The organism is Brevibacillus sp. 1238 (assembly GCF_029892995.1).
GTDB classification, from domain to species: Bacteria; Bacillota; Bacilli; order Brevibacillales; family Brevibacillaceae; genus Brevibacillus; species Brevibacillus parabrevis.
In genome coordinates this window covers 114,166-170,302 of sequence record NZ_JARXWC010000010.1, presented here as the reverse complement: position 1 = coordinate 170,302, position 56,137 = coordinate 114,166, and the positions used below count along the sequence as shown (strand labels likewise).

Here is a 56,137-nt window from a genome sequence, read left to right as displayed (position 1 = left end):
CAGTCGTGGGTGTTTCCTTCCAGGCCGGTCATTCTCGGCCACGCTGCCATCGGCGGGCCATTTGAGGCTCAGGGGCCGTTGGCCGAGGATTTTGATACGCTGCACGGAGACTTGATGATAGGACAGGAGAGCTGGGAGAAGGCGGAGAAAGTGCTGCTGGAAGAGGCGTGCTCCAAAGCGATCGAAAAGGCGAATCTGACGAAGGAGCAGATCAACTTTTTACTGGCGGGCGATCTGATGAACCAGATCATCTCGGCAAGCTTTTCCGCAAGGACGTTGGCGATTCCGTTTCTCGGGATTTTCGGGGCTTGCTCGACAGCGATGGAAGGCTTGGCGCTCGCTGCGCAACTGGTAGACAGCCAATCTGCGGATTGCGTGCTTGCGGCAACCTCCAGCCATAATGGAGCGGCGGAGAAGCAGTACCGCTACCCGACAGAGTACGGCTCGCAGAAGCCGCCTACGGCACAGTGGACCGTTACCGGAGCGGGAGCAGCAGTCGTCGGCAAGCAAGGCCAGGGGCTGCACATTGCAGGGGCGACGATTGGACGGGTTGTAGACATGGGGATGACTGACCCGTTCAACATGGGGGCAGCCATGGCTCCGGCAGCGCTGACGACGATCGAATCGCATTTTCGTGACTTTCAGTTGCCACACGACTATTACGATCTGGTCGTGACGGGTGACTTGGGAAAAGTCGGCCACGCGATTTTGTCGGAATTGCTGCCGAAGCATAATGTCATGGTTCCGCTGCAACGCTACGTCGATTGCGGGAAGCTGATCTACGGCGACAATCCGAACGTCTGGTCGGGCGGGAGCGGATGTGGCTGCATCGCGACGGTCACCTACGGACATTTGCTGCGGAGGATGAAGGCAGGCGAATGGAAGCGGATGCTGCTGGTTGCCACAGGTGCGTTGTTATCGCCTATTTCCTACCAGCAAGGAGAGAGCATCCCGTGTATCGCGCACGCAGTAGCCATAGAGTCCGAGTAACCTGGAGAGTGATAGCATGACGTTTTTATGGGCATTTCTCGTAGGCGGGATCATCTGTGTCATCGGGCAATTCCTCATGGATGTGGTCAAGCTGACCCCCGCTCATACGATGTCGTCCCTCGTTGTCGCAGGTGCCGTCCTGGATGGCTTCGGGCTGTATGAGCCGCTGGTTCAGTTCGCGGGAGCAGGTGCGACCGTCCCGATTACGAGCTTTGGCAACGCGCTCGTTCACGGGGCGATGGCCGAAGCGGAGCAGCATGGGGTGATCGGCGTTGTGACCGGCATTTTTGAGGTGACCAGTGCAGGGATATCCGCTGCCATTGTGTTTGGCTTTTTGATGGCGCTTATCTTCCGGCCCAAAGGATAAAGTCGGCAAAAGCGAGTCAGATGTTACCTCTGCTGCCAAAATGCTTGAATTGAACCTACTTTCGCCAGCGGGTAGAATGGTGGCGTTAGGAGGGGATGTTCATGTCATGGCAGAAAAAAACATTGACGACCCTGCTCGCGGCGATGCTTGCCGTCGCGTTTGTCTTCCCTGCCGAATCTTACGCGGCATCGCTTGTAAAGCGCGGCAGCGAGAGCGGGGATGTGTGGGACTTGCAGTATCGCCTGCAAATATTGGGGTATTATCAGGACAAGCTGGATGGCAGTTTTGGGGCGAACACGGCTCAGGCGGTGCGCCAGTTTCAAAAAGCATACGGTCTGCCAGCCGATGGGATCGCTGGTGAAAATACATGGCGTTCACTGAAAAAAGTGTCGGTCAATCAGAACGAGATGCAAATGCTCGCTCAGCTCGTCTATTCGGAAGCACGGGGCGAAAGCTTCAAGGGGCAAGTAGCGGTTGCGGCCGTCGCCCTGAATCGTCTTCAGTCCAAAGACTTTCCGAATACGCTCAAGGGCGTCATTTTCGAGCCGTACGCTTTTACCGCAGTCGATGATGGACAGTACTGGTTGAGCCCCAACAAGACGGCTTACCGGGCAGCGTGGGAAGCAGTGCGGGGCTGGGACCCAACCAATGGTGCCCTCTATTACTTCAACCCGGCGACCGCCACGTCCAAATGGATTTGGTCGCGTCCGCAAGTGGTGCAAATCGGCAAGCACATTTTTGCCAAGTGACGAAGAGAAGCGACGTAACAGACTCTTGTTTTTCCGCGACAGCCAGCGGAAAGCAAGAGTCTTTTTTCCTGAAAAGCCCCAATGCGCGTCGTTCGCGCTTGGCGGGAAGGGACAGGAAACTGGGAAGAATTGTCCCTTGTTTTCACGAAATGTTTCGATAAAATGAAACGAAACGGCTTCGAATCTTTTTTCTGGAGGATGATGATGAGGAAACAGATGATCCTGGCCTCGCTGGCAGCCTTGCTGGTCATTGGCGCGCCGGTTGCAGAGGCAAAGACAAACGAGACGAGCAGTACACCGTACACAGACATTGCAGAGCATTGGGCCAAAAAGGAAATTGAAACATTATACATAGCGGGAGTCATTGGCGATACCGAGTCGTTTCGGCCAGATGATCCGATTACGCGCGGGGAACTGGTAACGATGTTTGTCAAGGCAAAAGGGATAGAGCCAGGCACAGCGAGCCAGTCACCGTTTGCTGACATTCCGTCAGACAGTTGGATGGCACCATATGCGGAAACTGCCTATCGCCTTGGAATCGTCCATGGCACCAAACAAGGAAGCCAAGTATTTTTGAAACCGGAGGAGCTTGTTACGAGAGAGGAGCTTGCTTCGATTTTGATTCGAACGATGGGCGATAGCGGTGTCGTCAATCAGCTTAAATGGTCGACGACGGTTCAGACGTTGGCCAAATACCCGGATGGGCGCAGCGTGGATAAGGGCTACCAGCGTCCGCTCGTGTACGCCTTGGAAAAAGGCTTGATGAGCGCCTATGGCGACGGCACGCTGAAGCCGAAAAACCGGATGACGAGAGCGGAGGCAGCCACGTATGCGGCCGTGCACCTCGTCAGCGGCCAAGCTTCCAAAAGCGGGCAGCAGCTGTTCAACGGGACGGCCTACAAGCAGGCGCTGACCGTGCAGACGACCGCCTACAGCAACCCGAACCAGCCGATCCTGTCGTATTTGGAGTACCCGCTCCGTGAAGGTGTCGTCGCTGTCGATCCGGCTGTCATTCCGCTCGGCAGCCATCTGTACATCGATGGTTACGGCTACGCAGTTGCCGCAGACATTGGCGGTGCCGTTAAGCAGCGTCACGTCGACTTGTATTTGCCGACCTTGCAGGAAGCCGAAAACTACGGCATGAAGCAGGGCGTCAAAGTATACGTGCTGGATTAACATATCGTCACGGACATATTTCCTGCTCTTTCCACTCATACTAACGTGGAAAGGGTGGGATTTTTTTGTGGGCCTGGGTATTTCTCGGATTGCTTGTCTTATTGCTGCTGCTTGTGATTACCCCAGTAAAAATCAGTTGCTATTATCATCGAAAAGAGGAAGACGATCAACTGGAAGTGGAGCTTGAGGCGTGGCATGGCCTTTTTTCCCGAAAATACGAGTTGCCGATTTTGCTGTTCAAAGTGTCCCCGGCAGGCCCGGAGCTGGTGGCAAAGGTGGAGACGATCGAGCAAGGAAGCAAGGTGCAGGAAAAAATCAAAGACTTTACCCGCCGCCAAGTAAAAAGATGGTATCACAACTATCGGGAGCTGGTCGATCGCGTGCGGGATTTGCTGCCGCTTTTTCGCGATTTGTGCAAGCAGATTCACTGCACCAAGCTGGAATGGCATACGTTGCTCGGCACAGGGCAGGCTGCGGAAACAGGAGCCATCACCGGAGTGATCTGGGGCGTGAAAAGCTTGATTGTCGGGGTGTTGTCACACTCGATCTCGCTGCGGACGATGCCTGCGATGAGCGTCCAGCCCGTGTGGAATGATGCGGTGATCCAGACAACGTTTCGCTGTGTCTTTCGCTTTTACTTGGGGCACTTTCTGTTTTCGCTGCTGAAAATTGCCTGGCGGATCAGGAAAACAGGCCAGCGCAAATGGCATACAAGCCCATCGCAAGCATGAACCAGCACAAAAAACCGTGACGCTTTCCGTCATGTAGCCGCGTTCCTGTACATGCTCTGAAATTGTTGGGGGAATGTTAATAGATGAGACATGCAGGAAGGAGGAGCAGCTTACTATGGCAGACCACCCGATTCAGGGCCTCATGAGAACAGCGATGGAAAATCTCAAGCAAATGGTGGACGTGAACACGATTATTGGCGATCCTGTCGAGACGCCGGACGGCAGTGTGATTCTCCCTATCTCCAAAGTGGGATTCGGCTTTGCTGCTGGAGGTAGCGAATTTCACTACGACCAGCATCACCAGGGAATCGATGGACATCCGTTTGGCGGCGGTAGCGGGGGCGGTGTCTCGATTACACCCGTGGCCTTTTTGGTCGTCGGAAAACAAGGAATACGCTCCATACCGCTGGAAAATACGACGCATCTGTACGACCGGATTCTCGACTCCGTTCCGCAGTTTGTGGACAAGATGCAGTCGCTTTTTAAAAAGCACGACGAGATGCCTGTTCAGTGCCATCCGGGAAGGAAGAGGGTAGACGATCACGACTTGGAAGAGTTGATGGACCGGGGTTAAAAAATGAAAACAGGTATGCGCCTATTGCGGGGCATACCTGTTTTTTGCTTTCATCAGCACGCTTCTCTACCAGAGCTGGTTGAGGAACAAGCCTGTTTGCGCCACGTAGCGGTAGTTCATTCCCGAGGCGGAAGTGTTGTGGTACGGATTGGCCGATGTTGCGGCTGTGTAGGCTTGGGAGAACGAGCCAAACGGCTTGCTCTGCACCTTGACGACCTCCTCGCGAATCGCGCGGGAGAGGCGAGTCATTTCGTCGACAAAGCCGGAAACATGCGCAGAAGTGGCCTCACGCCAGACTTGCTCATCGAAGGACAACGATCCATCTTTGCGAAAGCCAAGCCCGTAACGGTCGAGTGTTCCTCTGGACGCTCGGGTTATATGTGCGAACGGATCAAGCTTTTGCGATGACAAGGCAGATGCCTGCTCTGTCAAAAAGTCGTGCAACTGGTTGTAGCGGTTGACGAACGCGTGCGTCTTTTGCAAAAGCCGATCGTAGTCAGGCGCAATCTCGACGACAATGTCTGTAGCTGTTGTTTGAAGCATGGAGACTTGTACGGCATCGTTCGTGAGCCAAACGTGGTTGGAAGGGCTTGAATCCCGCCTTCCATTCCACACAAACATAGCGTCAGCGGCGCTTGTCGTCGCGCGGTCAAGGCCGAGCACACGGATCGTATTTCCGCTCACATCCTGCAAGTCAAAAGACTCGCCGGCTCCTGTTTTGCGCGAAGAAACGCTCAACGCTACATACTGCCCTTCGGATTTCTGGCGGACATCTACGGGAAGCGAGCTGTTGCGCAGTGCTTCGGCAACCGAACGCAGACTGTCCGCGTGCGTGTCTTTGCCATGCGAATAATAGGCAAACAACTCCTCTTGCTCGCCGAAGTGCAGGCTAAACTGTTGCGGGCCTTCGGTTACAAGTGTCGGGAAATCACCCGGCAATGCTGTGCCTGTGTTGGTCTGTCCGCTCGCTAGGGAGCCGATGGACAGACGGTGCGTGCCGTTCGTTGCTCGCGGACCGGGTTTGACGGCTGCCGCCTCCGGTTGAGAGGAGACGACAGTCCGTTGGTTGATGGCACTTTCCGGTCGCGCGGGGTCAAACTCTTGGGCAGCTTGATCCAGGTCAGCAAAAAAGCGGTACAGGCGGGACAAGGAATCGGAGAGATCAGTCATCCACTGTTGCTGCCGGGTATAGTAAGGCTGCAGACTATATCCGAAAATCGGCTCGACAGGAGAGCTGAGCTTCGCCTGTACCATTTGAAAATGATAGCGGCCGACTCGGGAGCTGTAAGGAATTTGGCTGACTCGGTCCAATTTCAAGTCGATCACCTCACCACGAACAATTGGATTTCGATGGAAACCATCGTCTGTTACCTTTCATTATAGACGATGACTACTCCATTTCAATGAGCAGATCGCCAGTTTCGATCGCTTCGCCCGCTTTTACGTAAACGGCTTTGACTTTGCCGTCTTGCGGTGCCTGGATCGTCGTCTCCATTTTCATCGCTTCGCTGACGAGAAGGTGTTCGCCTTTGCGCACTTTGTCGCCCTCTGCCACGAGTACCTTCAATACCTTGCCTGGCATGGAAGCACCGAGGTGAGCGGAATTTTGCGGGTCTGCTTTTCGGCGAATCGTCTCCGAGACTTTTGCCGACTGGTCGCGAACGAAAATTTCCCGCGGCTGACCGTTCAGCTCGAAGTAGATGATGCGGCGTCCATCCGGATGAAGCTCGCCGACAGCGACCAGCTTGATGATCAATGTTTTTCCGCGCTCAATCGTAATCGCGGTTTCCTCGCCAGGACGCAGGCCGTAGAAGAACGTCGATGTGTTCAGGACGGACAGGTCGCCGTATTCTTTCAGGCGCTGGTCAAATTGCAGGTAAACCTGCGGGTACATGATGTACGAGAGCACATCCAGCTCGCTCGGCTCGCGGCCGATTTTTTCAGCCAGCTCCGATGTCACCTGGGCGAAGTCGATCGGCGCAAGCAACTCTCCAGGACGAGCTGTAAAGGCATCGCGGCCTTTCAGCACGAGTTCTTGCAGCTTTTTCGGGAAGCCGCCTGGCGGTTGACCCAGATAGCCTTGGAAAAACTGAATGACGGAATCAGGGAAGTCGAGGCGTTCGCCTTTCTCCCAAATATTTTCTTCGTTCAGGTTGTTTTGCACCATAAACAAGGCCAGATCGCCGACGACTTTCGAAGACGGAGTGACTTTGACGATATCCCCGCACATTTGGTTGACGACGGCGTACATGTGCTTGACTTCGTCCCAACGGCCTTCCAAGCCGACAGCTTTTGCCTGCTGCTCCAGATTGGTGTACTGACCGCCTGGCATTTCGTGCACGTATACTTCGGTATTGCTCGCTTTCATGCCGCTTTCAAAGCCTTGGTAGTACGGTCTGACATCTTCCCAGTAATCGGACAGCTTGTTGAACGAATCAAGCGACAAACCCGTCTCGCGTTCGGTATGGGCGAGGCTCGCGATCAATCCGTTGAGGCTTGGCTGCGAGGTCAAGCCCGACATGGAGCTGACGCACGCGTCGACGATATCGACTCCTGCTTCGACGGCTTTGAGCAGCATGGCCGCACCGTTGCCAGACGTATCGTGCGTGTGCAGGTGAATCGGAATGCCGATTTCCTGTTTCAAGGCGCGAACCAGCTCGTAAGCGGCGTAAGGCTTCAGCAATCCGGCCATATCCTTGATCGCCAAAATGTGCGCGCCTGCTTTTTCCAGTTCTTTCGCCAGGTTGACGTAGTAGGACAGCGTGTATTTCGTTTTGCTCGGGTCGAGGATGTCGCCTGTGTAGCAAATCGCCGCTTCCGCCACCTTGCCTGTTTCGCGCACGGCGTCGATGGCCGTCTGCATGCCTGGTAGCCAGTTCAGGCTGTCGAAGATGCGGAAGACATCAATGCCGTTTTCCGCCGAAGCCTTGACGAACGCATGGATGACGTTGTCCGGGTAGTTCGTGTAGCCAACCCCGTTTGCCCCGCGCAAAAGCATCTGGAACAGCACATTCGGGATGCGCTGGCGCAAAATCTGCAGCCGCTCCCAAGGCGATTCCTGCAAAAAGCGCATGGAGGTGTCAAACGTAGCGCCGCCCCACATTTCCAAAGAGAACAGTCCCGAGCCAAGCTTGCCCGTCGCTTCGGCAATCGACGCGAGGTCGTACGTGCGCACGCGCGTGGCAAACAGCGACTGGTGGGCGTCGCGGAATGTCGTATCGGTTACGAGCACCTGCTTTTGCTCCTGAATCCAGCGAACCAGGCCATCCGCTCCGTCTTTGTCCAAAATTTGCTTCGTTCCATCCGGGTACGGTTGGGTAAACGGTGTGCGCGGAATGCGCGGCGAGTCAAAGTGCGGCTTTTTGTCCGGCTTTGCCATGCCCGGATAGCCGTTGACAATCGTATTGCCGATGTACGATAGTAATTTGGAACCCCTGTCCTGACGGCCGGGGAACACGAACAGCTCCGGTTTTGTATCAATGAAGGAGGTGTCGTAGTTGCCGCTGAGGAAATCAGCGTGTGTGACGACATTCTCCAGGAAAGGCAAGTTGGTTTTCACACCGCGGATGCGGAACTCCCGCAGCGTACGCAGCATTTTGCGCGCAGCTTGATCAAAGCTGGTTCCGTACGTGGAGATTTTCACCAGCAAAGAGTCGTAGAACGGTGTAATAATCGCGCCAGGGTAGCCGTTTCCGCCGTCGAGACGGACGCCGAAGCCACCGCCGGAACGCCAGGCTGACAGACGGCCCGCGTCTGGCAGGAAGTTGTTTTCTGCATCTTCTGTCGTTACGCGACACTGGATCGCATAGCCGCTCATTTGAATCTGGGACTGCGAGGCGATCCCGATTTCCGGATCGGAGAGGGCGTGTCCTTCCGCGACGCGAATTTGAGACTGCACGATATCGATGCCGGTAATCAGCTCGGTGATCGTATGTTCCACTTGAATCCGCGGATTGACTTCAATAAAATAAAAGCGCTTGTCCGGCGTGAGCAAAAACTCGACCGTCCCTGCGTTGGAATAGCCAGCTTTTTTCATCAGGGTGAGAGCTGCCTGGCAAATTTCTTCGCGCAGGCTATCGTCGAGAGAAAGGCTTGGCGCCACTTCGACCACTTTTTGATGGCGTCGTTGCACCGAGCAATCGCGTTCGAACAAGTGCACGATGTTTCCGTGGTTGTCGCCGAGAATTTGCACTTCGATATGCTTTGGCTGCTCCAGATAGCGCTCCAGGTATACTTTGGCGTTGCCGAAGGAGGAACGCGCTTCTGAACGGGCGCGATCAAGCGAGTCTTGCAGCTCGTCCTGGCTGCGGACGATGCGCATTCCGCGACCGCCACCGCCGGAGACGCCTTTGATGATGATCGGATAGCCGTATTCCTTGGCGAACAGCAGGGCCTCCTGCAAAGTCTCAATCGGCTCCGGCGTGCCTGGAATGACCGGGATTTGTGCTTCGATGGCAAGCTTTCTCGCTTCGACCTTGTCGCCGAATTTCTCGATCAACTCGGAAGAAGGACCGATGAAAATAATTCCTTCCTCCTGGCAGCGTTTGGCGAAATCGGCGTTTTCGGCGAGGAATCCATAGCCGGGGTGGATCGCATCGATATCGTTGCGCTTGGCGATCTCGATGATGCTGTCGATGTCCAGGTAAGCTTCGATCGGGCCTTTTCCGGCACCGACCAAATAGGACTCGTCCGCTTTGAAACGATGAATCGAGACGTTGTCTTGCTCAGAGTAAATCGCTACAGTACGGATGCCCAGCTCGGTAGCCGCACGGAAAATGCGAATCGCGATTTCTCCGCGGTTTGCTACCAGCAGCCGATTAATCTTTCTCTTTTCCAAATTTCTCTCCCCCTTTGTCTCTTTGAGAGACATGAAAAAATTATATATAGCATAAATATACAAAATTTTCGTGATACAAGACACCCTTTTTTCTTTTACAACATCAGCCAACTGACTGGAGTGAATCGTTTTGCCAAAGCAACTGCCTGTTTTCGTCTATGGCACATTATTGTCCGGCTTTCATAATGACAGCGGTTATATCAAACCGTTCCCGCATACCAAAACAAGGGCGACGATCAAGGGGGAAATCTATCATTTGCCAGAAGGCTACCCCGGCTTGCTCATGACAGACGCGGGAGAAGTGGCAGGCGAGATCGTCGATTTTGCCCCTGAGGTGTACGAAAAGGCGCTGGCTGGTCTCGACGAGCTGGAAACCTACTACGGCGAGGGAGACTCGCGAAACGAGTACGAGCGGATTCCCGTAACAGCCTGTGTCCGAGAGACTGGGCAAGAGGTAGAGGTGTACGTTTACCGCTATTTGGATGAAGCCTATGTGAAGCGGGTCGGGACCAGAGTGGAGCACGGAGACTGGCGCGCCTTCATGGAGCGGGCTGAATAGCAGAGGCGCGTTTTGCCAAAACTGGTAGGGAAAAGGAGGGACCCTGCCATGGAATTGATGAACGCGAAACCTGCGCAAATCTGGCGCTTGCTTATTCCGCAAAGCTTTTGGATGTTCACGGAGGAAGTTCCCGAGGATGAGCTGATCTTTCACTATCGCGACCATATTTACTTCGTGAATCAGGATGGCTCGGTATTGGCGCTGCCCAAGCCGGCCTGCTTTGACATGCTGGATATGGGCACGCTGCTGGAATGTCTGGCGACGTCCGACGATACGATTGACTTTGACGACGAGGGCGAGTTTGACTACGGATTTGTCCTGAAGCAGATGGGCTACATCGTCCCGGTCAGGGAGAAGCGGGAAAAGGCTACGTATCAGATCGAGATTTTCAATACGGCATTGCCAAAGGCACACGCTACGCGCTACGAGATGAAGCATGTCGATTTTGGCTTCGCGCTTTACCATGCGCTGATGCGTTGCCACGAGCTGAACGCGAAAACAGATTGGGAGTATGAGCACGAAGTGAAACGCATCGTCAAGGTGGATGCCAAAGCTTCCGGGAAAGTGCAAGTGAATCTGTAATTTCTACTATTGGCATAGTGAAAAAAAGTGAATGATAGGGTATGATAAATGAGGTACATATGGAAGTATTGGTGAGGAGGAAGAAATCATGACAACTGCTGTTGAGCGTCAAGGCGCATTTGTTTTCAAAGGGGGTCCTGTTACCCTGCTCGGTCCGGAAATCAAAGTGGGAGATACTGCTCCTAACTTCACCGTAGTAGGCGGCGACCTGTCCCCTGTAACTCTGGACGATTCCAAAGGAACCGTTCGCATCATCTCCGTAATCCCATCCATCGACACAGGTGTTTGCGACGCGCAAACTCGTCGTTTCAACGAAGAGGCTGCCGGTCTGGAAGGCGTAACAGTTCTGACTGTTTCCGTTGACCTGCCATTCGCGCAAAACCGCTGGTGCGGTGCTGCTGGCATCGACAAAGTGAAAACTGTATCCGACCACAAAGACCTGTCCTTCGGTACAGCTTACGGCGTAGCGATCAAGGAATTTCGTCTGCTGTCCCGCGCTGTATTCGTAATCGATGCAAATGACAAAGTAGTTCATGCGGAGTATGTGGCTGCTGCTGGTGAGCATCCAAACTACGAAGCGGCAATCGCTGCTGCAAAAGCTGCGAAGTAAGCTTTTTCGCAAGCAATCTGCTGAGAGTCAGACCCCCTTTTCGTCTATGGAGACGAGGGGGGGTTTTTTGTATTGTTTTTGTCCAGGCGGCGCCTGTTTTTTGGGGAGCTGCAAAAATGTGTTGACGATTTTAGTAACCAGTGGTTATATTATTACCAACGGTTACTAACCACTGGTTATTTTGGTTGGTGGAAGTCAGGAGTGGAGTCTTGCATGGCAAGCAGACAGGAAGTGCGATCAGAGGAAACGAAGCGGGCGATTCTCGCGGCCGCGACACAACTTTTCGCGGAGCGGGGCTTCGAGGCCGTCTCGATTCGGGAAATCGCCAAGGCGGCAGGCTGTTCACATACGACGCTCTACATTTATTTCAAAGACAAGGAAGCGCTTCTGCATCAGCTTTCCAAAGGGCCGCTGCAAACGTTGGTACAGGCAATGGAAGCTGCGCTTGCGGATGAAAAGCGGTCATCCGAGGAAAAACTGCGTGAAATCAGTCGCCAGTTCATCCGCTTTTGCCTGGGGAATCGCAACATGTACACGCTGTTTTTCATGATCAAAGCATCGCGCATAGACGAAGAAGAGCCGGAACAAGAGCTTCAGGCGCTGCGCACGCACTTGTTCGGGCTGTTGAGAAAAGCCGTGTTGCTCTGCTTGCCGCCTGAGGTCGGGGAAGAGGAAGCTTTAGCATATGCACGGATTTATTTTTATACGTTGCACGGCATCGTCGGGACGTATACCCATTCAGAGGAATCGCTGGAAGAGTTGCTAGGCAGATTGGCGCCGACGTTCGATCTGGCTGTGGATGTCATCCTCGCGGGCAGCAAACAAACGATGACAAGGAGTGGTGAAAAATGAAGATCGAGCAAATCTCCAAGCACATCTGGTGCATCCGCAGCTGGATGCTGATTCCGGTTCGTGTCTGGGCGGTGGTAGAAGAGGACGGCGTGACGCTGGTTGATGCGGGGATGCCGTTCATGGCAAAAGGCATTGCGGCGTTTCTGCAAAAACAGGGAGCAGGGCCATTGAAGCAAATTTTGTTGACGCACGGCCATTCCGATCACGTAGGAGCCGTCAAGCGGCTGGTGGAAACGATGCCCGTTCCGGTGTATGCCCATCGGATCGAGATTCCGTACATGGAAGGCAGAGAGCTGTATCCGCGCCGCAAAAAGCTGGAAAAGAACGTTCAGCCGGGCCTGGCGAAGCCGCTCGCGGAAACAGAGGACGGAGGACTGGCTGCGATCGCTGGACTCAAGCCGTACCTCACGCCAGGGCATTCGCCTGGTCACGTCGTCTACTACCACGAGCAAGATCGCGTCCTGCTGGCAGGTGATCTGTTTACCTCCAAGCGGGGAAAACTGCACCGCCCGATGCCGATGTTCACGGCCGACATGACAGAAGCGGTGAAAAGCAGCCGAATCGTGCTAGAGTTGAACCCGCTTCGGCTGGAAGTATGTCACGGCCAGGCGGTACACAATCCCGCCGAGCAGCTCGATGCGTACCTGGCGGAAATGTCCCGTGCCTTTTCCATCCCGACGAGTGTGTGGCAGTAGGAAGCCGGGCTTTATGAGGGCGTCAGCTGTTTGCTCATCAAGACGCTGCGATAGTTGGTTTCCTTCCACTGTACGTGTTCGATAAAGCGATAGCACAAATTGCCAGGAGCGGTTGAAACGAACCGCTCTTTTTCGCGTCTCATACATAGAGGTGATTGGATGAAAAAGGTAGAAAAGATAGCCCCGCTGTACATGGCAGCTGTCTTGCTGCTGACAGGCTGTCAGCTTGGCATGCTCAATCAGTCGTCTTTTCAAGAGCTGGCCCAACCGCCAGCGCCTGTCATCGCGTGGAAAGGTAAAACAGCCGTGACGGTTCCGACCTCATACTGCTGGAACTACGAAAACGAGGGTGTCTGCATGGACATGGCCGCTCCGCCGGAAGTGATTGGGGAACAAAAGCCCAAGCCGTTGCAAGTGAATCCCGGCGCCATGCTAACCGTTACATATTCGCCCCCGCCCACGACGGAGTCTCTCACGGTCGCGCAATGGATCGGCTCGAAGCGGATCGAACAGCTCCTTGAAAACGGAAACCAATGGAAGGCTCCCGAGCAGCCGGGCTGGTATTTGTTTGACGTTCGCGGGCAGTGGAGCCAAGGCGATGCGGGACATGCTTTTGTGATTGAGGTCAGGGAAAATCGCCCGCTTTAACCTCGCAAAGGTTGTCTACTCACCGGGACTTTTTGCTATACTGGACAACAGGGAAAATCCCAAAGGAGAGACAACATGCAGGAAGAATTGATACGCTTTACAGCGGATGAGATAGATGCAGGACAAACGGTGCGGGATGTGCTGCAAAAGCGTTACGGTGTGTCGCGCCGCTTGCTGATCCGGGCCAAATTCAAAGGAACGATTACGCGCAACGGAGTCCTCGTGTTCGTGAATGAAAAGCTGCAAGCCGGAGACGAAGTGGCTGTCATGGTCGAAGAAGAAACAGAAGAGACGGTAGCTCCTGAGGAAATGCCGCTCTGCATTCGTTATGAGGACGACGATTTGCTGGTCATCGCCAAGCCGGCTGGACTGGTCGTGCACCCGACAGGCAACCATCCGTCAGGTACGCTTGCCAACGGGGTGATTGCCTATTGGAAAAAGCGGGGCGAAGCGCGGCGGTTTCGCGCAGTCAACCGCCTGGACAAAGATACGTCAGGCTTGATGATTGTCGCCAAAAACCAGTGGGCGCACGAGCAGTTCAGCCGCATGCAGCAAGAGCGGACGCTCCAGCGCTTTTATCAGGCGATTGCCGAAGGGATCGTTGCGAACGATGCAGGCACGATTGATTCGCCAATCGGGCTTGCGGAAAATTCGTTTATCACGAGGCAAATCCGGCCAGACGGTCAATCGGCTGTTACGCATTATCGGGTACTGGCTCGCGGTGAGGGCATGACGTTGCTGGAGCTGAAGCTGGAGACAGGCCGTACGCATCAGATTCGGGTACATATGCAAAGCGTCGGTCATCCGCTTGCAGGCGACGACCTTTACCTGGGCGGACGGGAGCATATCGGAAGACAGGCGCTTCACGCGGCAAGACTGTCTTTTGTTCACCCGCGCAGCAACGAGCCTATGGAATTTGCCGAGCCATTGCCAGCGGATATGCAGCAATTGCTGCGAACGTTTTTCCCGGAACGGCCTGCGGGCAGCTAGAAAGAAGTCGCAAAAAAATTCGGCAAATTTCTGTGGAAAGCAGAAAGCGTTTTCGATATGATAGAAGAAACAAACAAATAAGCTGTGGAAACAGCTGGTTGTCTGCGGGGAAAAATCCCGCAAGATTTTTTTCGGTAGCAGACAGACCCAGCTTGCGCCTGACGCACGTTTCGGAGCTTTTGACAAGATACAGGGACACCCCTTTCCTTTGTCATGCACCGATTTGAGCGAACGGGGGCGAGCTGGGTTTTTTTGTGCAACAAAAGGAAGGAGGGAAGCGCATGAAACTGGTTTCCTATCGACAAATCGACAGGGGAGCGTGGCGCGCCGGACTGCTTGCGGAAGGCAAAATCACAGACATCGCGCAGGCGCTGCCGGGCGCACCCGATACGCTGCTGGGATTGTTGGAACAGTGGGAGGAATGGAAAGGGCGTTTGCTGACGCTTGCGCAAAGCGCAGACGTGCAAGCAACGGGTCTGGCCACAGAGGACGTGTTCCTCGGCTCGCCATTGCCGCGCCCGGCGAGCTTTCGCGATTTTTACGCCTTTGAAGCGCATGTGAAGACAGCCCGGGCACGGCGCGGACTGGATATGATTCCCGAGTGGTATCGGTTCCCGGTCTTTTACTTTTCCAATGCAGCAGCCTTTTTGGGGCCGGACGCGAGCATCCAGCAGCCAAAAGCGACAGAATGGCTCGACTATGAACTGGAAGTCGCGTGCGTGATTGGCAAGGCAGGGGCAGATATTCCGCCAGAGCGTGCCCACGAGCATATAGCAGGCTTTTGCATCCTCAACGATTGGAGTGCCCGCGACATTCAGCGTGAAGAGGTCAAGGTCGGGCTTGGGCCAGCAAAAGGCAAAGACTTCGCTACTTCGATGGGGCCGTGGCTCGTTACGCCGGAAGAGCTGGAGGATGTACGAGTAGCGGGAGCAAAAGGCGAGCGCTACGATCTGACGATGGTGGCGCGGGTGAACGGCGTGGAGTATTCCCGCGGCAATTTGCTCGACATCCACTATACGTTTGCGGAAATGATCGCCAGGGCCTCGCAAGATTGCATGCTGTATCCGGGCGATGTCATCGGTTCCGGGACAGTGGGCACTGGCTGCATTCTGGAGCTGGGGCCGGAGCAATACGGATGGCTCAAGCCGGGCGACGTGGTAGAGCTTGAAGTAGAGCGCCTGGGCGTGCTCAGAAATACGATCAGCGAATCACGATAATAGAGGGGGAAGCAGGATGGCTTTTTATCACCGCATGGGAGAATTGCCGCAAAAACGGCACACGACTTTTTACAAACCGGACGGCCAGCTGTACCGCGAGCAAGTAATGGGAACGAAAGGGTTCTCTGGCATCCAGTCGATTTTGTACCATCACAACCCGCCGACGCAAGTGCGCGAGACGCGCAAATATGCGGATGTGCGCTTGGAATTTGTAGAGCAGGCGGATTTGAAGCACCAGCATTTCAAAACGTTTGACCTGGCACAAGGAGGCGATCCGGTTTTTGGCCGCCGCTACTTGCTGGGGAACAGCGATGTAGTCATGGGCGTTTGTTCGCCGACAGAGCCGATGGATTACTTTTACCGCAATGCAGACGGCGACGAAGTCGTGTTTGTGCACGAGGGAGAGGGCGAGCTGCAAACGATCTTCGGCACGATTACCTACCGTCCCGGAGATTATTTGGTCATTCCGATCGGCACGACGTATCGGATCGTGCCCAGTGTGCAGAGCCGCTTTTTGGTGATTGAATCGCAAAACGAAATCGTCCCTCCGAAGCGCTATCGCAACGAGCACGGTCAATTGTTGGAACATTCCCCTTTTTGCGAACGGGACATTCGCGTACCGGAAAAGCTGGTGACACACGTAGAGAGCGGCCAGTTCGAAGTGCGCGTCAAGCGCCAATCCGTTGTCTACAGCTACTTTTTCGACTTCCATCCGTTTGACGTCGTAGGCTGGGATGGCTACTTGTATCCGTACGCGCTGAGTGTTCACGATTTTGAGCCGATTACCGGGCGCATCCATCAGCCGCCTCCGGTGCATCAGACGTTTGCCGGACAAAATTTTGTCATCTGCTCGTTCGTGCCGCGGATGTACGACTACCATCCGCAGGCGATCCCCGCTCCGTACTACCACAGTAATGTGGAGAGCGACGAGGTGTTATACTATGTGGATGGCAACTTCATGAGCCGAAAAGGCGTATACGAAGGATCGATCACACTGCACCCGATGGGCATTCCGCACGGGCCGCACCCGGGCAAAATCGAGGCGAGCATCGGCAAAAAGGAAACGATGGAGCTGGCGGTCATGCTGGATACGTTCCAGCCGCTTTACGTCACAAAAGAAGCGTTGGCAGTGGAGGACGAAGCGTACATGTCGAGCTGGCTGCCGTCCGAGTGAACACAAAAGCGGCCGTGAGCGTTACGGTTGATCGCAAGTGGTCGCATCACTTACCATAAATAACGTCGAGACGTTTTTCGCGTAAAAAAGGCGGGATCACGATGGAAATCAGGATTGACGAGTTACAAAGGCAGGAGAAGTACAAACTGTTGATCGGCTGCATCATTCCCCGGCCTATCGCCTGGGTGACTTCGCAGGATGGCAACGGTGTCATCAACGCCGCTCCTTTCAGCTATTTCAATGTGGCGAGCATCGAGCCGATGATGGTGTCTGTCGCTGTCATGCGCAAGCCGGGCAGCGTCCGCAAAGATACGGCGCAAAACATCGTGGAGACGGGCGAGTTTGTCGTCAACATGGTGGATGTTCACAATGTGGACGCCGTCAACCAGACATCTGCCGACTATCCGCCACAAGTGAGCGAGGTCGACGCACTCGGCCTTGCCGTTGCTCCTTCGTCGGTTGTTGCGGTTCCAAGACTTTTGGCATCGCGGATTCATTTTGAATGCAAGCTGCACCAGGTCGTCGAGTTGGGAAGTCCGACTACATCCGACCTGATCATCGGGGAAGTTGTGCACGTACATGTAGCCGACGAGCTGTATCACGCCGGGCGAATTGACGCCCATGCCTTCGCACCCGTAAGCAGGCTGGCAGGGCATACGTATGCCACTTTGGGAGATTTGTTTGACCGCCCGCGTCCCGTCTACGAGCCTGACCCTGCATCCAAGTAATCGCGCTTGTAGACAGAGAAAAACCGTTCCGGCAGGCAGCTGGAACGGTTTTTGGCGTTCTCTTGTTCGCTAGTTCAGACCGGGATAACGGGAAATGGCATCGGGTCTGATCCAGCTGTCGTAATCGGAGGAAGTCCCGGCATTGGCAGGCGTGCCATAAGGAGTGGCGTTCGGCTCTTGGCCCAGCGGGTGAACGACACTTTGCTGGTAGTACAAATTCCGATCGCTTTGGATGTAGGAGCGTTCCTGCCCATCTGCAGTCGTACAGCCGCCAAGGAGCAAGCCTGTGAAGAGGAACAGAAGAAACCGCATCATGCTTCACCTCGTTAGTAGCGTGACTATTCTGCGCGGTTTTCATACACGAAAAGCCGATATCCGTCTAGGGGCTGAGGACAAATCCCTCTATGGGCCATTTTGCCGCGCTACGCACTAGGGTATCCTTAATACATATAAGGCAAGCGGATATTGTAGAGGAAGGATTGGTTCCCATGGAAAGACGTTTATACCGCTCTTCGCAAGACAAGCGACTGTTTGGGGTTTGTGGAGGCATTGCCCAGTTTTTGCGCGTTGATTCGACGCTTGTACGTGTAGGCGTTGTCATTTTGACTGTTTGTACAGGATTTCCGATCCTGATCTATCTGCTCATGGCGATGATCATGCCAAAAGAACCGAGCTGGGCATTTGCCGGTGACGGATTTGGCTTGTACGACACTCCGAAGGCTGGACATTCGCGGATGAACGATCTCGATTCGGAAATTGACCGTCTGGAGAAACAGGCGCTGGTGCAGGAAGTGCATCGTTTGCGGGAAGAACTGAGCAAATACAGAGGCTTGTAAGCAGCAAAAAGGGTTCCTTGTCCACTTGGCACGGGGAGCCTTTTTCTTTTGGCGAAAAGGCAAGCTGTTCGGGCGCAACTGGCTGAGGAAAATTATTGGCGGAAATCCAGTCAACTTCGGCATCCGGGTGCATAACATGTAAGGTGGAGAATGTACATAGGGAGGGAACGGCAGTGTATCTCGGCGTGTTCGATTTGAATCAGCGTCTGGAGCAGACTCGCAAAGTTTTGCGGGAAAAGCAGCACCTGAAAAAGCTGATTGAAGAAGACATCCAAGAGCTGGAGAAAGACGTAAAAGCCTTGGAAGAAATGACCAACAAAGAGAAGTACGCAACAAGCGGCCAGCATTAAGGATGCGCGTAAAAAAGGATGCGGGCTTGTGAAAACAGAGAAAGTGGCGACCGCCCAAACGGCAGTCAGCCACTTTTTTGCGTATTGCCTTTTATTCGCGAAGCGCGGCGTCGAGCAGCTTTTCCACAATCGTCGGCACCATCCGGATGGCGGCGCTGTCTGTTCCGTACGTCTGACTGTCGGCGTACGTTCCTTCCATCAACAGCATCAGCGTGTAGGCCAACTCACATGGATTCGCGGCACCAAGCGCCGTTGTGCGTTCCAGGAAGGCATCCGAAATCCGTTTCTGATGCGTGCAAACCAGTTCGCGAACCGGATGGGCGGTGTCGGGAAACTCGATCGAGACGTTGATGAAGCAGCAGCCACGAAATTCCGGGGAAGACGCCCTGGCAGCCAGGTCGGCAAAAAACTGGATCAATTGCTCCCGAGGCTGGTCGGGATGCTTGGCCATGCTTTGCTCCCACTCTTGCCAGAAAACGGTCTGCTTCTTTTGCATGTAGGCCAAAATCAAGTCTGACTTCGAGGAAAACTGGCGGTAGACGCTCATTTTGTTCAGTCCGGCACGTTCCACGATAGCGTCTACACTGACGGCATGGATGCCTTCCTGGTAAAACAGTTCCTCTGCTGCGTTCAAAATGATTTCTTGCGCTTTGGCGCGGGGCACCCTGGTTCGTTTGCTTGTGGTCATGGCAGCGTCCTGCTCTCTGTTACGATTTCCAAATATCCGCGACGATCTCGAAAGAACGCACCCGATCGGCGTGGCGGTACATTTGCGTCGTAATCATCAGCTCGTCCGCCTGGGTCGCTTCCAAAAGCTCAGACAGTTTGCTTTTCACGGTATCCGGGGCGCCCACGATTGAGGAGCGGAGTTGGGCCTGCACCGAAAGTTTCTCAAACTCGCTCCACAGCTCATCCATATTGTCCACGGGCGGCTGGATCGGTTTCAAGTCGCCGCGCACGAGGTTGAGAAACGCCTGGTAGTGCGAGGTGGCCAATCGTTCGGCAAGCTCGTTTGTATCAGCCGCCATCACATTGACGCCCACCATCGCGTAAGGCTCGGACAATACCTCGGAAGGGCGGAAGGCGTGGCGGTATGTCTGCAAGGCAGGCAATGTGTAGTTGGGGGAAAAGTGTCCGGCAAAAGCGAAGGGAAGCCCGAGCAACCCAGCGAGACGCGCGGAAAAATCGCTGGAGCCGAGCAGCCAGATCGGAATGTTCAAGCCTTCGCCGGGAATGGCGCGCAAGGCACCGGGAGCATCGCTCGTACGCGGACGCAAATACTCGCGCAGTTCTTCCAAAAGCTCAGGAAAGTCATCCCCGCCAATCCGCAGGTCGCGTCGCAACGCACGCGCCGTCCGCTGATCTGCTCCGGGAGCGCGGCCCAGCCCGAGATCAATCCGCCCCGGATAGAGCGATTCGAGAGTGCCGAACTGCTCCGCGATGACGAGTGGGGCGTGATTGGGCAGCATAATCCCGCCGGAGCCAACGCGCATTGTCGATGTCCCTCCCGCGATGTGGCCGATCAGGACAGAGGTAGCAGAGCTGGCAACGCTGGGCATGGCGTGGTGCTCCGCGAGCCAGTAACGGTGAAAGCCCCACTTCTCGACTTTTTGGGCGAGGTCAAGGCTGTTTTGGAACGACTGGGCAGCTGTACTGCCTTCTACAATAGGAGCGAGATCCAGCACAGACAGCGGAATATCGCGCAATGTTTTTGCCATGGAAAGGGAACCCTCCTTTTGGGGTGTCAGAATGTTACTGGTTAGTAACAAACGTACTTGCATCTTACGGGGAGGGGAGGCTGCTGTCAATGTTTCGATCGGCTGTGGCAGCACATTTGCGATCTGGTTCCAGTGTAAAGGATTTGTAAAGAAACCCGTAAAAACGATTCATAACCTTATAGTTATATTATACTATTTGTGAAGAGAGGAGGGATATGGAGCATGGACATTTTGGAGTTGGCAGACAGTCTAAAAGCGCTGGGCGATCCCACGAGGCTGAAGATGATTGCTTTATTGAAGCTCCGGGACTTTTGTGTTTGTGAATTTGTTCCGATCTTCAAAATTTCTCAGCCAGCGGTATCTAAGCATGTCGGGCGGCTCAAGGCTGCTGGATTTGTCACGGAAACTCGAAAAGGCCAGTGGGTGATTTATTCCTTGAATCGAAGCAGATTGGCAGAAGTAGGATACGGATTGAGTCAATTGCCCGACCTTTCTGCCGAGATCGAGGAACTTGGTAAGCAAGGTTTGCTAGTGACGTGCGAGTAAGAAAGGAGGGGCAAAAGTGGGTAAACACACAGGAAAGCGCTTGTCTTTCCTAGATCGCTATTTGACCGTGTGGATATTTCTTGCTATGGCATTCGGAATTGGAGTCGGCGTTTTCATTCCTGATACGGTTGCCATCCTGAATCAATTTCAGGTCGGAACTACATCTATTCCGATCGCAATCGGGCTCATTTTGATGATGTATCCGCCGCTTGCAAAGGTGCGCTATGAAGAATTGGGGCGGGTGTTTCGCGACGGGAAAGTGCTGGGGTTATCCCTTGTACAGAACTGGGTGATTGGTCCGATTTTAATGTTTGTGCTAGCGATTGTTTTCTTGCAAGGCTATCCCGAGTACATGGTAGGTCTCATGATGATTGGGCTCGCTCGCTGCATTGCAATGGTCATTGTATGGAACGATCTTTGTAAGGGAGACACTGAATACGCGGCGGGACTGGTTGCCTTCAATTCAATCTTTCAGGTCTTGTTCTATTCCGTTTATACGTACATTTTCATTACAGTTTTGCCAGAGTGGTTCGGTTTGCAGGGGATGGTGGTTGACATAACTGTCGTTGAAGTAGCCAAAAGCGTCTTTATTTATTTGGGGGTGCCGTTTCTTGCAGGGATGATCACACGCTATACGCTGGTCCACCGAAAAGGGCGTACCTGGTACGAGAGCGTGTTTGTCCCAAAAATCAGTCCGATCACGTTGATCGCTCTGCTGTTTACGATCATTGTCATGTTCTCGATCAAAGGGGACGTCATCGTCGCGCTTCCGCTGGATGTTGTGCGGATTGCGATTCCACTGTTGATTTACTTTGTCATTATGTTTTTGGTGTCGTTTTCATGGGGAAAAAGGCAGGAGCTCCTTATCCAGTAACCTCTACGCTGGCGTTCACCGCTGCAAGCAACAATTTCGAATTGGCCATCGCTGTTGCCGTGGGCGTCTTTGGGCTCCACTCCGGGGCTGCGTTTGCTGCGGTGATCGGCCCACTGGTAGAGGTGCCCGTGATGATTGCACTCGTGAATTTGGCACTTTGGTTTCAGAAGAAGTATTTTCATCCAGGCCAAAAGTAAAGGAGAGTCCAACATGGTTAACAAAGCATTCGTCTATTTTCTTTGCACGGGCAACTCTTGCAGGAGCCAAATGGCCCACGGTTTTTTACAAGCGCTTGGCGGGGGAAAGTACGAGGTGATGAGTGCGGGGCTAGAAGCGCATGGGCTGAATCCCCGGGCTGTAGATGTGATGAAAGAAGCAGGAGTAGATATCAGCCATCACACTTCCGACAAGATTGATCCTGTCATTTTGAAAAAAGCGGATTACGTCATTACGTTATGCGGGCATGCAGATGAGAATTGCCCTTTGATCCCGAACGAAAACGCAATCAAGCTGCATTGGGGGTTCGATGACCCAGCCAAGGCAACAGGGACAGAGGAGGAAGTAAAGGAGCAGTTCCGAACCGTTCGTGATGCCATCAGGAAGCGTGTCGTCCAGTTCGTGGAAGCAGGAAAATAACATGAAATGCCCCCGGTTCTCGGATAGGTAAGCGGGGGCATTTTCCAATATCAAAAAAAATTGATGTAATCCGTTGCTTTTGCAAGATTTTGGTGATACAGTTAATACATCAAAAAAAGTTGATGCAGGTGAGACAGGATGAAGCAAGGAGATATAAGCGGGACATTTGAACAATATGAAGCCAAATTTAAAGCTCTTGCGGATCGGAAGCGACTGCAAATCATGTACGAACTGACGCAGCGCGGCAAGGTTTGTGTATGTGATTTGGCAGAAGTGATGGATATGGCACAGTCCAAACTGTCCTATCATCTCAAGATCCTTCTCGATGCCAATCTCATCCAAAAAGAAACGGATGGAACATGGAACTACTATCAGCTAAACGAAACTCAGATCAATCACCTTCTTTCCGAAGAGCTTTGTTGTGTGTTCCGGTCTAGCAACACTTGTTGCTAAAATTTTTTTATTCAAAACATCAAAATTTTTTGATATTGAGGAGGAACAGTCATGTTGTATGCTCATATTGGGATTAACGTAACAAATCTGGAGAAGTCGATCGCGTTTTACTCTAAGCTGTTTGACGCTGAACCTGTCAAAGTAAAGCCTGATTACGCGAAGTTTCTTCTGTCTTCTCCAGCTTTGAATTTTACGCTGAATGTAAGCCGTGAAGTGACCGGGAATCAAGTGAGCCACTTTGGATTTCAAGTCGCTTCGACAGAGGACGTCCTCATCCATAAAACACGTTTGGAGAAGCGCAATCTTTTTTCGAATAAAGATGAAAGGAACATTACCTGCTGTTATGCAACCCAGGATAAATTCTGGGTACACGACCCGGATGGAAACGAGTGGGAGTTCTTTTACACGAAAGCAGATGCAGATACTCATAGGGAGATTGCAGCAGTTTGCTGCACGCCTGAATCCGAGAACGGGAATGAGGAGACAAAGAGCTGTTGCTGATGGCGAAATGGGGGAGGGCCATATGAAAATGGCGAGAATGTAGATTTACCATAGCCAGCGGAGTCAAGGGAGTGAGGTGAGGCAAACCCTTGACTCGTTGGCAGATGGATTGAGCAATGCAACTGAGTCCTGTACTTATTGCTTCGTCAATATAACCGGCCCGTTCGCCGTAATAGCAATCGTGTGCTCGTACTGGGCAGACAGCTTGCCGTCGCGGGTTCTGGCCGTCCAACCGTCGGCATCGACAGTGGCGTGGTAGGTGCCGATATTGAGCATCGGCTCGATCGTGATGACCATGCCTTCTTTCAGACGCTGCCCCCGTCCTGGAGGGCCGAAGTGCGGAACGAACGGCTCCTCGTGCATTTCCTGTCCGATTCCGTGGCCGGTAAAGTCGCGTACAACCGAGTAGCCTTGTGCTTGGGCGTACGTTTGAATCGCGTGGGAAATGTCGCCGATCCGGTTGCCGACAACCGCTTGTTCAATGCCCAGGTACAGTGATTTTTCCGTGACTTCCAGCAGCTTTTTCGCTTCCGGTGAGACGGTGCCCACTTCGTACGACCAGGCCGAATCCGCCAGCCAGCCGTTTTTGCGCACAACCATGTCGATCGTGACGATATCTCCATCGCGCAGCGGTTCCTTTTTCGGGAAGCCGTGGCAAATCACGTCGTTAACGGAAGCGCAGGTGGCGTACGGGTAGCCGTGGAAGCCTTTTTGCTCCGGTGTTGCGCCGTGGCTCGCCAAAAACTCTTCTACAAATTGTTCAATTTCCCAAGTGGTTAGCCCAGGACGAATCATCTTCGCAATCTCGCGATGGCAGGCAGCCAAAATCTTGCCTGCTGCGTGCATCAGTTCGATTTCTTCGGGTGTCTTGAGGATAATCATCGACTCTCTCCTTGTCCTCGCGTAAGTTCAAATGCTCTCTATACAGTATACAGTGTAGACCTGTTTGGGGCTAATTGCCACAGTGAAAACGGCATGGTAGGATGAGGAAGAACTAAACAACCTGGGGGTAGGTAGCGTGGACAAGTTTCAAGAACATCTGGCGAACTACCAGATTCATGTAAAGGACGATATCGAAAAACGCGTCGCATTTATTCGCGAGCAGATTGACGGAAACGGGCTGGGCGGCGTAGTCGTAGGCATTTCCGGCGGGATCGACAGCGCCGTAACAGCGGCTTTGTGCGTGCGTGCCCTGGGCCGCGAACGAGTCGTTGGCATCTGGCTGCCAGCGTATTCGCAAAACGTTCACGCCGAAGATTCACAGCGTTTGGCTGAAGCGATCGGAATGAATTTGCATACAGTCGATGTCGGAGCTGCGTACGATGCGCTTGTTCCAGCTATTGAAGGAGTGCTCGCGCTCGACGACAAGACAAAAGGAAATACAAAAGCGCGCCTGCGCATGACCGTGCTGTACGCCGTAGCTAACCAGAAAGGCTATCTGGTTGCCGATACGTGCAACCGCAGCGAGATTCATGTCGGCTACATGACAAAAGGCGGAGACGGTCTGGCTGACTTCAACCCGGTAGCGAGCCTGACCAAGCACGAAATGCGCATTCTCGCCGCTGCACTTGGCGTGCCGGATGCGATCATTACGAAAGCTCCTTCCGCCGATTTGTGGGAAGGCCAAACGGATGAGCAGGAAATGGGCTTTACGTACGAAGACCTCGACCGCCTGCTGATTACCGGAGAAACCAGACCGGAAGCAAAAGAGCGCATCGATTACTTGCACCGCATATCCGAACACAAACGCAACCTGATGCCAGGTATTTAAGATGAGCGATTACAAGCTGTTTACGAGCTGCCTGTGGCAGACAACGAGTGCGGTCGTTTCGACGCCTGACCGACTGTATTTGTTTGACCCGGCCTATTTTCCGCACGAGATCGAGGCGATTGCCGAGTATGTGCAAAGTGCGCGAAACGGACGGGAGCTTGTTCTCGTCTTGACGCATGGCGACTGGGACCATATTGTGGGCTATCCCCGATTTGCCGATGCCAAGCTGATTGGGCACAAAAAGATTACCGACCCTGAGCGGCTTGCCAAAAAGCTGCAGAAGGCGAGGAAGTTTGACGGCTCGTATTATGTGAATCGTCCGTACGAGCTGAATCCTCCCGCGTTTGACAAGCTGGTCGAGCAGGTGGAAGCATGGGAAGAAGTGCGGTTTATCCCGGTTCCCGGCCATACGGTTGATCAGCTGGCGACGCTCTTTTGCGAGCAAAAACTGCTGGTCGTCGGCGACATGCTTTCCAACCTGGAATTTCCGTTTGTGGACGACAGCAGCGCGTACTTGTCGAGCTTGCAAGCGATTGAAAAGCTGGTCGTGGACGGCGAGGTTGAAGAGCTCATTCCGGGGCACGGCGTCCCGGCAAAAGGGCGCGAGTCAATTTTGCACCGGATCAGACGGGACCAAGAGTATTTGCTTGCTGCCCGGAAGCTGATTTTCGAAGGCGTAGCGGCGGGGATGGGCGAGGAAGCGCTGGCTGAGAGCTTTCGGCAAATCTCTTACGACGGTGCGCCGATCGGCCAGTATTTGCAAGATTCCCACGAGCAAAACCGCATCGTGCTGATGAAGGAAGCTGTTTCACTGACAGGTTGATTATTAGGCAGTTTTGTACGATAATAGAAGTTACGCACAAAACTTTCTAGGAAAGAGGTGGAACAGATGTCGACGACTGAATTGATGCTGAGAACGAGCCTCGAAGGCCGCGTGAAACGTACGTTGCAAACGTATTTCCGCCGTCCTAACGACGTGTTGGTAAAAGAAAGCCTCGGAGCGAACGGCCTGTCCCCGGAACAAGTGGAAGTTACGATGGAACTGTTGAAACAAGACGCTACTGTTGCAGAAATCATCGAGCAACTGCGGGATAAAGGCTACTTGGCGTAACGCAAGATTGCGTACATAAAAAAGACCGGACGGACAAGAAATTGTCAGTTCCGGTCTTTTTTATACAGATATAAGATTCTTGTCCAGTATAAGTGCAACTAAGGCTGCGCCGCAGGCTTGGCGCAGCCAAGTTTTCTAATGCGAAGCGGTGGAGCCGCCGAATTTTCAGGGAGAGGTGCGGCCGTGGGTCACGGAGCGGCGCAGTTTTTTCCGGCGATACATCAGAAGAGCGCCATGTACCAAAAAATAGCTGGCGACTGCGACGACCATGCCCATAATCGCGCTTCCTGTGAAGTAGGCCAACCCTTTTTCTTTCATCCAGACAAGCCATTGCGGCCACGCTTCGTGCGGAGGGGCGGGGGGAGACTGTAACGGTTTTCCGACAAAAGCGTACCCAATATTGTAGTTCACGACCATGAAGATAGGCAGCACGAGTTTTCCGATGACAAACGCGATCAAACCCGCAGGCAGGCTAGCGCGAAACAGCCTGACCAGCGGAAAGAGCAGCAAAAAAGCGAGGCCGAAGGTGGGCAGGGTAATGAACTCGACAAAAATCCCGACGGAAAAGCCGCGGGCGACAAAAGAAGGCGCCCCTTTCATTCTGATCAGCTTGTAGTATTCGAATTTCAGTTTGCGGTACAGTTTGTTCCACATAGTTGCCTCTCTTTTGTCTGAACTCATGTTCTGTTTTTCCCAAAAAAGGCTTCGCTTGGGGGAAGCCAATTAACACAAGTATGTCCAGTTCTCCTGGCAAAAATTGATACCCCTTTGTCCACGCCGACCGAGAGGAGCGTTCATTTGTGAATGCTGCTATCTTTTGGCATAATGGAGAGGGCAGACCCGCAAGAAAAGTGGTGGAAGTTATGGCAGAAGTGATGACTACATTTGGCGACTACATTGCGCAATACGGATACGGAGCCTTGTTTGGCTTGTTTTTTCTGGGAATTTTGGGGATGCCGCTGCCAGAAGAAACGCTGCTCGTTTTTTCCGGTTTTCTGGTTTCGACAGGTCAACTGGCTTATTGGCCTACTTTTCTCGTCTGCTTTCTCGGCTCGATATCAGCGATGACGACGGCCTACTGGATCGGGCGAAAGCTGGGCTTCCCTTTTTTAGAGAAGTACGGGAAGCGGCTCGGCATGGGGTACACCGTCTACAAAAAAACGGAAGAATGGTTCAATCGGGTAGGAAAATGGGCGCTGCCGCTCGGCTATTTTATCCCTGGCGTGCGACAGTTTACCGCCTACTTCGCGGGAATTACGAGACTTCCGTTTCCGACATTTCTGCTGTACACGTATACGGGCGGCCTGTTTTGGAGCCTGTTGTTCGTCACCTTGGGCTGGCAGTTGGGAGAGCGCTGGGATGAACTGTTCGATCTCATCTCGCGCAATCTGGCTATATTCTTTATCGCATTGTTTGCAATCATTGCCGGCTGGTCTTATTTGCGGCATCGGGCAAGTTTGAAGAAACAAAAACGGAGGGGAATGCAATGAGTGAAGAGAATCGGCAAGACAATAACCTGCCAGTGATTCGCGAGCCTGAGCAGTTGGTTCCGCTACAATTACCCGAGGTGCATCAGCGTTTCTACGACAAACTGCGGGCCAAAATCGAAGCTTTCATCAAAGACAAAGGCGTCAATGACACGGCAGCGAACTATATTTTGTTGGCGCCGGATCTGTTCGTGCTGCTCGCCCGTCTGCTTCTGGACAAGCGGGTAGGCGTTCAGTCCAAGGCGATTGCCGGGGTGGCGGTCGCTTATTTCATCACGCCGATCGATTTTATCCCGGAAGCGCTCGTCGGCGGCGTCGGGCTTTTGGACGACGTCGTTTTGGCAGTTTACGCCCTGCGGCGAATTTTGGTGGACGTGGATGAAAAAATCGTGCGCGAGCATTGGAATGGCAAGGAAGACTTGCTCGGTGTCATTACGAAGGTCGTGAAGTCGGCAGATGACCTCGTTGGCAAAAAAATCGTGAAAAAGCTGGAAGAGACACTGTTCCGAAAAAAATAAACAGGATGGGACACGAATGACAAAATATTTGCTGGATTATCAAGAGGGAGAGAGAGTCGTCGCCTTTTGCCTGGTGAAAAGCAAAGAGGCTGGCGTGGCGAGCAACCAGAGCGAGTATTTGAATCTGGAGCTGGGAGATCGCTCCGGCACGCTCATGGCCAAGCTGTGGGATGTCAGCCCTGAAATGAAAGAGTGGATCGCCGTAAAATCTGTGGTGAAAATCGACGCCGCCGTCCAGATGTACCGCGGGAAAAAGCAGCTGGTGATCCAGCGCATTCGCCCGGCAGCCGCATCGGATGAAGTGTTGATGGAGTCGCTGATCCCTGTATCCCCGGTTCCGGTGGACGAGCTGTGGACGAAGCTCATGCAGACGGTAGACAGCTTGAAAAGCGACACGCTGCGAGCGATTATCCGCGAGGCGTTGGCCACGGAGGAAATCAGCGAGCGGCTGAGGCAGTACCCGGCAGGGGTAAAAATGCACCACAATTACTACCACGGACTGCTGGAACATATCGTTTCCTTGCTGTCAGCGGCGCAAAGCTTGCTTCCGCTCTATCCGCAGGTCGATAGAGATGTCCTCTACGCCACTTGCATCCTGCACGATATCGGGAAGCTGTACGAGCTGTCAGACCCGATTGCGCCGGACTACACCACGCCAGGCCAGCTGATCGGCCATCTGGTGATGGGCGTCGAGATGGTCAGCGGCATTTGCCGCAAGCTGGACATTCCGCTCGGAGACGCCGAGGTGCTTCATCTCAAACATTGCATTTTGAGTCATCATGGGGAAGTGGAGAACGGCTGGGGAAGCGCCGTATCCGGCAAGACTCCGACGGCTGTCTTGTTCCATTACCTGGACCAGATCGACAGCAAAATGAACGCACTCGGGCAAACACTCGCCGACATGGGCGAGGAAGACGAGTGGGCGTACGCAGGTGTGCTCAGACGAAAAGTTTGGCGAGGCTACTAATCGTCATCTGGCAGCATGAAAAAGGAAAAGCACCAAAACCAGAAAGCCAACTGCTCGAATCAGGCAGTTGGCTTTTTTGTGCCGAACAAATTTTCTGAAACCTTTTCCTTCCTGTACCGTCTTACTACAAGATTGGCTTGCAAAGGAGGAGTTTGCTATGAAAAAAAGCAGCAAAATGATTGAAGTAATGCTGGTGGCGACAGTTCTCGCCGTGCCGGGAGCTGCGATTGGAACAGCGGCACCTGTCTATGCCTATGACGGCAAATCTGATCTCGAAGTCATTCCGCTGCCTGACGATATACGCAAGCTTTTGGTCGATTTGAAGGAAGATTACGTGCCGCTTTTGTCCGACCTGCACGTCGATGCGATCGGAAAAGGCAGCAAGTCCGAGACGATCCTTGCTCTGTCCGACCGAAAAAGCGTGATTACCGCAAATATTTTTCTCGATCTCGTCGTCGATGCAGATGGAAACATTACTTCCTTAAAACTGAATGGCGCCGACCGTGATCAGCAAAAGTGGGACAAACAAGCAACCTACAAAAAGCTGACGGATTTTATTCGCGAGAACGTGCCTGACCATATCGTCATAGCGACACAGCCCATGCTCTCTACAGAGCGGAAAGCGGGACTCGACCGCCTGGCAGTCGTGCCGTTTTATCCGGTGCTCAACGGCGTCTGGGTGAAAAAGGAGATGGGTCGCGCCTATATCGATGCTTCGGGACAGATTGTGCACTTTTGGCAAGAGAAAAAGAAGCTTCCACTGGCAACGGAGGTAGCTGACCCGAAAAAAGCGATCGCTCTGGAAAAGGCGGCGAGCGCGTGGGGCAATGACCTGGACGTGCAGCTTGTTTACGATACCGCTGCGGGCAAGCTCGTATACGAGCCGGTCAAGCTCCCGGTTGTGGATGCCCTGACCGGAGAAATCGTCCCGGAAGTCACTGTCACGGCAACGGAAACCGTCAAGCTGAAAGGAACCGCTGGCAACTCAAGCTGGGGCGATCGCACTAAAATGGAAGAGTGGCTTGCGAAGAACTTCGCGCTGAAAATGAGCAGCCTGACATTCGAGGCCCCATCCGTGAAACAAAAGAAACGCGACACCGATCTGTACGAGTGGAACGCGAGAATGTACCAGAGTGCCTCCGTGCTGGTAGAGCGGAAATCGAAGTCATTGCTTGCCTTTTCCCTGGATGGCTCGGCCCAAAGCGAACGGGAAAAACCGCTGAGTGAAGATGAAGCAAAAGCGTTGGCCCTCCGTTTTGCAGAAACGAATTTGTTGTCCAGGGAACAGAGCTTTGTGGTCAAACAAACCCGCCCGGTTGACTACTTGCCCGGATGGGCCGATCAAAATGTGGTGCGGCCGCTCTACCAGTACGATTTTTATCCCGAGGCCAATGGAATCCGCGCGAAAACTCCGCTGTTTACCATCGAAGTAGACGCGAAAAAAGGGAACGTCGTCAAAGCAAAGGTGAACGAAACAGCCGCGATGCCAGCCGCGTTGGACAAACAAGGGGTCATCGGTCAGGAGCGAGCCAAAGAGATGTTGCTGAAGCATGCTGCTTTGCGCCTTGCGTACTTCTATCCGCAGATCGGCGGGCAGACAGCTGCCACTCCGCAGCTCGCGTATGTGCCGACGGCGGATACGGAAGCGTTGCAGGTGGAAGCCAAAACAGGCGAAGTAGCGGGCAACTGGCGTGAGCTGACCGAGTAACCAAAACAGGCAACGACCCGGCGTGGCTGTGTGCTGCCGGGTTGTTTGCATGGATTGTCCCATGCCTTTCTTTTCAAAATAGACAAACACTTCACAGCTAGTAGGATTTTTTTGCTTTTTGTAGAATATCTTCTTGATTCCCATTTGATTTGGCAAAAATGCCGATCACGAGAAGGAGAAAGTGCATGAAACGGCCAACCTATACCCTACCAAGTATTGTCAAAAAGGTGTTCCGGTCCGGCGAGCGCTCCCTCCCACGTACGGAGATTTGCTCCCGGATGGAAGTGAATGAGCTGACGGCTTTTTTGGATCTGGATAGCGCGACACTACTTGATAAAGTGTTGAAGATGGAGCAGTCGCCTGTACGGATTGCCAGCTCGGAGGCGATCGTGGAGATCACTTACCAGCCGCATCAGGTGTACGATTTGGCGCACCGCTTTTTGCGCGATACCCAAACGCCTAAAAAGCTGGAACAGATCGTCGCTGAGTTGCGCCGTCAGACGCAGTTTGGCTGGAATCAGATCCTTCGCATGTTGCAATTGGAACGCGACCCTCGCTTTGTTCAGTATCAAGGCGACGACCGATGGTTCCTGGCAGAGTGGACGCAGGCAAACGACCAAGTCTACGATTTTTGCCGGGATAACGGCATCACGCACGTAGCTGCCCGCTCGCTTGTCCATTTTCTGGAGCAAGAGGTGGGGATCGCCGGGGATGCCGCTTTTCTGCCCCTGCTGGATGACCGATTCCGGGTCGAGGGAGAAACGCTGTATATCATTGTTCGCAGTGAGGAAACCGATGAGGAGCTGGCTGCGGAAGAAATCGCAGCGGCGGACTCTTCTGAATCGATAGCCGTCATCGAGAATGAAACAGAGGAAGTTGCACCCGAAACAGCAAGCCCGTTGCATCAGGAACCGAAACAAGAAGAAACAATTTTTACCAAGGAGGAAACGAACATGACAAACGCTACGAATGTACGAGTGCTGGAGGAAGTACAACAATTGCTGCAAGAAGCAATCAGCCGCCTGGAAGGCCGCAATCAGGAGATGTCCCAGGAAGTCGTCGCGCATTTCCAACAAAGCAATATGCAAGCTATAGAAGTGCTGATGAAAGAGAAACATAAGCATGAGCAAATCGTACTTGGCATTCAGCAAGTACTGGCAACCAGTGAGCAACAATGAGTAAACTTGAGGCCATGATCCGGTTGGAACAGCGATTTGATTTGCTGCGCGACATCATCGCGAGTTATCGGATTCGCCTTCAAGACATGGAGCGGGAAGTGGTGGAACTTTTTGCCGCCAACCAGCTCTCTGCTATATCTACATGCATGAGCGAAAAGCAGCGCATCGTCCGCTTGATGAACCGTCTGGAGCTGTTTATTTCCCAGTGGGAAGGCAACGGCGATGTGGGAATCGCACATGAGCCAAAACGAGAACACTTGAACACATGATGGAAAATGCGGTAATATAGGGGGATTGTGTAGGATTCCCCGCGCATGCCGCGTGGGATGGAAAGGAGATCCAAACCCTCTATGTCAGTAGGAAGAAACGAACTGTGCCCGTGCGGGAGCGGAAAAAAATACAAGAAGTGCTGCGGAGTCGTTACACCGATTACCGAACTGCGCAGCCGTCATGAACAAAAATTGCAGAAAGAATATGCAGGCTGGGTCGAGCGTCTGAACCATTTCGTAGGTGGCAATGTCACCAGCGAGACCATTTCCGAAGCGCGCAGCCGTTTTGCAGCAGAAGTGGGCTTGACCGAAGAAGAAGTCACGCGTCCAGAGTGGGCTGCGCATTTCTTCAACTGGTGTGTCCTGGATGTGAGAACAGGCGGAAGCACGCTGCTGGAGAACTACATCAAGCAGCACGGCCGCCGGATGGAGCCTGACCTCCGTCGTGCTTTTGCAGGCTTGCATCTGAACGTATACGAGATCACGGAAGTAGACCGCGATGTCATGACGGTTCAACATCCGCTCACTTTGGAAAAGCATTACATTTTGCGTTCCAATAGCCTGAATGTCATGCCAGGCCAGATGATCGTCGGTCGCCTGTTGAACCTCGGCTTGCGCAACATGCTCTTTTCCGGCAGCATCATTTTGCAGCCGCATGTCAAAGAAAGCTTGCTGGAATGGCTGAATCAGCATCCGGAAGTGGAGCATGCGGCAGAAGACGCGGGCAAAAGAGTGTATACGACGGAGCTGTACCGTTTCATCGTTCAGTTCGGCGGGACAGAAACAGGCAGCGAACAGCCAGCATCTGGTCAAGGCACCTTGCTGCGCCGCACGTATGTGTTGCCCAATCGCGATCAGCTTTCCAAAGCGATCGAGGCCAATCCAGCTTTCGAGCTGAAAAAGTCCGATGGCGCCAAGGAAATCTGGGTATATGCGACACGCAAGGAAGAGCATCTGTTCCCGGCGCTGAAAGATGCGTTGCTTGAACTGTATGAAGTGCAGGCAGAGGCAATTTTGGAAGGCGACAAGCTGTATCTGGAAGGATACGCTTCGGAGCTGGAGGAAGTGGCGCAGCTGCTTTTGCTGCTCGCTTACGAAAAAGAGGAAGAGATTCGCGTCCTGACCTCGACTGGTTCCAGACTGTCCAAAGGAACCTTGTTCATTACGAGCCAGCCGACATTGCCGCCAAAAGTATTGCAATGGGCTGTGCAGACGTATTTTGCGGAAAAATGGCTGGTGAACCCGCAGGATGCGCTCGACGACCTGCCTCCTGTTTTGGTGGCGGCGTCAGACAGCAAAGAGCTTCACGCCAAGCTGGAAAGCCTCCTGGTGCAAATGGAACAGGATCACAAAGTAGGACAAGGCATTGCCCGTTTCATTCGGATGGACATGCTCCGTCCGCGCCTGAGCCTGTCCAATGCCAGCCTGCACGTGAACAACCTGCTCAACCGACCATTGATCGAAGGCTTGCCAGAAAGTGTGTACACCGTGCATCCTGACCGACTCGCTGACATCAATCGCTTCGTGCAAGAGATGACAGAAGGCAAGTCGGAAGCTACGGTCAAAAAATATGATGAGGTTATGAACAACTTCCGCTCTTTTGTCAGAGGCGCGTTTGGCCCTGCGTTTACCTGGGAGCAGCTGCGCAAGGAGGAGCTTGCTTATTTCCTCGTTCATGACATTTTTACCCGTGCAGATGCTGCGACGAAAACGTTGGCAACAAACCTGCTGTCTGTTCTGACCGCATTCTTCAAGTGGCTGGACAAGCAAGGAGCCAGTGCCTTGTACGCGAACATGCAGTCTTTGCTGGCAGAGCTGAAAGAGACGCTGCCAGAAGCATACCGTTTGCGTGGCGTACTGGAAAAGGAAGCCAATCAGAACTTGTACGGCAACACTTCCGCTCCGAAAGAAGTAGCAGAGGAAACGCTGCTCTTGCTGGATACAGCCGCAAACGGCTGGGTTGCCAAACGTCCTGATGGTGAAAAAATCACGTTGGCTATCGCTGCTGACGGAAAAGACGTGCTGGCGCCTGACTGGATGATTTCCGGCGTGTTTGGCAAAGGCGAGGATGGCAACTGGCGTCTGTACAGCACGCCTGAGCTGTATCCGCCAGCGATTGCCCATTTGCTGGGTGTGCCGACTGGCGTCTTGGTATAAAAACAAAACCCGAGGAATCGCTCCTCGGGTTTTTTCTTTTGACGCAAAAGCGTGCTGTTATTGCACCCACGATTGCAAGGTTTTGTCTTTCGGCAGCAAAAATCCGACCAGACCAATTAACGGGAGCACCGAGCAGAGGGTGATGACGAAGCCAAGGTCGAACATATCTGCCAGGTAGCCAAAAGCGAGAGCACCCATGCCGCCCATGCCGAAAGCCAAGCCAATAATCAAGCCGGACACGGTGCCGATTTTGCCTGGCAAAAGCTCCTGGGCATAAACAACGGTGACCGAAAAGCTGGACAGCATGATGAAGCCGCTTACGAGCAGAAGGGGAAAAGACCAGAAGCCGGAGACGTAAGGCGTCAGCAAGGTCAACGGCAACGCGCCGAGTGTCGAGAGAATCAGCAGATTGCGTTTTCCGAACCGATCCGACAGAGGGCCGCCAAAAAAGGTGCCGATGGCTCCGGCGAGCAGGAAGCCGAACACAACTAGCTGGGCGCTGGAATAATCCATATGTTTGACGTACATCAAGTAAAATTGATAAAAGCTCTGATAGCCCGCATTCATCCAGGAGCGGACGCTGACGATCAGGATGAGCAGCCACAAGGCGACGAGCCGCTGCTTTCGGTTCGTGTACGTCACGACCGCGGCAGCGGCTTTTTTCAGCCTTTGTTGACCGCGATACCACAGCGCCACGTAAAGCAGAACGCCGCTTGCCAAAACCGCCGGAAGCAAAAACCAGGCCGCTCCCGGCTGGCCGAGATTGGCGAAGACGAGAATCGTCATGAGCGGAGCAAGCGCTTGGCCTGCGTTTCCGCCGACCTGAAAAATCGATTGCCCCAAGCCGCGGCGCGGGCCGGATGCCTGATGCGCAAAACGGGACGCCTCCGGGTGAAAGACAGCGGAGCCGATACCGACACAGGCAACAGCGACGAGAACGAAGGAGTAGCTGCCTGCAAAAGCGAGAGCGAGCATCCCGAGCCCGGAGACGAGCAAGGCAAGCGGAGGCAGAAACGGCTGTGACTTGCGATCGGAGAAGTAACCGACAACAGGCTGCAAGACGGATGCAGTCAGGTTCATGACCAAAAGAATGAAGCCGACTTGTGTGAAGGTCAACGCCAGATTCTTTTCCACGATGGGAAGCAAGGCCGGAATGACCGCTTGCAAGCTGTCGTTCAGCAAATGAACGAGACTGATGGCAAACAGCATGCGATACACGGTAGGTGCTGCTGTTGTTGCCCCAGACGCTTGCAGCGGTGTCGATGTGGCACTCATGTCAGTTCATCTCCATTATTCAGAGTGGGAAAATCGTGCAGCTTCTTGTTCAGTGAGAAGTTGCCGTTGACTTTTTCTCACTGTAGCACGGATGGGCTGGAGGCGTCATCACTGTCTGGATGGAATATGCCGACGAGATATACGCTTCGTCTTCCACGATGAAGTTTTGGGATCGGTAGGTAAATGCAAATGCGTTGTCGAAAAGATGAAGGACGAGACCATGAGCAAAAGGCTGGGAGGAGTGCCGAAGTGCTGAAAGGGATTACCGAATACTGGCTATGCGTGGGTGGAGCCAATGTGGACGTGCAAGGAGTCACTTCTGCCAGATTGCTGCCTGGAACGAGCAATCCGGGGCATGTTCAGCAAGTGGCAGGCGGAGTAGCTCGTAATGTGGCAGAAAATCTGGGATGGCTTGGGGAAGAAGTACAGCTTTTTGCTCTTGTGGGAGAGGATGCTGACGGGGAATGGCTGCGGCAAGTGACGGCCAAAAGCGGAGTATCGACCCACGGGATGTTGCGGATTGCTGGCAAATCGACTGGCAGGTATTTGGCGATTCGCGATCTCGACGGAGAGCTGTACACAGCAGTGGCAGACATGGAAGTCAACGAGGCGTGGACAGAGGAGCTTGTCCGTCAGGCTATGGAGCGCCTGCCGCAAGCTGCCGGTCTGTTTATGGATGCAAACTTGCCCGTGCCGGTCATGCACGCCTTTTTGGAAGAGGCAAACAGGCTGGGAAAAATCGTTGCTGTCGATCCTGTCTCCGTGAAAAAGGCGGAAAAATGGCGGCCCTTTTTGCATGGGGTGCATGTGCTGATTGCGAGCATTGATGAGATAGAAATATTGTCCGGCCAATCGCTGCATTCCTTCAACGATGTGGAAGTATGCGCGAAACGATTGCTCGAACAAGGCGTGCGCCAGTTGATGATCAACTGCGGCGAAGCGGGCCTGTATTTGTGCCGGGAAGCCGAATCGATCTGGATCGCCGCTCCTCCTGCGCCGATTCGCGAAGCGGCATGCGACGCTTTTGCCGCGGGCATTCTTTTTGCGCAGCATCGGACGCCCCTGCTGCGGGAACAAGCGGCCTACGGAATGGCGCTTGCGGAAATGAGCCGCGACAAACATCGCCCTTACAATCTGGAACTGCTCATGCAGCGAAAACAGTCTTTTACTGGAAAAGAGATGCAAATTTTCGAGCGGGAATGAGGGTACATAGAACGGCGTACACTAATTGGGTATTTTGTCCCAAGGAGGAGTGTACATGGAAAAGAAGTCCAACGATGTGAACGGCAAGCAAGAAAGCCACGTGCGTCAAGGCGGCGATTCGCATCGCTCCAAGCAAAAGCAGCCGGATGGGCCAGTGCAAGGTTTTAGCCAGGCGCCAAAAGGTCTGCAATAAACAGCAAACCGATTGTGACCGCTTTGCCCAACGCAAGCGGTCACCTCTTTTTTCGGCAAAAAATGCCGGGACGTTTTTCACAGAAAAAAACTCCTCTATCGACAAAAACGGTAGGGGAGTTTTGCGTGAAAGGAACATTTTTCTACAAATGCAGACAATCCTATGGTACAATACCTGAATCAGATGATTACCAACAGAAGAAAATATTAGTTCATCTGGTTAAGTGGCACTGTTCCCAATTGTGCCTCCCTTTTCTTTTGTCAAAAAGCGTGCGCGAACAAGGAGATTGATACATATGCCAGAAACTGTTGCAAAAACACGCGCTTCTGCTCCGCGCAAGAAGAAGCAGCAGCCAACCCGTAGCCGGAAGCTGCGCAGATTCCTGACGATCTTCGCCTTGACGGTTCTGTTGCTGGTCGGCGGTGTCGCTGGAGCAATTTATTGGAAAATTGAAGACACTCTGGACGAAGTAACGAGCCCTGTAGAAAATGGTTTTACCTCTGAAGTATCCAAAAATGTGGACCCGGTCTATCATTCTGACAAGCCGATGTCCTTCGTCTTGCTCGGCTCCGATTCACGGCCAGAGACAGGCTCGATGAACACGGACGTGATGATTGTCGCGGTAGCCAACCCGGAGACGAAAAAAGTGACGATGGTCTCCATCCCGCGCGATACGCGTGTGAAAATTCCGGGATATCGCGATTATCACAAAATCAACTCGGTTTACGCCAACGGCGAGGCTGAGCGCAGACAGGCCGAGCGAAACAAGCAGACGCCGACAGAGGACGGAATTTCGCTCACGAAGAAAACATTGAACGAAATTTTGGGGATTCCCATCGAACATTACGTAGCGGTCGATTTTGATGGCTTCAAAGCTGTGATCGACGAGCTGGGCGGTGTCGAGGTCAATGTCGACCGCAAGCTCGTTTACGACGATCCGACTGACGATACGCACATCAACCTCAATCCTGGACTGCAGAAGCTGAATGGCGAGCAGGCGCTTGGCTATGTGCGCCACCGCCACGACAATCGGGGAACCAAGTATTACTCCAGCGATTTCGACCGCAATCGACGCCAGCAGGAAGTGATTCGTGCCGTCGTTGACAAGGTAGGCTCCCTGGATGGATTGACCAAAGTTTTCAACATCATGGACGTAGGGAAAAAGCATATACATACGGACCTGTCCAAAGAACAAATCAAGGGACTCGCGTACGACTTCAAAGGATTTAGCGCTTCGACGCTGACGACGCTGGACAACGGCGCTTATTGGCAAGGCGGCTATACGTTCCTGGAAAAAGAGAAGCTCGATCTGATTCGCGATTCCTTGCAAGCGGAAATGGGCGTGTCCGGCAATGTAGTAGCAAAGCTGAACAACTCCCCGACATTGGGATCAGGGGAATCAACTGTGTCGGCATCGAGCAGCAACCGATCGACCAAAAAGAAAACGACGGAGTCGGCAGCTTCGGCCAAGCCGAAAGCAAGCGAAGAGACGAAAAAGTCGACGGAACAGGAAGTCGCAGAGGGCGAGGAAAGCGTGACGGATGGAACGACTCCACCGCCAGATGTAGCGAATCCGGAACAGCCGGGCCAGACGACTACACCTGAGTCGCAGACGACAGTTCCGAATGGGACTGTCATCCAGCAGCCTCCTGCCGTTCCAGCAGGAAATAGCGGGACTACGGCACCACCTCCCGATATCGTTTCTCCGCCTGCAACCGGACAGGACGGCGGAGCACCAGCATCGAACCCGACAACGACTCCATCATAGCAAGCAGGCAAAGCACCCGTTTCTTGAAAAAGAGCGGGTGCTTTTTAATGAGGCTGGCAAAACGTTGCCAAGCCTTTTCTGTTTTCAATAGAACTTTTTTTATAAAAAATGAAACGAAAGGTTTAGAAAACACCAAATTCGTGGTACAATAATAATATGCTGATAAGACAGATTAATCAGAAAAATACTTACCTGACTGGAGGGATTTGGATGACGATTTTCTTGGTGAACCTGTTTCTGGTGATTGCCTTTGTGTACCTGATCAGCCGCCAACAAAATGAAGAGCTTGTGTACGATGAAGATTTTTTCCTCCAGAACCCCTCAGCGCTGGAAGAATATCAGCAAATGCCGATCGATTTCCAACACGCCTTTTTCCGCAAGCATAAAGAGTGGATCAAGGAAAAATATATGCGCGGGGAAAGCTACATTTTAGGCTATTGCCCAAACAAAGAAGTAAGACGCGCCTGGCTCTCTGAATTTATGAATCAAAAAAATATGAACAATACACCGACCCCTTCCTGAGCGAAGGGGTTTTTCGCGCACCGGGCAATCGTGCTATACTTCTAGCTGGATAGGGAATAACGCATTTACAGGAGGAACCATTTACCGTGCTGCAATTATTGGTAGAAAAACTAAATCAACTGCTGTCTACACGAGGGATGATTACGGATGTCGTTTTGCGTTCGGATCGCTCCTTGCTGGAAGACGAAGAAATGCGCGAGGTCATGATCACCTTCGCAAGCTCTTTTGAAGAGGAACAGCCGACGGCAACGATTCATCTTTTTTTGCTGGAAGACGAGCAGAGCTGCGAAGTTGAGGTAGAGATTCAATATCCGGGCAAACTCCAGGAAAAACAGGTTCAGGACTTGTGGGAGCAGGCGAGAGGGCGGGTAGCAGAATGCTCGGTTACCGAGAAACGCCGCTATACCGAGCCAGGCAAGCTGGTGGAGGCATCTGTACAGGTGGACTACCACTTTGTCGTGCAGACGCCAGAGCGTGCAGAGCAAGAGACCGCGCTGAACGAGACGCTGGAGCGGTTTGCAGCGGATTTGGGAGAGCTGGTCAAGCTGGGATAAGCCGGGACGAGCAAAGCGAAGCACAGGCCGGGAGGGACACCTCTCGGCTTTTTTTGCTTCCCGGTCTAGAAAGAAAGGCAAGCGGTTTGCTGCAAAGGCGGCAGGCGCTCCCCATGTTTTGTTTGTTTTGCGGAAACAGCGGGCAGGATTTGCGGGCAGAGATGCAGAATCGATTAAACAGAAAATGAATGAGCATTCATTCTTGTTTGAGGGGGTCCTATCATGAAGCTTGCAAATGTCCAACAGCCGATCCGGCTCGGAGCGATGACACTGCCGAATCGGATCATCATGGGCTCGATGCACGTCGGGCTGGAGAAGCTGCCGAACGGCGTAGAGCGCCTCGCAGATTTTTATGCGGAGCGAGCCAGCGGGGGAGCAGGATTGATCGTGACGGGAGGAGCGGCTGTGCTGCCGGAGGGTGGCATGGGTGAGGTCTACTGCAACGTGTTTCTCGATGAACATATCGAACAGCTCAGGATCATTACAGAAAAAGTGCACCAGCAAAAGGGCAAAATCGCGTTGCAACTGTTCCATGCGGGCCGCTACGCGTACAAAGAGGTGACAGGACTCGATCCGGTAGCTCCCTCGCCGTTGCAGGCGCCGATCAATCGCACACAGCCGCGGGAGCTGGACGAGGCTGGCATTGAACGGACGATTGCCGCTTTTGCCAGTGGTGCGGTGCGGGCGCAGAAAGCTGGTTTTGACGCTGTCGAAATCATGGGGTCGGAAGGGTATTTGATCAATCAGTTTCTCTCTCCTGTGACCAACCAGCGGCAGGATGAATGGGGAGGAGACTTTGGGCGGCGGACACGCTTTGGGGTGGAAGTAGCGAAGCGCGTGCGGGAAGCAGTTGGCCGTGATTTTCCTGTGTTGTTCCGAATGTCCGGGCTTGATCTGATTCCGGACAGCACCACGATCGAAGAAACGCTGCAATTCGCCCGGATGCTGGAGGAGGCCGGGGTTGACGCGCTCAATATCGGGATTGGCTGGCATGAATCGAAAGTGCCGACGATCTCCATGATGGTGCCGCGCGGAGCGTATGTGTGGGTCGCCCAGCAAGTCAAAGAGGCTGTCCACATCCCGGTCATCGCCAGCAACCGGATCAACGACATCCGTCACGCAGAAGAAATTTTGCAGGCTGGCCGCTGCGATCTCGTTTCGCTGGCCCGTCCGTTTTTGGCTGACCCGCAAATCGTCGCGAAAAGCGTTCAGGGACGTTTTGATGAAGTCAATACGTGCATCGCCTGTAACCAAGCTTGCCTCGATCATATTTTCGATGGCAAGGTCGCATCCTGTCTGGTCAACCCGATGGTCGGCAGAGAGGTGGAGTGGGCGTTGGCACAGGCAACTGTCCGCAAAAAGGTCGCGGTCGTGGGCGCTGGCCCTGCCGGATTGGAAGCAGCCCGCGTGCTGGCTGAGCGGGGGCACGAGGTTGTTCTGTTCGAAAAGCAGGAGCGCATCGGCGGGCAGTTGAACTACGCGCGACAAGTGCCAGGCAAGGCCGAATTTAACGAGACGTTGCGCTATTATCAGACGCAGCTGGTCAAGCTGGGGGTAGAAGTCAGGCTGGGCACGGAAGCGAGCGCGGACGAATTGGTGCGCGAAGGCTTTGCGGAAGTCGTCATCGCGACAGGCGTTGTTCCGCGCAGACCGGAGATTGCGGGCCAGGAGCTGCCGCACGTCGTCATGTACAATGAAGTGTTTGAGCACAAGGTGAAGGTCGCAAGCAAGGTCGTGATCGTGGGCGCAGGGGGAATTGCCTGTGACTTGTCCCACTTGCTCGTCCATGACGAGGTGATTTCACCGGAAGCAGCGGAGTATTTGCTCGCGTATCGGATTTTGGATGCCAAAGCTCTGCACAAGCTGCAAACAGGCAAAAGAAAGGTCTTCATGCTGCGCAGGGGCAAGCACGTCGGCACCGGGCTGGGCAAAACGACGCGCTGGGCGACTTTGGCCTATTTAAAGCAAAACGGCGTAGAGATGCTGACCGAGATCGAGTATAAGCGGATCGCCGAAGAAGGTGTGTACATTACCCGCAATGGCGAAGAGCAGGTCATTCCGGCTGATACGGTGATCATCGCGGCGGGAGCTACGCCGAATGATGCCTTGTATCACGCGCTTGCAGGACGCATTCCGGTGCATTTGATCGGCGGCGCAAAAGAGGCAGGGGAGCTGGACGCCAAGCGGGCGATTTTGGAAGGAGCACAGGTGGGAAGGGCGATTTGATGCCCTGCAAAAGTTTTTCTATTCCGAAAATACATTGGATCGTGTATGATGAAAAAAGTATGTCGTCTTTTTAGAACTTTTGTCGAATCGCTTTTCAACATACTTAAATTCTTGCACAATGGAAGCATACTGTTCAAATTCATTTGATTGGGGGCTTTCGCCTTGATGAACCATAACGGCATTCTATTAGGAAAGCGTTACTTCCTGTACTCCACTGCACCTGTAGCAGAAGTGGAGGGATGGACGTTTACGATTGCCCCGGGGTTTAAGATGATTGCAGGTGGTAGTGCTAACCCACTTCAGACACTTATCAGCGTTTACCGTGAAAATGAAAAGGTTGCTCAACTCGTGCTTCATCATAGACGTTCCGACTCAGATGTCACCGTGCAGGCCGTCTCCAGCGAGCTGCTGCTGGAAATCGCGCCAGCGACCAGAACTGTGAGTGTGGCAGAGAAGTTGTAAGGCACCCTGAGCAGGGTGCTTTTCGCTTTTTTCCCCTCTACATAGATACAGGCGAGGAGGCCGAAGAATTTGACAGCAAACGAATGGCAAGTAGGCGAGCTGCAACTTACGTGGCTCAGAGGCGGTTTGACCCAGCTCGACGGGGGAGCGATGTTTGGCGTGGTTCCCAAGCCGTTGTGGAGCAAACGCTATCCGCCCAACGAAAGCAATCAGATTCCGCTTCGGGCAGACCCGATTTTGATTCAGGCGTATGGCAAACGCATTTTGATCGAATCCGGCATGGGGAACGATCGGCTGACAGAAAAGCAGAAGCGCAACTTCGGCCTCGTGGAAGAATCGCAAGTAAAAGAATCGCTGGCGGCAAAAGGCTTGACGCCTGCTGATATTGATATCATCATCATGACGCACATGCACTACGACCACGCAAATGGACTCGTATCCGTACAGGACGGGCAGCATGTCTCGACTTTTCCGAACGCCGTCATTTACGTACAAGAGCAGGAATGGGCGGAAATGCGAGAGCCCAACATTCGTTCCCGCAATACATACTGGGAAGAAAACTGGCGCCCGATTGAAGCGCAAGTGCAAACATACGGCGACACGCTGGAGGTCGTTCCCGGCATTAGCTTGCATCACACGGGCGGCCACAGCCAGGGACATGCCATCGTCCGCATGGAAAGCGGCGGTCAACTGCTTTTGCATCTCGCAGACATCATGCCGACGCACACCCACCACAATCCGCTGTGGGTCATGGCGTACGACGACTACCCGATGACGTCGATTTTCGCGAAAGAAGAATGGATACTCGGCGGCATCCAGCAAGGAGCCTGGTTCACGTTTTATCACGACGCCGTCTACCGGGCGGTCAAGCTCAATGAAAAAGGCGAAATCATCGAGCACATCAAAATAGAAGCGTAAAGGCCGGGAGATCCCCGGCTTTTTTTTGCAAGTTAGCAGCTATCGAATTTTTGATAAGTCTCATAGAAATTTTTCATAATCCAAAAATTTTGAATGCTCATTGACGAACCATAGACTCCTCACTACAATAGGAACATCACAGAGCGTCTGTTCTGGTAGCAAGGCGCAAGCAGAACAGTTGTGGGGAGAAGAGAGCATGAGCTGGACTAAAAAACGTTTGCAGGAGTACCACCCGATCGTCTGGTCGCTGATTGTCGGGACTGTGTTTGTCAGGGCTGCTAGTTCGATGAGCATGCCGTTTTTGTTTTTATACTTGTCGAATCATACCGATATGGATTTGGCGATGATCGGTTTGACGATCGGAGCTGGCCCATTAGCCGGGACGATTGGCGGTTTTATTGCCGGGACGTTGTCGGACCGAATCGGACGCAGACGGGTCATGCTGGGGGCGTTGTACGTCTGGACGCTCGTCTTTATCGGCTTTGCGATCAGCAAAAACCCGTTGGTCTTGCTGTTCCTCAATATGGCTGGCGGGCTCTGTCGCTCGTTTTATGAGCCGGTCTCGCAGGCGCTGATGGCGGATGTGACGCCGCCGGAAAAACGGTTTCGCGTATTCGGCCTTCGCTATACGGCGATCAACGTAGGGGTAGCGGTCGGTCCGATTGCGGGCGCTGTGCTGGCGAAGACGTCCGTCGCGCTGCCTTTTATGATTACCGCGCTCATTTACTTGCTGTACGTCATCAGCTTGCAAAGATTGCTGAACAAGTTCGGGATCAAGCAAATCGAGGGGCAAAAGAAAGAGACGATTACTTTTGGCCGCGCCTTCAGCGTAGTCGTGAACGACAAGGCATTCCGCCTGTACATGATTGCCGGGGTGCTGGGAGCGGTCGGCTATTCGCAAATGTCCTCCACGCTCGCCAAGTTCACGGAGATGACAGTGGCGTCCGGTGCGGAGCTGTTCGCGATTCTCATGAGCATCAACGCAGTTGTCGTCGTGCTCATGCAGATGCCTTTGACCAGATGGGCAGAAAAAAAGACGCCCCTCACCGCAATTGTGGTCGGAAACGTCATGTATGCACTGGGCGATATCGGCTACGCGTTCGCTGGCTCCTGGGCGCTTTTCATCATCGCCATGGTGTTGTTTACGTTCGGTGAAATCTTGACCTTTACCGCAGGTGACGTCCTGATTGACCGCATGGCGCCGGAAGGAATGCGCGGCAGCTACTACGGCGCCAAAAGCTTCAGCAACCTCGGGCAGTTCATCGGTCCGTGGATGGGCGGCATGCTGCTCGGGCTTTACGGCGGGACGACGCTGTTCTTGACCGTAGCCGCCTTTTCCATGGTCAGCAGCGCCTTCCAGTGGGCAGGTCAGCGGGTGTACTTCGCCACGCACGGCAAATCGCTGAACGAGGCGCGGGCGGAATCACTCTAGCGCCTGCATGATCCGCTCGGCGATCCGCGAATACCCTTCCGTGTTCGGATGGAAATGATCGGTGTACAAGTACGACTGTTCCTTGCGCAAGAACATGTCATAAGTCGGGACGACGAATACTTGCGGGTAGCGGGCCGCGATTTGCGAGGCGGAGTTGTTCCAGTCCAGGACAGGTTGCACCGTATCCACAGCCGCTTCCGTATTGCCGAACGGGTTGTACAAAGAAGTGTAGACGATCGTCGCCTTTTTGTTCAGCGCACGAATTTGTCGAATGATCTCCTCATAGTTGGTCGTGAGCCTGTCGATGGCTGCGGCCACTTTTTCTTGTTCAATCGTGTAAAGTCCGCCGGTTTGCCTGAACAAGTCGTTGCCGCCGATGGTGAACAAGATCAGGTCGGCATCGGCAATCAGCGTTTTGACCTGTGCTTCGGACATTTGCTTGAGCAGGTCGGTCGACTCTTGTCCGTTAATCGCGAGGTTGGTAAACGTGATCGAGTGGCCCGCCTTTTTTTCCAACGCTTGCCGGACGAGCCCGACGTATCCTTGACCGTTTGCATCGCCGGCACCGCGTGTGAGCGAGTCACCGAGCGCGACGATTTTGCGGACGCCTTCAGCAGGCAAAGGCGCTGGCGTTTTCGCGGATTCGGCAGGGGATGTTCCTGTAGCCGGTGCCAGCTGCTGCGGGTTCATCGCCAGGACAAAGCCTGTAGCCAAGAGCAAAAAGGACAGAAATGACAGCAACCCTGCGGTCCGCCAGAGAAGTTTGCCGGATGTGCGCATCGGCTATCCTCCTATTCGATGTGAAGTGAACAGACATGGTATAATGTGGTTGGACATCTTATGCCAGTGTACCATAAACGCAGAGCTTGCGTCAGTCGCGGGCAGCGCAAACAAAGACAGGAGGGCGCACATTGGGCGATACGGTCCTCGCAGTATCAGGATTGCAAAAAACAATCGGCAAAAAGCAGATTATTCACGATATTACTTTTGAAGTGCTCGCCGGAGAAGTGTTTGGTTTTCTCGGGCCAAACGGAGCGGGCAAGACGACGACGATCCGCATGCTGGTCGGTCTGGCAAAAGCAGATGGCGGAGACATTCGCATCGGGGGAGTATCGCTGCGGGACAATTTCCCGGAAGCGATCGCGCAAGTTGGCTGCATCGTGGAAAATCCCGAGTTGTACAAATTTTTGACGGGAAGAGAAAACTTGGAGCAATTTGCCCGCATGAGCGGCGGGATTGCGCCGGAGCGGATAGAGGAGATCGTGCGCTTCGTCGATCTGGAACGGGCGATTGACGACAAGGTCAAGACGTACTCGCTCGGGATGAGACAGCGGCTGGGAATCGCGCAGGCGCTGTTGCACCGACCGAAGATTTTGATTCTCGACGAGCCGACAAACGGACTGGACCCGGCTGGCATCCGCGAAATGCGCCAGTTTATCCGGCGGCTTGCGGAGGAAGAGGGACTTGCTGTGTTCATTTCCAGCCATCTGCTCAGCGAGATCGAGATGATGTGTGATCGGGTAGCGATTATTAGCCATGGGAAGGTCATTTCCGTTGGGCTGGTGACTGAGCTGATGGAGCAGTTTGCCGATCAGGTGGAATGGACCATCTCCGCTGCGCATATGCAAAAGGCAATGGACGTGCTGCGTAGGCATAAGGCTGTGACGGAGATTGCCGCGGTCGGAGAAGACCGATTGAAAACGCACATGGATATGGAACGGGTAGGAGAAGTCAACCAGGCGCTGGTTCAGGCAGGCGTTCCGGTCGTGGGAATTGCCACGAAAACGGTGACGCTCGAAGACTTGTTCCTGACGTTGACAGGAGGGGGAGAAAAATGAATCCAAGCATGCTGGGCCTCGTCCAAAATGAAACGGTCAAACTGCTGCGCCGCCGCCGCTTCCTCGTCGTCGTGCTGATTCTGGCGATCCTCATCCCGATTTTTACATACGCGCAGTATCGTTCCGTGATCACCACCCAGGAGCGCATGGGCACGACTGACTGGCGTCCGCTTTTGACCCAGCAAATCGTCGATATGCAAAACAGGCTTGCTTCCAGCCGCCTCCCGGACGAATGGCGCGACATCATTAAAATCCGCATTCAGCAACAGCAATATTATCTCGACCACGATATCAACCCGATGGCGCCTGGAGGTCCGACTTTTGCCCGCGGCTTTATGGATCAGACGATCTCCATGTTTTTGCCGATGATCATCGTCATTTTGGCAGTCGATATCGTCTCGGCGGAATTGAGCGAAGGGACGATCAAGCTGTTGTTGACCAGACCCGTTCGGCGCTGGAAGGTGTTGACCAGCAAGTACATCACTTTGCTGCTGTTTACGTCCTTGACCGTGGTGATGACGCTGTTTATGGCTTATTCGCTGTCAGGCTTCGTCTTTGGCTATTCCGGATGGGACTTGCCTGTGCTCACCGGCTTCGAAGTGGCAGGCGGAGAGTTGCAGACAGCAGGGGCGTTCATGTTGCCGCAGTGGCAGTTTTTGCTCATGCAGTACGGACTGGGCTGGTTCGTGTGCCTCGTAGTCGGAACGATCACGTTCATGGTTTCCGTGCTGATCCGCAGCGCCGCTGCCGGGATGGGAGTCATGATGGCGGCTCTGATCAGCGGCATGATTCTGACCCAGATGGCCTCCTCCTGGGAGTCGTCTAAATACTTGTTCGTCGTCAATTTGCAGTTGACCGATTATTTGAACGGCACACTGCCTCCGATCAAAGGAATGACGCTTCCGTTTTCCTTGACTGTGCTGAGTATATGGGCCGTAGCTGCTCTGATCGTAGCCTACACCGCCTTTATCCGCCGGGACGTCACTTCCTAATTTGGAAAAAAGCGCTACCTTTTTCCTTCTCGTTCGTATTTACTGAGAGGATCAGGAATGGCAACGAGAGGAGATTGACGAGAGAGTATGGACGTATTATGGAAATGCGGGACAGTCGCTTTGACAAGCATGCTTGAATTGTGGGGAGCGATTCCCATTGGATTTTTATTGCAGTTGCCGCCGTTTTTGACGGGGCTGTTCAGTGCCATTGGTGCAATAGCAAGCGCGGGCATCGTCATCTTTTTGGGCGGCTCCCTGCGAAGCTGGCTGATGAAACGGGTGGAGAAAAAGGGGAAAAACCAAGGACGAATGGGGCGCATTTGGGAGAAGTACGGCGTCATCGGACTTGGACTGGCCTCGCCACTGTTAACTGGCGCTCCGCTCGGTGCTGCGATCGGGATTTCGCTCGGCGCACCAGTCGGCAAGCTGATGTGGTGGATGTCGATCGGCATTGTTTTATGGAGCATCATCCTGACTGTAGCCGTTGCGTACGGCTTGCTTACGTTCCTCACACTGTAGAGGCCCACGAAGGCAACCGCTGCTTTTGGCTAGTGGAAATTTTGCATACGAAGATCAATAGATGAATAAGGAAAACATAGGAAAGCGGGGGATCATTCATGAGTGAGAAAAAGGAAGTGCTGGTGCCTGAACTGGAGGAGTTGCTGCACAAGTTTACCGAGTTGTTGACAGGCGAAGCGACGCCGGAGCGGATCGAGATGGTGAAAGTATGGTGTTTGTATACGACGATGGCAAAAGCAATGCCGCCGCTCATCCAGCATTGGGGCAGCGAGCCGGAGCATCAGGATGCCCGCAATCAGATCAGAGAGATTATCGAGCAAATCAAGCAGTGGAACCAGGCTAAAAATCAGACCCATTAATAAAAGAAGAAACGCCGCCTTTTGTGCTTCATGGCAAAAGGCGGCGTTTTTTGGTGTGCAAAAACCTTATTCCGTCAGAGTGGCGTCGGCTAACCGAATCTCCAAGTATCGCATAGGAGCAAGCTCGCCCCGATAGCTCAGTTTTCCTGCTCGGATTAACTCCTGAATCCGTTGCAACAAATACATGTCACCGATGCACTGCTCGCTGCGGCCCATCACCTCGCCAATGACGCGGCCGGCTTTCTGGAACGAACGGGTGGAGCACTGAAGCAGTGCCGCATCGTAGTAATCTTCCGGCACCGCTTGAACCAGCCCGTTTTCGATAATGCGCAGGCGGCTGGTGGAGTGCAGCCAATGAGCTTCCCAGTCATGCACCCATTCCTCGATTTGAGCGCTAGACAAGCTTGCTTTTGTCTCCCATGCACCATGGAGACGTTCCGAATAAATCTCGCCGACACTTCTGATCACATACGGAATGGTGTTGTTCTCTTCATCTGTGACGGTGTAGTGGATGCGCTGACTATAGGCGGACACATCCACGGCTTCGAAGCGGATTGCTTTGGATTGGAGCATGGAGACGACGTAACGTATCCCGAGCTGATCGGAAGTGCACCGTCCGCCATGCCACAAAACAACCGTGCTGCCTGCGGGGATGTCGGCAGCGAACGTCCGGTCTTGCTGAAATTGTTGGGCGAACAGCTCCAAATCCTCCTGAAAGTCAGGTTCTGTTGCGACGAGCAAGTTTTTGAACCATTGCCAGCGTTGCTCCATTCCATCCTCGGTAGTCAAATGGGCAATCGGGCCGATCGAGAAGTCATCGCGAAGGCAAATGATCGAGCCTGGCAGCCTGGCTGCACGCAGAAATACGCGCAACGTCCCACACGCAGAATCGCCGAAGCCGATATGAAAAGTTTGCATATCTTTTCTCCTTTTCCTGTTTCTGAAAGGGCAACCCTCTTGATTATAGCAGACAGCCAGAAGCGAACAGGGCAAAAGGAGAAGACGCGAAAGCTGTTTGTCTAGTCGTTCAAGCTTTTTGCGAAGGAGCAGCCAGCACCTCTTTACGTCTCAGCATAGGCAGGACAAACAAAATGCTGACGGCAAACAACAGGCCCGCACCACCGAAAAGCAAGGGAAGGGAATACAGACTTTTCAGCCATCCCGCGATGCTCATGGAGACGACCATCGTTCCCATAAACAGGGGAGTCAGGACGCCGTTTACCCGGCCGATATACGCTGCATCGCTCGTTTTCAGCAGAAGCGTGTTGATTCCGACGTGGATGCACGGGAAGAACAGACCGTTGATAAACTGGAAAAACATGACTGCCCACAATGCGGTAGACAGGCTGTTCCCGAAAGTCCCGATGGCGCTTATGAGCAGACCGGCAGCAATCAGCATTTGCGGCGAGACTTTTTTCGCAATATTCATGACGGCACCGCCACCGATCAGCATCGCGGCTCCGTTGACCATCATCAGCCATTGCAAATATTCCTTGGGGAGCCCGAGGCGTTCGACGACCAAAAAGACAAACAGCGGCTGAATCAAGCCAGATGCCAGCCCGATGCAAGTGAAGATCGCGCCGAGCGCGCGCAAGGAAGGTTTTGACCACACATAGCGGAACCCGGCTGCAAACTCGGCCCAGAAGCTTTCGCCAGTGTGATTTTTTTGCCCGTCCTCATCGCGCGGGAGCTGGAACAAAACGACAGCGGAGAGGACAAAAGAGACGCCCATCACGCCAATGGCGGACGAGATCCCGAAAGATTGGTAGAGGAGAGTGCCGAGAGCCGGACCGATTACCATGAACACTGCCATCATCGTCTGAAACATCGCCATGGCAGGCTGCAATTCGTGTCCGGGAACGTGAAGCTTCAACAGTTTCATGCCAGAAGGCTGCGAGAACTGGGAGAGCGTCGCCGAGATCAAGGTGGCGAAAAAGACTGCCTTCCATGTGCCGAGCACGAGGGTGAGCAACACAGCGCCAACAGAGAGCGCACTAAGCAAGTCGCAGATGATCATCGTTTTTCTCGGGCGCCAGCGGTCCGCAAATGTCCCGCCGATGATGGAAAACAGAAAGATCGGGCCAAACTGCGCGACGGAAATCAGGGAAACGGCGTAAGGGTCGTTGTTCGTCTGATCCATGACAAACAAAAGAATCGCGAAGTTGCGAACCCAGACGCCGATTTGCAAAAGCGCTCCTGACAACAGGATGGTGCGAAAATACGTATTTTGAAACAGGGACGAGCGGGGAGGTGAAGCATTAGACATGTGGGTGCACTCCTTTTTAATAAACAAAAATTGTTTTTGTTTATGTTATAACAAACATTATACACATTAGTTTAAAGTGATCAATACCGTACTAAAACTTTTTCATCCCCCGACCCGGCCGCTCGAAGCCAGGCTTGGCAAATAAAAAAAGACACGAGCCTGATGGAACAGGTCGTGTCTTTGGAAAATCGTGTTTTCGTTAAGGCTTCCAGGTCAGTTGCTTGGAAGCTTCAATCAATTCGTCCAGCGAAACACCGTGGGCGGTTATCACTACGTACAGGGACTGATTATTGGACTGGGCGTTGAAATGGACCGCGTGCTCCGCGACCGCATTTTTCGCGTCCTTGTTGTCAAACGAGACGGCAATAGCTTGCTCGCCATTGACTGCAAACAGCTGAGTGGCGGAAAACGTTCCGGGAATCGACAAGCTGCGTTTGCCTTGTGTGTTCCGTACTACGTCGATCCGAATCCAGTCGTTGTTGCGCTTGTAATCAGCGGCCAGATGCGTTACTTTTTGGCTCGTTTCTGATTCGTATTGCACGGAAATCGAGCTTAGCGAAAAGCTGTTCGGGTTTTGGGCCAGCACGGGAACGGGCATATCGGACGCTTGTACGGCTGTATCTGTATCCGTAAAGGTCGACAGCGTGATCGGCTGTTTGGCTGCCATGGCCAACGACGGGCCGACGAGTCCGTTTTCGCTGTTCTCTTGCTCGGGCACGGCTGTCATTCCCATAGGCTGATCGGCCGTGATCGCGGGTGCCCCGCCTTTTTTCGCAGCCATCAGGGCGTTCTCGGCGACGTTTTCTTCGCTTGCCGCGTTTTCTTTGGCATTCACCGCAGGTACTTTGGCAGTCGGTTGACTTCGGGCAGCCGCAGCCCCCTGGTTTTCCGGCTGAGCGGTGCGCGCTTGCGGCGGCGCCGCTTTGCTTTGCTGCGTGTCGTCCAGCGCAACAAGGGCATTGGCGGCAGCTGGCGCGGCATCACCGTTCGGATTAACTGCTGCTGCCGCTCCTGTGGACGGAGTAGCCGCTTCGTTTTGCTTCGCCATTGGCTGACTGCTGCCGCCTGTTGCACCTGTTGTCGCCTGGGCTGGTGCAGGAGGAGCGGCTGGAGCTGTCTCTTGCGCTTGCGTCGCATTGCCGCTGTACGCCACGATTTGATTGCTTGCGCTTGCCTGATTGGCTTCCGGTTGGGCGGCTGTCTGCATCATCTGATCGTCCTGAAGCTGCTGATAGCTCAGGAAGCCCACTGCCAGGAGGACTGCTGCGGCGCTGACCCAGGCGAATGAAGGGAAGCCTTTGGGCCGACGCTTGCTGGTTGCTGGTGCTGCCGCTTGCTGTGGAAGCACAGCGACGGTTGCGGTGGCGGCATGAGGGGGCACACCTTGTCCTGCGTTCTGGTAGATGGCTTGCATAATCCGCTCTTCCAGATTCGCTTGGGGCAGTGGAACCTCCTTCAAGAACTGCACCTCCTCTTCTGTTGTCATTTGCGTTTCAATCCATGCGATACACTCCTCACAAGTTTCTATATGAGAGAAAATATCGCTGTCTGTGTCATCTAGCCATGCTTTTCTAAATGCCTGGCAGTTCATGTACGAGTCCCCCTTCCTTGCGGGTTAACAATTTTGCGAGTTCTTGGCGAGCGCGCAAGTAGCGGACGCGTGCTGTAGACTCGGCGATGCCGAGAAGAGTTGCAATTTTTTCAAACGGATACTCATGCGTGCAACGCAGAACGATTACTTCCCGGTAAGTATCCGACAGCAAGGCGAATGCTTCCTGGATTTCCCTGCGCTGCTCCTTGTTCATGAGCGAATCCTGCGGAGATTCGTCTCGTGTATTGGACGGCACGTACGCCAATTGCTCGTCAGAGTCGTGAAACTTTCGGCGGCGCAAAAAATCGATACTCTTGTTGCGGGCAAGCGTATGTAACCAGGATGAAAACTGCGAGTCGCCTCGAAACGTAGACAGTTTTTCATACGCCTTGACGAACACTTCCTGAGTAAGATCTTCTGCATCAGCGCGATTGTTCACCATTTTGTAGATAAAAACGTAGATCATATGCTGATATCGCTGGATGAGGTCGCGATACCCTTCAATTTCGCCCTGAAGAATCCGCTGAATGATTTCGGCGTCGGATTGCATTGAATCTCCGGCCTCCCTTCCCTCTATGTGACGCTGGCTTCTGTCGAAACGTTTCAGACCAGCATCTCGTTTTCTATAATTTCGTATGGATAGCCTTGTTCTACGAGAAAAAGCTGACGATGGAGCGAAAACTCCTGCTCTCTCGTATCGCGTGTAACGAGTGTATAAAAGTGGGCAGTGTTGTTGTCCGTTTTCGGTCGCAAGATGCGTCCCAGGCGCTGTGCTTCTTCCTGACGGGAGCCGAACGTGCCGGAAATTTGAATCGCGACGTTGGCGTCCGGCAAATCGACGGCAAAATTGGCTACCTTGGAGACGATCAGGCGTGTGATTTCCCCTTTTTTAAATTGTTCGTACAGCGTCTCGCGCTCTTTTTCCGGGACTTTGCCCGTAATCAGCGGAAGCTGCAAGGCGGTTGCCATTTGCTCCAGTTGATCGACGTACTGGCCGATGATCAACACTCTGTCGCCCTCGTGGCGGTCGAGCAGCTTGCGGACCACTTCGAGCTTTTTCGGGTTTTCGGCAGCGATCCGGAACTTTTGCCGGGCGGTTGCATGTGCGTACGCTTCCCGCCATTTTGGCTCAAAAGGCAGCCTGATTTCGCGGCAACGCGCTTCCGCAATCCAGCCAGCTTCCTCCATCGCTTTCCAGGGAACCTCGTACTTTTTCGGGCCGATCAACGTAAAGACGTCTTCTTCCCGGCCGTCTTCCCTGACGAGCGTGGCGGTCAACCCGAGTCGGCGTGTAGCCTGGATGCCGGAAGTAACACGAAAGACAGGTGCAGGCAGCAAATGCACCTCATCGTAAATAATAAGCCCCCAGTCACGCTCTGAAAAGAGTTTCATATGAGGAAATTCATCCAGAGAGGTGGGGCGGTATGTGAGAATTTGATAAGTTGCCACAGTTATCGGCTTTACTTCCTTGTGATCTCCGGTGTATTCGCCAACAAGATCGGGGTCCAGTTCGGTTTTGTCCAGCAGCTCGGAAATCCACTGGCGCACGGAGGTCGTATTCGTCGTCAAAATAAGGGTAGCGGTCTGCAATTGCGCAATCGCGCCAATGCCGATGACCGTTTTCCCGGCTCCACAGGGCAGGACGAGCACGCCGCTGCCACCCGTAACCGCGCCGCCCAAGTGAAAAGCATCGACAGCGTCTTTTTGATAGGAGCGCAAAGCAAACGGCTTGCCCGACGCACTGGTCTGCCGCAAGCTGACCGGACAGGCTTCCCCTTGCGAATACCCCGCCAAATCCTGCACAGGCAGTCCAAGCTTGATCAGCTCCTGCTTGATCAGCCCGCGTGCGTAGCTTTTGAGTGTATAGCCTTCTTCGAACAAGGCGGCGATCGATTTGTATCCGATTAGCTCTGTGAGAACAAGAGGATCGTCACTATTTAATACGAGATCATCCCCGTGACGTTCCAACCGAATCAGCCCGTATTTGCGCATCGTTTCTTCTATTTCTTTGACGAGCGTTGGCGGCACGCCGTATTTGCTGTATGCGCCAAGCACTCCTGTTACTTCATTCGGGGAAAGTCCGCTGGCTGCCGCATTCCACAGCGACAACGGGGTAATCCGGTATGTATGGATGTACTCCGGACTTTTCAGCAATTCGCAAAAACCGCTGATGGCCTGTCTTGCCTCCGCAAACAACGGATGTTGTGTTTCCAATAATACAGTGCGATCGCTTTGGACGATCATCGGCAAGTCTGGACGATAAGACAAAAGATTCACCTCGTTACAAACGGCATATGAATCAGCACTATGGTATCACAATCCGGAAAAGAAAGAAAAACAGACAGGTAACATTTGCGATAGGATGGGAAACAATATCCCAAAGCAATGGACGGAAAGGGAGGCGGGGAGAATGGGAATGTGGGGAAGCTTGTTTAACTTGGGTTTGGTCTTGATCCTCGTTTTCCTCAACGGCTTCTTCGTTGCAACCGAGTTTGCCGTGGTGAAAGTGAGGGAGTCGCGCATTGCCCAGCTCGTGGCAGAAGGCAACAAACGGGCGGAGAACGTGGAGCAAGTCATCCACAATTTGGATGCTTATTTGTCTGCCTGCCAATTGGGCATCACTCTCGCCTCGCTCGGACTCGGCTGGCTTGGCGAGCCTGCTGTGGCTCACTTGCTGCATCCGGTATTTCGCTACTTCCAGCTGAACGAGACGCTGGTGAGCAGCATTTCCTTTATTATTGCGTTTTCCGTGATCACTTTTTTGCATATCGTGCTGGGCGAACTGGCTCCGAAGACACTTGCGATTCAGCGCACCGAAATGGTCGTGCTCGCTGTCAGTCGGCCGATCCAGCTGTTTCACAAAGTCATGTATCCGTTTATCGCTTTGCTGAACTGGTCGGCAAGCCGCATCCTCGCCTTGTTCCACATTTCCATGGAGCCGCATCAGGAGGCGCATACAGAAGAAGAAATCCGTATTCTGGTCAACGAAAGTCACAAAAGCGGCCTGATCGACCAGACAGAGCTGATGCTGGTAGACAACATTTTTGATTTTTCCGAGACGATGGCGCGGGAGATTATGGTTCCGCGAACCGATATGGTTGTGCTCAACGTGCGCGATCCGTTTGACGAAAATGTCCGCCTCGTGCAAAACGGCCGATTCACCCGCTATCCGGTCGTCGATGGCGACAAGGATCACGTCGTGGGGAGTTTGCACATCAAAGACATGCTGACAGGGCTTTTGGAAGGCGAGCACAGCGATCTGAAAACGTTGATGCGCCCGGTTTTGACGGTTCCCGAGACGATCTCGATCAGCCGTCTGCTGACGATGCTGCAAAAACAGCGCGGGCAAATGGCGATCATCATCGATGAGTACGGGGGCACGGCTGGCTTGGTGACGCTTGAAGATATTATGGAAGAAATCGTCGGCGATATCCAGGATGAATTTGACGACGAGCGTCCG

Annotated in this window: 60 protein-coding genes and 1 pseudogene (2 of these 61 running past the window's edge); 47 read left to right on the top strand and 14 right to left on the bottom strand. The window is 53.5% G+C overall.

Annotated elements, in window-relative coordinates; translation table 11 throughout:
- The 6 genes from spoVAD to ytfJ form a co-directional block, all read left to right on the top strand.
- Positions 1-990 carry the 3' portion of a stage V sporulation protein AD gene (spoVAD, locus tag M2298_RS20975; protein ID WP_063230691.1) on the top strand. 15 nt of this gene lie to the left of the window's left edge, so the window shows 990 of its 1,005 coding nt (coding positions 16-1,005); the start codon falls outside the window, past its left edge; its stop codon occupies positions 988-990.
- Between the two features lie 16 nt (positions 991-1,006).
- Positions 1,007-1,357 carry a stage V sporulation protein AE gene (gene spoVAE, locus M2298_RS20970; protein ID WP_122964764.1) on the top strand — a complete coding sequence of 117 codons (351 nt, stop codon included), beginning with the start codon at positions 1,007-1,009 and terminating at the stop codon, positions 1,355-1,357.
- A gap of 101 nt (positions 1,358-1,458) precedes the next feature.
- A complete protein-coding gene (gene sleB, locus M2298_RS20965; protein WP_122964765.1) occupies positions 1,459-2,106 on the top strand; it encodes a spore cortex-lytic enzyme in 648 nt (215 codons plus the stop codon).
- Positions 2,107-2,310: 204 nt separating this feature from the next.
- The gene (locus M2298_RS20960) at positions 2,311-3,282 is read left to right on the top strand and encodes an S-layer homology domain-containing protein (protein ID WP_280649051.1); all 972 of its coding nucleotides are present in this window, start codon (positions 2,311-2,313) and stop codon (positions 3,280-3,282) included.
- A gap of 65 nt (positions 3,283-3,347) precedes the next feature.
- Positions 3,348-4,013, top strand: coding sequence for a DUF2953 domain-containing protein (locus M2298_RS20955; RefSeq protein ID WP_173599592.1), 666 nt, complete (start codon positions 3,348-3,350; stop codon positions 4,011-4,013).
- A 115-nt stretch (positions 4,014-4,128) separates the two neighbouring features.
- Positions 4,129-4,587, top strand: coding sequence for a GerW family sporulation protein (gene ytfJ / locus M2298_RS20950; protein ID WP_280649050.1), 459 nt, complete (start codon positions 4,129-4,131; stop codon positions 4,585-4,587).
- Between the two features lie 66 nt (positions 4,588-4,653).
- On the opposite strand, the gene fliD is transcribed toward ytfJ, so the two are convergent.
- Positions 4,654-5,913 carry a flagellar filament capping protein FliD gene (gene fliD / locus M2298_RS20945; RefSeq protein ID WP_280649049.1) on the bottom strand — a complete coding sequence of 420 codons (1,260 nt, stop codon included), beginning with the start codon at positions 5,911-5,913 and terminating at the stop codon, positions 4,654-4,656.
- Positions 5,914-5,977: 64 nt separating this feature from the next.
- Positions 5,978-9,424, bottom strand: coding sequence for a pyruvate carboxylase (gene pyc / locus M2298_RS20940; protein WP_173599594.1), 3,447 nt, complete (start codon positions 9,422-9,424; stop codon positions 5,978-5,980).
- Positions 9,425-9,554: 130 nt separating this feature from the next.
- On the opposite strand from pyc, the gene M2298_RS20935 reads away from it, so the two are divergent.
- The 10 genes from M2298_RS20935 (at position 9,555) to M2298_RS20890 (ending at position 17,479) form a co-directional block, all read left to right on the top strand.
- Positions 9,555-9,983 (top strand): gamma-glutamylcyclotransferase family protein, encoded by a 429-nt coding sequence (locus M2298_RS20935; RefSeq protein ID WP_242774986.1) that lies wholly within the window; start codon positions 9,555-9,557, stop codon positions 9,981-9,983.
- Between the two features lie 48 nt (positions 9,984-10,031).
- Positions 10,032-10,565 (top strand): hypothetical protein, encoded by a 534-nt coding sequence (locus M2298_RS20930; protein WP_173597798.1) that lies wholly within the window; start codon positions 10,032-10,034, stop codon positions 10,563-10,565.
- Between the two features lie 88 nt (positions 10,566-10,653).
- A complete protein-coding gene (gene tpx, locus M2298_RS20925; protein WP_122964771.1) occupies positions 10,654-11,175 on the top strand; it encodes a thiol peroxidase in 522 nt (173 codons plus the stop codon).
- A 213-nt stretch (positions 11,176-11,388) separates the two neighbouring features.
- Complete coding sequence (locus M2298_RS20920) at positions 11,389-12,027, top strand: TetR/AcrR family transcriptional regulator (protein ID WP_280649048.1); 639 nt, start codon at positions 11,389-11,391, stop codon at positions 12,025-12,027.
- Positions 12,024-12,722 carry an MBL fold metallo-hydrolase gene (locus tag M2298_RS20915; RefSeq protein WP_122964773.1) on the top strand — a complete coding sequence of 233 codons (699 nt, stop codon included), beginning with the start codon at positions 12,024-12,026 and terminating at the stop codon, positions 12,720-12,722. The genes M2298_RS20920 and M2298_RS20915 overlap by 4 nt, the downstream gene beginning before the upstream one ends.
- A gap of 159 nt (positions 12,723-12,881) precedes the next feature.
- Positions 12,882-13,370 (top strand): hypothetical protein, encoded by a 489-nt coding sequence (locus tag M2298_RS20910; protein WP_122964774.1) that lies wholly within the window; start codon positions 12,882-12,884, stop codon positions 13,368-13,370.
- Between the two features lie 75 nt (positions 13,371-13,445).
- The gene (locus tag M2298_RS20905; protein ID WP_122964775.1) at positions 13,446-14,360 is read left to right on the top strand and encodes an RluA family pseudouridine synthase; all 915 of its coding nucleotides are present in this window, start codon (positions 13,446-13,448) and stop codon (positions 14,358-14,360) included.
- Between the two features lie 281 nt (positions 14,361-14,641).
- On the top strand, positions 14,642-15,577 hold the full coding sequence (locus M2298_RS20900; protein WP_122964776.1) for a fumarylacetoacetate hydrolase family protein: 936 nt from the start codon (positions 14,642-14,644) through the stop codon (positions 15,575-15,577).
- Positions 15,578-15,593: 16 nt separating this feature from the next.
- Entirely contained in the window at positions 15,594-16,751 is a 1,158-nt protein-coding gene (locus M2298_RS20895; protein ID WP_122964777.1) for a homogentisate 1,2-dioxygenase, read from the top strand.
- A 101-nt stretch (positions 16,752-16,852) separates the two neighbouring features.
- Positions 16,853-17,479: a flavin reductase family protein gene (locus tag M2298_RS20890; protein WP_122964778.1), complete on the top strand. Its 627-nt coding sequence runs from the start codon at positions 16,853-16,855 to the stop codon at positions 17,477-17,479.
- Between the two features lie 69 nt (positions 17,480-17,548).
- Here the strand turns inward: M2298_RS20890 and M2298_RS20885 are convergent, their stop codons facing one another.
- On the bottom strand, positions 17,549-17,794 hold the full coding sequence (locus M2298_RS20885; protein WP_280649047.1) for a hypothetical protein: 246 nt from the start codon (positions 17,792-17,794) through the stop codon (positions 17,549-17,551).
- 173 nt (positions 17,795-17,967) lie between these two features.
- Between M2298_RS20885 and M2298_RS20880 the strand changes: the two genes are divergently transcribed.
- Complete coding sequence (locus M2298_RS20880; RefSeq protein ID WP_122964780.1) at positions 17,968-18,315, top strand: PspC domain-containing protein; 348 nt, start codon at positions 17,968-17,970, stop codon at positions 18,313-18,315.
- 173 nt (positions 18,316-18,488) lie between these two features.
- Positions 18,489-18,665 (top strand): hypothetical protein, encoded by a 177-nt coding sequence (locus M2298_RS20875; protein ID WP_167470310.1) that lies wholly within the window; start codon positions 18,489-18,491, stop codon positions 18,663-18,665.
- A gap of 91 nt (positions 18,666-18,756) precedes the next feature.
- Here M2298_RS20875 and M2298_RS20870 read toward each other — a convergent pair whose 3' ends face one another.
- Both M2298_RS20870 and M2298_RS20865 read right to left on the bottom strand, forming a co-directional pair.
- The gene (locus M2298_RS20870; RefSeq protein WP_280649046.1) at positions 18,757-19,353 is read right to left on the bottom strand and encodes a TetR/AcrR family transcriptional regulator; all 597 of its coding nucleotides are present in this window, start codon (positions 19,351-19,353) and stop codon (positions 18,757-18,759) included.
- A gap of 19 nt (positions 19,354-19,372) precedes the next feature.
- Positions 19,373-20,383: an LLM class flavin-dependent oxidoreductase gene (locus M2298_RS20865; protein ID WP_122964782.1), complete on the bottom strand. Its 1,011-nt coding sequence runs from the start codon at positions 20,381-20,383 to the stop codon at positions 19,373-19,375.
- 222 nt (positions 20,384-20,605) lie between these two features.
- On the opposite strand from M2298_RS20865, the gene M2298_RS20860 reads away from it, so the two are divergent.
- The 5 genes and pseudogenes from M2298_RS20860 (at position 20,606) to M2298_RS20840 (ending at position 23,393) form a co-directional block, all read left to right on the top strand.
- On the top strand, positions 20,606-20,929 hold the full coding sequence (locus M2298_RS20860; protein ID WP_173599600.1) for an ArsR/SmtB family transcription factor: 324 nt from the start codon (positions 20,606-20,608) through the stop codon (positions 20,927-20,929).
- Between the two features lie 85 nt (positions 20,930-21,014).
- Positions 21,015-22,000, top strand: a pseudogene (gene arsB / locus M2298_RS20855) (ACR3 family arsenite efflux transporter).
- Positions 22,001-22,013: 13 nt separating this feature from the next.
- Complete coding sequence (arsC, locus tag M2298_RS20850) at positions 22,014-22,439, top strand: arsenate reductase (thioredoxin) (protein ID WP_122964785.1); 426 nt, start codon at positions 22,014-22,016, stop codon at positions 22,437-22,439.
- 153 nt (positions 22,440-22,592) lie between these two features.
- The gene (locus M2298_RS20845) at positions 22,593-22,892 is read left to right on the top strand and encodes an ArsR/SmtB family transcription factor (RefSeq protein WP_122964842.1); all 300 of its coding nucleotides are present in this window, start codon (positions 22,593-22,595) and stop codon (positions 22,890-22,892) included.
- Positions 22,893-22,943: 51 nt separating this feature from the next.
- The gene (locus tag M2298_RS20840) at positions 22,944-23,393 is read left to right on the top strand and encodes an ArsI/CadI family heavy metal resistance metalloenzyme (protein ID WP_122964786.1); all 450 of its coding nucleotides are present in this window, start codon (positions 22,944-22,946) and stop codon (positions 23,391-23,393) included.
- A gap of 135 nt (positions 23,394-23,528) precedes the next feature.
- Here the strand turns inward: M2298_RS20840 and map are convergent, their stop codons facing one another.
- Positions 23,529-24,275, bottom strand: coding sequence for a type I methionyl aminopeptidase (gene map, locus M2298_RS20835; protein ID WP_122964787.1), 747 nt, complete (start codon positions 24,273-24,275; stop codon positions 23,529-23,531).
- A 136-nt stretch (positions 24,276-24,411) separates the two neighbouring features.
- Between map and nadE the strand changes: the two genes are divergently transcribed.
- The 3 genes from nadE (at position 24,412) to M2298_RS20820 (ending at position 26,275) form a co-directional block, all read left to right on the top strand.
- Positions 24,412-25,164 (top strand): NAD(+) synthase, encoded by a 753-nt coding sequence (gene nadE, locus M2298_RS20830; protein WP_122964788.1) that lies wholly within the window; start codon positions 24,412-24,414, stop codon positions 25,162-25,164.
- 1 nt (position 25,165) lies between these two features.
- Complete coding sequence (locus tag M2298_RS20825; RefSeq protein ID WP_280649045.1) at positions 25,166-25,987, top strand: MBL fold metallo-hydrolase; 822 nt, start codon at positions 25,166-25,168, stop codon at positions 25,985-25,987.
- A 66-nt stretch (positions 25,988-26,053) separates the two neighbouring features.
- Positions 26,054-26,275 carry a hypothetical protein gene (locus tag M2298_RS20820; protein WP_063230062.1) on the top strand — a complete coding sequence of 74 codons (222 nt, stop codon included), beginning with the start codon at positions 26,054-26,056 and terminating at the stop codon, positions 26,273-26,275.
- Between the two features lie 165 nt (positions 26,276-26,440).
- Here M2298_RS20820 and M2298_RS20815 read toward each other — a convergent pair whose 3' ends face one another.
- On the bottom strand, positions 26,441-26,929 hold the full coding sequence (locus tag M2298_RS20815) for a DUF2062 domain-containing protein (RefSeq protein WP_173597793.1): 489 nt from the start codon (positions 26,927-26,929) through the stop codon (positions 26,441-26,443).
- Positions 26,930-27,138: 209 nt separating this feature from the next.
- Here M2298_RS20815 and M2298_RS20810 point away from each other — a divergent pair, with 209 nt between their 5' ends.
- The 7 genes from M2298_RS20810 (at position 27,139) to M2298_RS20780 (ending at position 34,559) form a co-directional block, all read left to right on the top strand.
- A complete protein-coding gene (locus M2298_RS20810) occupies positions 27,139-27,765 on the top strand; it encodes a DedA family protein (RefSeq protein ID WP_122964791.1) in 627 nt (208 codons plus the stop codon).
- Positions 27,762-28,280, top strand: coding sequence for a YkvA family protein (locus M2298_RS20805; RefSeq protein WP_122964792.1), 519 nt, complete (start codon positions 27,762-27,764; stop codon positions 28,278-28,280). Before M2298_RS20810 ends, M2298_RS20805 begins: the two co-directional genes overlap by 4 nt.
- 16 nt (positions 28,281-28,296) lie before the next feature.
- Positions 28,297-29,247 (top strand): 3'-5' exoribonuclease YhaM family protein, encoded by a 951-nt coding sequence (locus M2298_RS20800; protein ID WP_122964793.1) that lies wholly within the window; start codon positions 28,297-28,299, stop codon positions 29,245-29,247.
- A 157-nt stretch (positions 29,248-29,404) separates the two neighbouring features.
- Entirely contained in the window at positions 29,405-30,955 is a 1,551-nt protein-coding gene (locus M2298_RS20795; protein WP_217023099.1) for a YcdB/YcdC domain-containing protein, read from the top strand.
- A gap of 185 nt (positions 30,956-31,140) precedes the next feature.
- Entirely contained in the window at positions 31,141-32,133 is a 993-nt protein-coding gene (locus tag M2298_RS20790) for a hypothetical protein (RefSeq protein ID WP_122964795.1), read from the top strand.
- The gene (locus M2298_RS20785; RefSeq protein WP_063230068.1) at positions 32,130-32,402 is read left to right on the top strand and encodes a hypothetical protein; all 273 of its coding nucleotides are present in this window, start codon (positions 32,130-32,132) and stop codon (positions 32,400-32,402) included. Before M2298_RS20790 ends, M2298_RS20785 begins: the two co-directional genes overlap by 4 nt.
- Before the next feature lie 81 nt (positions 32,403-32,483).
- Entirely contained in the window at positions 32,484-34,559 is a 2,076-nt protein-coding gene (locus tag M2298_RS20780) for a YecA family protein (RefSeq protein ID WP_173597791.1), read from the top strand.
- Between the two features lie 57 nt (positions 34,560-34,616).
- On the opposite strand, the gene M2298_RS20775 is transcribed toward M2298_RS20780, so the two are convergent.
- Entirely contained in the window at positions 34,617-35,834 is a 1,218-nt protein-coding gene (locus tag M2298_RS20775) for an MFS transporter (RefSeq protein ID WP_122964797.1), read from the bottom strand.
- Between the two features lie 249 nt (positions 35,835-36,083).
- Here M2298_RS20775 and M2298_RS20770 point away from each other — a divergent pair, with 249 nt between their 5' ends.
- The 9 genes from M2298_RS20770 to M2298_RS20730 all read left to right on the top strand — a co-directional run bounded on the left by M2298_RS20770 (position 36,084) and on the right by M2298_RS20730 (position 45,112).
- A complete protein-coding gene (locus M2298_RS20770) occupies positions 36,084-37,037 on the top strand; it encodes a carbohydrate kinase family protein (RefSeq protein WP_122964798.1) in 954 nt (317 codons plus the stop codon).
- A 55-nt stretch (positions 37,038-37,092) separates the two neighbouring features.
- Positions 37,093-37,230, top strand: a complete 138-nt coding sequence (locus M2298_RS20765) for a hypothetical protein (protein WP_167470311.1) — start codon at positions 37,093-37,095, stop codon at positions 37,228-37,230.
- 295 nt (positions 37,231-37,525) lie between these two features.
- Positions 37,526-38,998 carry an LCP family protein gene (locus M2298_RS20760; protein ID WP_173597790.1) on the top strand — a complete coding sequence of 491 codons (1,473 nt, stop codon included), beginning with the start codon at positions 37,526-37,528 and terminating at the stop codon, positions 38,996-38,998.
- A gap of 210 nt (positions 38,999-39,208) precedes the next feature.
- The gene (locus tag M2298_RS20755; RefSeq protein WP_005828950.1) at positions 39,209-39,520 is read left to right on the top strand and encodes a hypothetical protein; all 312 of its coding nucleotides are present in this window, start codon (positions 39,209-39,211) and stop codon (positions 39,518-39,520) included.
- 86 nt (positions 39,521-39,606) lie between these two features.
- On the top strand, positions 39,607-40,074 hold the full coding sequence (locus M2298_RS20750; RefSeq protein WP_173597789.1) for a hypothetical protein: 468 nt from the start codon (positions 39,607-39,609) through the stop codon (positions 40,072-40,074).
- A 222-nt stretch (positions 40,075-40,296) separates the two neighbouring features.
- Positions 40,297-42,300 carry an NADPH-dependent 2,4-dienoyl-CoA reductase gene (locus M2298_RS20745; protein WP_280649044.1) on the top strand — a complete coding sequence of 668 codons (2,004 nt, stop codon included), beginning with the start codon at positions 40,297-40,299 and terminating at the stop codon, positions 42,298-42,300.
- Between the two features lie 165 nt (positions 42,301-42,465).
- Complete coding sequence (locus tag M2298_RS20740; protein ID WP_122964802.1) at positions 42,466-42,762, top strand: hypothetical protein; 297 nt, start codon at positions 42,466-42,468, stop codon at positions 42,760-42,762.
- Positions 42,763-42,831: 69 nt separating this feature from the next.
- Positions 42,832-43,680, top strand: a complete 849-nt coding sequence (locus tag M2298_RS20735) for a YtnP family quorum-quenching lactonase (protein ID WP_122964803.1) — start codon at positions 42,832-42,834, stop codon at positions 43,678-43,680.
- 196 nt (positions 43,681-43,876) lie between these two features.
- The gene (locus tag M2298_RS20730; RefSeq protein ID WP_122964804.1) at positions 43,877-45,112 is read left to right on the top strand and encodes an MDR family MFS transporter; all 1,236 of its coding nucleotides are present in this window, start codon (positions 43,877-43,879) and stop codon (positions 45,110-45,112) included.
- On the opposite strand, the gene M2298_RS20725 is transcribed toward M2298_RS20730, so the two are convergent.
- Entirely contained in the window at positions 45,104-45,892 is a 789-nt protein-coding gene (locus tag M2298_RS20725; RefSeq protein WP_122964805.1) for a GDSL-type esterase/lipase family protein, read from the bottom strand. The two genes, M2298_RS20730 and M2298_RS20725, sit on opposite strands and share 9 nt — an antisense overlap.
- Before the next feature lie 131 nt (positions 45,893-46,023).
- Here M2298_RS20725 and M2298_RS20720 point away from each other — a divergent pair, with 131 nt between their 5' ends.
- From M2298_RS20720 to M2298_RS20705, 4 genes are all read left to right on the top strand, one after another.
- Positions 46,024-46,950 (top strand): ABC transporter ATP-binding protein, encoded by a 927-nt coding sequence (locus tag M2298_RS20720; RefSeq protein WP_280649043.1) that lies wholly within the window; start codon positions 46,024-46,026, stop codon positions 46,948-46,950.
- On the top strand, positions 46,947-47,942 hold the full coding sequence (locus tag M2298_RS20715; RefSeq protein WP_217023087.1) for an ABC transporter permease: 996 nt from the start codon (positions 46,947-46,949) through the stop codon (positions 47,940-47,942). Before M2298_RS20720 ends, M2298_RS20715 begins: the two co-directional genes overlap by 4 nt.
- Before the next feature lie 87 nt (positions 47,943-48,029).
- On the top strand, positions 48,030-48,461 hold the full coding sequence (locus M2298_RS20710) for a small multi-drug export protein (protein ID WP_217023085.1): 432 nt from the start codon (positions 48,030-48,032) through the stop codon (positions 48,459-48,461).
- A gap of 98 nt (positions 48,462-48,559) precedes the next feature.
- Complete coding sequence (locus M2298_RS20705) at positions 48,560-48,820, top strand: DUF2573 family protein (RefSeq protein ID WP_063230083.1); 261 nt, start codon at positions 48,560-48,562, stop codon at positions 48,818-48,820.
- A 66-nt stretch (positions 48,821-48,886) separates the two neighbouring features.
- Here M2298_RS20705 and M2298_RS20700 read toward each other — a convergent pair whose 3' ends face one another.
- From M2298_RS20700 to M2298_RS20680, 5 genes are all read right to left on the bottom strand, one after another.
- On the bottom strand, positions 48,887-49,738 hold the full coding sequence (locus M2298_RS20700; RefSeq protein ID WP_122964809.1) for a DUF1835 domain-containing protein: 852 nt from the start codon (positions 49,736-49,738) through the stop codon (positions 48,887-48,889).
- 109 nt (positions 49,739-49,847) lie between these two features.
- Positions 49,848-51,086: an MFS transporter gene (locus M2298_RS20695; protein ID WP_280649042.1), complete on the bottom strand. Its 1,239-nt coding sequence runs from the start codon at positions 51,084-51,086 to the stop codon at positions 49,848-49,850.
- A gap of 199 nt (positions 51,087-51,285) precedes the next feature.
- Positions 51,286-52,554, bottom strand: a complete 1,269-nt coding sequence (locus M2298_RS20690; protein WP_307723376.1) for a hypothetical protein — start codon at positions 52,552-52,554, stop codon at positions 51,286-51,288.
- A gap of 103 nt (positions 52,555-52,657) precedes the next feature.
- Positions 52,658-53,227: an RNA polymerase sigma factor gene (locus tag M2298_RS20685; RefSeq protein ID WP_063230087.1), complete on the bottom strand. Its 570-nt coding sequence runs from the start codon at positions 53,225-53,227 to the stop codon at positions 52,658-52,660.
- Positions 53,228-53,280: 53 nt separating this feature from the next.
- The gene (locus tag M2298_RS20680) at positions 53,281-54,945 is read right to left on the bottom strand and encodes a DNA repair helicase XPB (protein WP_122964812.1); all 1,665 of its coding nucleotides are present in this window, start codon (positions 54,943-54,945) and stop codon (positions 53,281-53,283) included.
- A gap of 142 nt (positions 54,946-55,087) precedes the next feature.
- Between M2298_RS20680 and M2298_RS20675 the strand changes: the two genes are divergently transcribed.
- On the top strand, positions 55,088-56,137 hold the 5' portion of the coding sequence (locus M2298_RS20675) for a hemolysin family protein (protein WP_122964813.1). The gene runs 273 nt beyond the window's last position; 1,050 of the gene's 1,323 nt are visible here — the first part of the coding sequence; the start codon lies at positions 55,088-55,090; the stop codon falls past the right edge of the window.

Excerpts from the sequence above, each read along its gene's own strand:
- M2298_RS20805 (WP_122964792.1), top strand. The coding sequence starts at position 27,762 with ATGAGTGAAGAGAATCGGCAAGACAATAACCTGCCAGTGATTCGCGAG.
- M2298_RS20815 (WP_173597793.1), bottom strand. The coding sequence starts at position 26,929 with ATGTGGAACAAACTGTACCGCAAACTGAAATTCGAATACTACAAGCTG.
- ytfJ (WP_280649050.1), top strand. The coding sequence starts at position 4,129 with ATGGCAGACCACCCGATTCAGGGCCTCATGAGAACAGCGATGGAAAAT.
- M2298_RS20745 (WP_280649044.1), top strand. The coding sequence starts at position 40,297 with ATGAAGCTTGCAAATGTCCAACAGCCGATCCGGCTCGGAGCGATGACA.
- M2298_RS20810 (WP_122964791.1), top strand. The coding sequence starts at position 27,139 with ATGGCAGAAGTGATGACTACATTTGGCGACTACATTGCGCAATACGGA.
- M2298_RS20710 (WP_217023085.1), top strand. The coding sequence starts at position 48,030 with ATGGACGTATTATGGAAATGCGGGACAGTCGCTTTGACAAGCATGCTT.
- M2298_RS20865 (WP_122964782.1), bottom strand. The coding sequence starts at position 20,383 with ATGGCAAAAACATTGCGCGATATTCCGCTGTCTGTGCTGGATCTCGCT.
- M2298_RS20910 (WP_122964774.1), top strand. The coding sequence starts at position 12,882 with ATGAAAAAGGTAGAAAAGATAGCCCCGCTGTACATGGCAGCTGTCTTG.
- M2298_RS20765 (WP_167470311.1), top strand. The coding sequence starts at position 37,093 with ATGGAAAAGAAGTCCAACGATGTGAACGGCAAGCAAGAAAGCCACGTG.
- M2298_RS20870 (WP_280649046.1), bottom strand. The coding sequence starts at position 19,353 with ATGACCACAAGCAAACGAACCAGGGTGCCCCGCGCCAAAGCGCAAGAA.
- M2298_RS20795 (WP_217023099.1), top strand. The coding sequence starts at position 29,405 with ATGAAAAAAAGCAGCAAAATGATTGAAGTAATGCTGGTGGCGACAGTT.
- M2298_RS20880 (WP_122964780.1), top strand. The coding sequence starts at position 17,968 with ATGGAAAGACGTTTATACCGCTCTTCGCAAGACAAGCGACTGTTTGGG.
- M2298_RS20905 (WP_122964775.1), top strand. The coding sequence starts at position 13,446 with ATGCAGGAAGAATTGATACGCTTTACAGCGGATGAGATAGATGCAGGA.
- M2298_RS20920 (WP_280649048.1), top strand. The coding sequence starts at position 11,389 with ATGGCAAGCAGACAGGAAGTGCGATCAGAGGAAACGAAGCGGGCGATT.
- tpx (WP_122964771.1), top strand. The coding sequence starts at position 10,654 with ATGACAACTGCTGTTGAGCGTCAAGGCGCATTTGTTTTCAAAGGGGGT.
- spoVAE (WP_122964764.1), top strand. The coding sequence starts at position 1,007 with ATGACGTTTTTATGGGCATTTCTCGTAGGCGGGATCATCTGTGTCATC.
- M2298_RS20900 (WP_122964776.1), top strand. The coding sequence starts at position 14,642 with ATGAAACTGGTTTCCTATCGACAAATCGACAGGGGAGCGTGGCGCGCC.
- M2298_RS20695 (WP_280649042.1), bottom strand. The coding sequence starts at position 51,086 with ATGTCTAATGCTTCACCTCCCCGCTCGTCCCTGTTTCAAAATACGTAT.
- M2298_RS20700 (WP_122964809.1), bottom strand. The coding sequence starts at position 49,738 with ATGCAAACTTTTCATATCGGCTTCGGCGATTCTGCGTGTGGGACGTTG.
- M2298_RS20860 (WP_173599600.1), top strand. The coding sequence starts at position 20,606 with ATGGACATTTTGGAGTTGGCAGACAGTCTAAAAGCGCTGGGCGATCCC.
- M2298_RS20785 (WP_063230068.1), top strand. The coding sequence starts at position 32,130 with ATGAGTAAACTTGAGGCCATGATCCGGTTGGAACAGCGATTTGATTTG.
- M2298_RS20890 (WP_122964778.1), top strand. The coding sequence starts at position 16,853 with ATGGAAATCAGGATTGACGAGTTACAAAGGCAGGAGAAGTACAAACTG.
- sleB (WP_122964765.1), top strand. The coding sequence starts at position 1,459 with ATGTCATGGCAGAAAAAAACATTGACGACCCTGCTCGCGGCGATGCTT.
- M2298_RS20840 (WP_122964786.1), top strand. The coding sequence starts at position 22,944 with ATGTTGTATGCTCATATTGGGATTAACGTAACAAATCTGGAGAAGTCG.
- M2298_RS20800 (WP_122964793.1), top strand. The coding sequence starts at position 28,297 with ATGACAAAATATTTGCTGGATTATCAAGAGGGAGAGAGAGTCGTCGCC.
- M2298_RS20730 (WP_122964804.1), top strand. The coding sequence starts at position 43,877 with ATGAGCTGGACTAAAAAACGTTTGCAGGAGTACCACCCGATCGTCTGG.
- arsC (WP_122964785.1), top strand. The coding sequence starts at position 22,014 with ATGGTTAACAAAGCATTCGTCTATTTTCTTTGCACGGGCAACTCTTGC.
- M2298_RS20895 (WP_122964777.1), top strand. The coding sequence starts at position 15,594 with ATGGCTTTTTATCACCGCATGGGAGAATTGCCGCAAAAACGGCACACG.
- M2298_RS20930 (WP_173597798.1), top strand. The coding sequence starts at position 10,032 with ATGGAATTGATGAACGCGAAACCTGCGCAAATCTGGCGCTTGCTTATT.
- M2298_RS20740 (WP_122964802.1), top strand. The coding sequence starts at position 42,466 with ATGAACCATAACGGCATTCTATTAGGAAAGCGTTACTTCCTGTACTCC.
- M2298_RS20755 (WP_005828950.1), top strand. The coding sequence starts at position 39,209 with ATGACGATTTTCTTGGTGAACCTGTTTCTGGTGATTGCCTTTGTGTAC.
- M2298_RS20780 (WP_173597791.1), top strand. The coding sequence starts at position 32,484 with ATGTCAGTAGGAAGAAACGAACTGTGCCCGTGCGGGAGCGGAAAAAAA.
- M2298_RS20915 (WP_122964773.1), top strand. The coding sequence starts at position 12,024 with ATGAAGATCGAGCAAATCTCCAAGCACATCTGGTGCATCCGCAGCTGG.
- M2298_RS20790 (WP_122964795.1), top strand. The coding sequence starts at position 31,141 with ATGAAACGGCCAACCTATACCCTACCAAGTATTGTCAAAAAGGTGTTC.
- M2298_RS20685 (WP_063230087.1), bottom strand. The coding sequence starts at position 53,227 with ATGCAATCCGACGCCGAAATCATTCAGCGGATTCTTCAGGGCGAAATT.
- M2298_RS20825 (WP_280649045.1), top strand. The coding sequence starts at position 25,166 with ATGAGCGATTACAAGCTGTTTACGAGCTGCCTGTGGCAGACAACGAGT.
- M2298_RS20705 (WP_063230083.1), top strand. The coding sequence starts at position 48,560 with ATGAGTGAGAAAAAGGAAGTGCTGGTGCCTGAACTGGAGGAGTTGCTG.
- M2298_RS20885 (WP_280649047.1), bottom strand. The coding sequence starts at position 17,794 with ATGATGCGGTTTCTTCTGTTCCTCTTCACAGGCTTGCTCCTTGGCGGC.
- M2298_RS20760 (WP_173597790.1), top strand. The coding sequence starts at position 37,526 with ATGCCAGAAACTGTTGCAAAAACACGCGCTTCTGCTCCGCGCAAGAAG.
- M2298_RS20775 (WP_122964797.1), bottom strand. The coding sequence starts at position 35,834 with ATGAGTGCCACATCGACACCGCTGCAAGCGTCTGGGGCAACAACAGCA.
- map (WP_122964787.1), bottom strand. The coding sequence starts at position 24,275 with ATGATTATCCTCAAGACACCCGAAGAAATCGAACTGATGCACGCAGCA.
- M2298_RS20715 (WP_217023087.1), top strand. The coding sequence starts at position 46,947 with ATGAATCCAAGCATGCTGGGCCTCGTCCAAAATGAAACGGTCAAACTG.
- M2298_RS20820 (WP_063230062.1), top strand. The coding sequence starts at position 26,054 with ATGTCGACGACTGAATTGATGCTGAGAACGAGCCTCGAAGGCCGCGTG.
- M2298_RS20960 (WP_280649051.1), top strand. The coding sequence starts at position 2,311 with ATGAGGAAACAGATGATCCTGGCCTCGCTGGCAGCCTTGCTGGTCATT.
- M2298_RS20725 (WP_122964805.1), bottom strand. The coding sequence starts at position 45,892 with ATGCGCACATCCGGCAAACTTCTCTGGCGGACCGCAGGGTTGCTGTCA.